This is a genomic window from Pseudomonas sp. yb_2, from assembly GCF_043103905.1.
In the GTDB taxonomy this organism is placed as follows: Bacteria; Pseudomonadota; Gammaproteobacteria; order Pseudomonadales; family Pseudomonadaceae; genus Aquipseudomonas; species Aquipseudomonas alloputida.
This window is the reverse complement of record NZ_JBICKH010000033.1, coordinates 167,342-223,615: the sequence shown is the minus strand read 5'-3', so window position 1 is coordinate 223,615 and position 56,274 is coordinate 167,342. Positions and strand designations below refer to the sequence as shown.

The 56,274-nt window shown below is 61.8% G+C and carries 48 protein-coding genes, 3 tRNA genes and 1 pseudogene; 22 read left to right on the top strand and 30 right to left on the bottom strand.

The window, feature by feature from the left end:
* The 3 genes from ACF8FB_RS08055 to ACF8FB_RS08045 all read left to right on the top strand — a co-directional run bounded on the left by ACF8FB_RS08055 (position 1) and on the right by ACF8FB_RS08045 (position 3,699).
* On the top strand, positions 1 to 630 hold the full coding sequence (locus ACF8FB_RS08055; RefSeq protein ID WP_010952317.1) for a glutathione S-transferase family protein: 630 nt from the start codon (positions 1 to 3) through the stop codon (positions 628 to 630).
* A gap of 27 nt (positions 631 to 657) precedes the next feature.
* Positions 658 to 2,694, top strand: coding sequence for a pyridoxamine 5'-phosphate oxidase family protein (locus ACF8FB_RS08050; RefSeq protein WP_392511179.1), 2,037 nt, complete (start codon positions 658 to 660; stop codon positions 2,692 to 2,694).
* A 108-nt stretch (positions 2,695 to 2,802) separates the two neighbouring features.
* Complete coding sequence (locus ACF8FB_RS08045; protein ID WP_003254840.1) at positions 2,803 to 3,699, top strand: LysR family transcriptional regulator; 897 nt, start codon at positions 2,803 to 2,805, stop codon at positions 3,697 to 3,699.
* Positions 3,700 to 3,772: 73 nt separating this feature from the next.
* Here ACF8FB_RS08045 and ACF8FB_RS08040 read toward each other — a convergent pair whose 3' ends face one another.
* From ACF8FB_RS08040 to ACF8FB_RS07985, 12 genes are all read right to left on the bottom strand, one after another.
* Entirely contained in the window at positions 3,773 to 4,642 is an 870-nt protein-coding gene (locus tag ACF8FB_RS08040; protein ID WP_392511178.1) for an aldose 1-epimerase, read from the bottom strand.
* A gap of 24 nt (positions 4,643 to 4,666) precedes the next feature.
* Positions 4,667 to 5,590 carry an EamA family transporter gene (locus ACF8FB_RS08035; RefSeq protein ID WP_010952321.1) on the bottom strand — a complete coding sequence of 308 codons (924 nt, stop codon included), beginning with the start codon at positions 5,588 to 5,590 and terminating at the stop codon, positions 4,667 to 4,669.
* A 54-nt stretch (positions 5,591 to 5,644) separates the two neighbouring features.
* Positions 5,645 to 6,925, bottom strand: a complete 1,281-nt coding sequence (locus tag ACF8FB_RS08030) for a TRAP transporter large permease (protein ID WP_010952322.1) — start codon at positions 6,923 to 6,925, stop codon at positions 5,645 to 5,647.
* The gene (locus tag ACF8FB_RS08025) at positions 6,926 to 7,453 is read right to left on the bottom strand and encodes a TRAP transporter small permease (protein ID WP_003254832.1); all 528 of its coding nucleotides are present in this window, start codon (positions 7,451 to 7,453) and stop codon (positions 6,926 to 6,928) included.
* A gap of 66 nt (positions 7,454 to 7,519) precedes the next feature.
* Positions 7,520 to 8,491: a TRAP transporter substrate-binding protein gene (locus ACF8FB_RS08020; protein WP_010952323.1), complete on the bottom strand. Its 972-nt coding sequence runs from the start codon at positions 8,489 to 8,491 to the stop codon at positions 7,520 to 7,522.
* A 64-nt stretch (positions 8,492 to 8,555) separates the two neighbouring features.
* Entirely contained in the window at positions 8,556 to 9,437 is an 882-nt protein-coding gene (locus ACF8FB_RS08015; RefSeq protein ID WP_010952324.1) for an SMP-30/gluconolactonase/LRE family protein, read from the bottom strand.
* 22 nt (positions 9,438 to 9,459) lie between these two features.
* Positions 9,460 to 10,266 carry an NAD(P)-dependent oxidoreductase gene (locus ACF8FB_RS08010; RefSeq protein ID WP_010952325.1) on the bottom strand — a complete coding sequence of 269 codons (807 nt, stop codon included), beginning with the start codon at positions 10,264 to 10,266 and terminating at the stop codon, positions 9,460 to 9,462.
* A gap of 403 nt (positions 10,267 to 10,669) precedes the next feature.
* On the bottom strand, positions 10,670 to 11,908 hold the full coding sequence (locus ACF8FB_RS08005; protein WP_010952327.1) for an OprD family porin: 1,239 nt from the start codon (positions 11,906 to 11,908) through the stop codon (positions 10,670 to 10,672).
* 753 nt (positions 11,909 to 12,661) lie between these two features.
* Positions 12,662 to 12,796: a hypothetical protein gene (locus ACF8FB_RS08000; protein ID WP_010952328.1), complete on the bottom strand. Its 135-nt coding sequence runs from the start codon at positions 12,794 to 12,796 to the stop codon at positions 12,662 to 12,664.
* Between the two features lie 1,110 nt (positions 12,797 to 13,906).
* Positions 13,907 to 15,157, bottom strand: a complete 1,251-nt coding sequence (locus ACF8FB_RS07995; protein ID WP_003254823.1) for a ribonucleotide-diphosphate reductase subunit beta — start codon at positions 15,155 to 15,157, stop codon at positions 13,907 to 13,909.
* A gap of 441 nt (positions 15,158 to 15,598) precedes the next feature.
* The gene (locus tag ACF8FB_RS07990) at positions 15,599 to 15,730 is read right to left on the bottom strand and encodes a hypothetical protein (RefSeq protein WP_003254821.1); all 132 of its coding nucleotides are present in this window, start codon (positions 15,728 to 15,730) and stop codon (positions 15,599 to 15,601) included.
* Positions 15,731 to 15,869: 139 nt separating this feature from the next.
* Positions 15,870 to 18,749: a ribonucleoside-diphosphate reductase subunit alpha gene (locus tag ACF8FB_RS07985; protein WP_010952332.1), complete on the bottom strand. Its 2,880-nt coding sequence runs from the start codon at positions 18,747 to 18,749 to the stop codon at positions 15,870 to 15,872.
* Between the two features lie 748 nt (positions 18,750 to 19,497).
* Between ACF8FB_RS07985 and ACF8FB_RS07980 the strand changes: the two genes are divergently transcribed.
* Complete coding sequence (locus tag ACF8FB_RS07980; RefSeq protein WP_010952334.1) at positions 19,498 to 20,196, top strand: response regulator transcription factor; 699 nt, start codon at positions 19,498 to 19,500, stop codon at positions 20,194 to 20,196.
* Positions 20,193 to 21,800 carry an ATP-binding protein gene (locus ACF8FB_RS07975; RefSeq protein WP_392511177.1) on the top strand — a complete coding sequence of 536 codons (1,608 nt, stop codon included), beginning with the start codon at positions 20,193 to 20,195 and terminating at the stop codon, positions 21,798 to 21,800. Before ACF8FB_RS07980 ends, ACF8FB_RS07975 begins: the two co-directional genes overlap by 4 nt.
* 3 nt (positions 21,801 to 21,803) lie before the next feature.
* Here the strand turns inward: ACF8FB_RS07975 and ACF8FB_RS07970 are convergent, their stop codons facing one another.
* Complete coding sequence (locus tag ACF8FB_RS07970) at positions 21,804 to 22,505, bottom strand: 4'-phosphopantetheinyl transferase (RefSeq protein ID WP_392511176.1); 702 nt, start codon at positions 22,503 to 22,505, stop codon at positions 21,804 to 21,806.
* Between the two features lie 136 nt (positions 22,506 to 22,641).
* Positions 22,642 to 23,433 carry a dienelactone hydrolase family protein gene (locus tag ACF8FB_RS07965; RefSeq protein ID WP_180688708.1) on the bottom strand — a complete coding sequence of 264 codons (792 nt, stop codon included), beginning with the start codon at positions 23,431 to 23,433 and terminating at the stop codon, positions 22,642 to 22,644.
* Positions 23,434 to 23,562: 129 nt separating this feature from the next.
* On the opposite strand from ACF8FB_RS07965, the gene ACF8FB_RS07960 reads away from it, so the two are divergent.
* From ACF8FB_RS07960 to ACF8FB_RS07945, 4 genes are all read left to right on the top strand, one after another.
* Positions 23,563 to 24,168, top strand: a complete 606-nt coding sequence (locus ACF8FB_RS07960; protein ID WP_010952338.1) for an outer membrane beta-barrel protein — start codon at positions 23,563 to 23,565, stop codon at positions 24,166 to 24,168.
* Between the two features lie 196 nt (positions 24,169 to 24,364).
* Positions 24,365 to 25,042 carry a response regulator gene (locus ACF8FB_RS07955; RefSeq protein WP_010952339.1) on the top strand — a complete coding sequence of 226 codons (678 nt, stop codon included), beginning with the start codon at positions 24,365 to 24,367 and terminating at the stop codon, positions 25,040 to 25,042.
* A complete protein-coding gene (locus ACF8FB_RS07950) occupies positions 25,039 to 26,385 on the top strand; it encodes an ATP-binding protein (RefSeq protein ID WP_010952340.1) in 1,347 nt (448 codons plus the stop codon). The genes ACF8FB_RS07955 and ACF8FB_RS07950 overlap by 4 nt, the downstream gene beginning before the upstream one ends.
* Positions 26,386 to 26,735: 350 nt before the next feature.
* The gene (locus ACF8FB_RS07945; RefSeq protein WP_010952341.1) at positions 26,736 to 28,058 is read left to right on the top strand and encodes a dicarboxylate/amino acid:cation symporter; all 1,323 of its coding nucleotides are present in this window, start codon (positions 26,736 to 26,738) and stop codon (positions 28,056 to 28,058) included.
* Between the two features lie 148 nt (positions 28,059 to 28,206).
* Here ACF8FB_RS07945 and tsaA read toward each other — a convergent pair whose 3' ends face one another.
* The 4 genes from tsaA to ACF8FB_RS07925 all read right to left on the bottom strand — a co-directional run bounded on the left by tsaA (position 28,207) and on the right by ACF8FB_RS07925 (position 30,702).
* Positions 28,207 to 28,899, bottom strand: coding sequence for a tRNA (N6-threonylcarbamoyladenosine(37)-N6)-methyltransferase TrmO (tsaA, locus tag ACF8FB_RS07940; protein ID WP_060489550.1), 693 nt, complete (start codon positions 28,897 to 28,899; stop codon positions 28,207 to 28,209).
* Positions 28,900 to 28,905: 6 nt separating this feature from the next.
* The gene (locus ACF8FB_RS07935) at positions 28,906 to 29,367 is read right to left on the bottom strand and encodes a DUF1456 family protein (RefSeq protein ID WP_010952343.1); all 462 of its coding nucleotides are present in this window, start codon (positions 29,365 to 29,367) and stop codon (positions 28,906 to 28,908) included.
* 49 nt (positions 29,368 to 29,416) lie between these two features.
* Positions 29,417 to 30,127, bottom strand: a complete 711-nt coding sequence (locus ACF8FB_RS07930) for an rRNA pseudouridine synthase (protein ID WP_010952344.1) — start codon at positions 30,125 to 30,127, stop codon at positions 29,417 to 29,419.
* Between the two features lie 119 nt (positions 30,128 to 30,246).
* Entirely contained in the window at positions 30,247 to 30,702 is a 456-nt protein-coding gene (locus ACF8FB_RS07925; RefSeq protein WP_049587991.1) for a GNAT family N-acetyltransferase, read from the bottom strand.
* A 294-nt stretch (positions 30,703 to 30,996) separates the two neighbouring features.
* Here ACF8FB_RS07925 and ACF8FB_RS07920 point away from each other — a divergent pair, with 294 nt between their 5' ends.
* The 4 genes from ACF8FB_RS07920 to ACF8FB_RS07905 all read left to right on the top strand — a co-directional run bounded on the left by ACF8FB_RS07920 (position 30,997) and on the right by ACF8FB_RS07905 (position 35,110).
* Complete coding sequence (locus tag ACF8FB_RS07920) at positions 30,997 to 31,554, top strand: hypothetical protein (protein WP_392511175.1); 558 nt, start codon at positions 30,997 to 30,999, stop codon at positions 31,552 to 31,554.
* Between the two features lie 191 nt (positions 31,555 to 31,745).
* Positions 31,746 to 32,591: a DUF6502 family protein gene (locus ACF8FB_RS07915; RefSeq protein ID WP_392511174.1), complete on the top strand. Its 846-nt coding sequence runs from the start codon at positions 31,746 to 31,748 to the stop codon at positions 32,589 to 32,591.
* Positions 32,588 to 34,306, top strand: coding sequence for a DUF5666 domain-containing protein (locus ACF8FB_RS07910; protein WP_392511173.1), 1,719 nt, complete (start codon positions 32,588 to 32,590; stop codon positions 34,304 to 34,306). The genes ACF8FB_RS07915 and ACF8FB_RS07910 overlap by 4 nt, the downstream gene beginning before the upstream one ends.
* 54 nt (positions 34,307 to 34,360) lie before the next feature.
* Complete coding sequence (locus tag ACF8FB_RS07905; protein WP_049587988.1) at positions 34,361 to 35,110, top strand: hypothetical protein; 750 nt, start codon at positions 34,361 to 34,363, stop codon at positions 35,108 to 35,110.
* A gap of 71 nt (positions 35,111 to 35,181) precedes the next feature.
* Here the strand turns inward: ACF8FB_RS07905 and rimO are convergent, their stop codons facing one another.
* The 3 genes and pseudogenes from rimO to ACF8FB_RS07890 form a co-directional block, all read right to left on the bottom strand.
* Positions 35,182 to 36,513 carry a 30S ribosomal protein S12 methylthiotransferase RimO gene (rimO, locus tag ACF8FB_RS07900; protein ID WP_004576169.1) on the bottom strand — a complete coding sequence of 444 codons (1,332 nt, stop codon included), beginning with the start codon at positions 36,511 to 36,513 and terminating at the stop codon, positions 35,182 to 35,184.
* 200 nt (positions 36,514 to 36,713) lie between these two features.
* Positions 36,714 to 37,001: a DNA-binding transcriptional regulator gene (locus ACF8FB_RS07895; protein WP_049587986.1), complete on the bottom strand. Its 288-nt coding sequence runs from the start codon at positions 36,999 to 37,001 to the stop codon at positions 36,714 to 36,716.
* Positions 37,001 to 37,314: pseudogene (locus ACF8FB_RS07890) on the bottom strand (hypothetical protein). The gene ACF8FB_RS07895 and the pseudogene ACF8FB_RS07890 overlap by 1 nt, the downstream one beginning before the upstream one ends.
* A gap of 448 nt (positions 37,315 to 37,762) precedes the next feature.
* On the opposite strand from ACF8FB_RS07890, the gene ACF8FB_RS07885 reads away from it, so the two are divergent.
* A complete protein-coding gene (locus ACF8FB_RS07885) occupies positions 37,763 to 39,673 on the top strand; it encodes a potassium transporter Kup (protein ID WP_010952353.1) in 1,911 nt (636 codons plus the stop codon).
* Between the two features lie 48 nt (positions 39,674 to 39,721).
* Here the strand turns inward: ACF8FB_RS07885 and ACF8FB_RS07880 are convergent, their stop codons facing one another.
* The 5 genes from ACF8FB_RS07880 to ACF8FB_RS07860 all read right to left on the bottom strand — a co-directional run bounded on the left by ACF8FB_RS07880 (position 39,722) and on the right by ACF8FB_RS07860 (position 44,416).
* The gene (locus ACF8FB_RS07880) at positions 39,722 to 41,014 is read right to left on the bottom strand and encodes a virulence factor family protein (RefSeq protein WP_010952354.1); all 1,293 of its coding nucleotides are present in this window, start codon (positions 41,012 to 41,014) and stop codon (positions 39,722 to 39,724) included.
* Entirely contained in the window at positions 41,014 to 43,656 is a 2,643-nt protein-coding gene (gene mprF / locus ACF8FB_RS07875) for a bifunctional lysylphosphatidylglycerol flippase/synthetase MprF (protein WP_010952355.1), read from the bottom strand. Before mprF ends, ACF8FB_RS07880 begins: the two co-directional genes overlap by 1 nt.
* 260 nt (positions 43,657 to 43,916) lie before the next feature.
* Positions 43,917 to 43,993, bottom strand: a tRNA-Met gene (locus tag ACF8FB_RS07870).
* A 134-nt stretch (positions 43,994 to 44,127) separates the two neighbouring features.
* A tRNA-Met gene (locus ACF8FB_RS07865) sits at positions 44,128 to 44,204 on the bottom strand.
* 135 nt (positions 44,205 to 44,339) lie between these two features.
* Positions 44,340 to 44,416: transfer RNA gene (locus tag ACF8FB_RS07860), tRNA-Met, on the bottom strand.
* A gap of 221 nt (positions 44,417 to 44,637) precedes the next feature.
* On the opposite strand from ACF8FB_RS07860, the gene dinB reads away from it, so the two are divergent.
* Positions 44,638 to 45,696, top strand: coding sequence for a DNA polymerase IV (dinB, locus tag ACF8FB_RS07855; protein WP_392511181.1), 1,059 nt, complete (start codon positions 44,638 to 44,640; stop codon positions 45,694 to 45,696).
* Between the two features lie 26 nt (positions 45,697 to 45,722).
* Here the strand turns inward: dinB and ACF8FB_RS07850 are convergent, their stop codons facing one another.
* The 3 genes from ACF8FB_RS07850 to ACF8FB_RS07840 form a co-directional block, all read right to left on the bottom strand.
* Positions 45,723 to 46,676 carry a hypothetical protein gene (locus ACF8FB_RS07850; protein WP_014589989.1) on the bottom strand — a complete coding sequence of 318 codons (954 nt, stop codon included), beginning with the start codon at positions 46,674 to 46,676 and terminating at the stop codon, positions 45,723 to 45,725.
* A gap of 20 nt (positions 46,677 to 46,696) precedes the next feature.
* Positions 46,697 to 48,412 carry a proline--tRNA ligase gene (locus tag ACF8FB_RS07845; RefSeq protein ID WP_014589990.1) on the bottom strand — a complete coding sequence of 572 codons (1,716 nt, stop codon included), beginning with the start codon at positions 48,410 to 48,412 and terminating at the stop codon, positions 46,697 to 46,699.
* A gap of 160 nt (positions 48,413 to 48,572) precedes the next feature.
* The gene (locus ACF8FB_RS07840; RefSeq protein WP_012051471.1) at positions 48,573 to 49,838 is read right to left on the bottom strand and encodes an OprD family porin; all 1,266 of its coding nucleotides are present in this window, start codon (positions 49,836 to 49,838) and stop codon (positions 48,573 to 48,575) included.
* A 690-nt stretch (positions 49,839 to 50,528) separates the two neighbouring features.
* On the opposite strand from ACF8FB_RS07840, the gene ACF8FB_RS07835 reads away from it, so the two are divergent.
* Complete coding sequence (locus ACF8FB_RS07835; protein ID WP_010952360.1) at positions 50,529 to 50,948, top strand: HIT domain-containing protein; 420 nt, start codon at positions 50,529 to 50,531, stop codon at positions 50,946 to 50,948.
* Position 50,949: 1 nt separating this feature from the next.
* Positions 50,950 to 51,156: a SlyX family protein gene (locus ACF8FB_RS07830; protein ID WP_010952361.1), complete on the top strand. Its 207-nt coding sequence runs from the start codon at positions 50,950 to 50,952 to the stop codon at positions 51,154 to 51,156.
* Between the two features lie 121 nt (positions 51,157 to 51,277).
* On the opposite strand, the gene ACF8FB_RS07825 is transcribed toward ACF8FB_RS07830, so the two are convergent.
* Positions 51,278 to 51,871 carry a cold shock domain-containing protein membrane protein gene (locus ACF8FB_RS07825; RefSeq protein ID WP_392511172.1) on the bottom strand — a complete coding sequence of 198 codons (594 nt, stop codon included), beginning with the start codon at positions 51,869 to 51,871 and terminating at the stop codon, positions 51,278 to 51,280.
* A gap of 281 nt (positions 51,872 to 52,152) precedes the next feature.
* On the opposite strand from ACF8FB_RS07825, the gene ACF8FB_RS07820 reads away from it, so the two are divergent.
* The 5 genes from ACF8FB_RS07820 to ACF8FB_RS07800 all read left to right on the top strand — a co-directional run bounded on the left by ACF8FB_RS07820 (position 52,153) and on the right by ACF8FB_RS07800 (position 56,212).
* A complete protein-coding gene (locus tag ACF8FB_RS07820; RefSeq protein ID WP_010952363.1) occupies positions 52,153 to 52,626 on the top strand; it encodes a Dps family protein in 474 nt (157 codons plus the stop codon).
* 210 nt (positions 52,627 to 52,836) lie between these two features.
* Positions 52,837 to 53,166 (top strand): ribbon-helix-helix domain-containing protein, encoded by a 330-nt coding sequence (locus tag ACF8FB_RS07815; RefSeq protein ID WP_020189844.1) that lies wholly within the window; start codon positions 52,837 to 52,839, stop codon positions 53,164 to 53,166.
* 94 nt (positions 53,167 to 53,260) lie between these two features.
* Positions 53,261 to 53,482: an FmdB family zinc ribbon protein gene (locus ACF8FB_RS07810; RefSeq protein ID WP_010952365.1), complete on the top strand. Its 222-nt coding sequence runs from the start codon at positions 53,261 to 53,263 to the stop codon at positions 53,480 to 53,482.
* Positions 53,483 to 53,575: 93 nt separating this feature from the next.
* Positions 53,576 to 55,351, top strand: a complete 1,776-nt coding sequence (gene aspS, locus ACF8FB_RS07805; protein ID WP_004575741.1) for an aspartate--tRNA ligase — start codon at positions 53,576 to 53,578, stop codon at positions 55,349 to 55,351.
* A 114-nt stretch (positions 55,352 to 55,465) separates the two neighbouring features.
* Positions 55,466 to 56,212 carry a YebC/PmpR family DNA-binding transcriptional regulator gene (locus ACF8FB_RS07800; RefSeq protein ID WP_003254770.1) on the top strand — a complete coding sequence of 249 codons (747 nt, stop codon included), beginning with the start codon at positions 55,466 to 55,468 and terminating at the stop codon, positions 56,210 to 56,212.
* The last annotated feature ends 62 nt before the right edge of the window (positions 56,213 to 56,274 follow it).

Sequence of the window (56,274 nt, the reverse complement as noted above, 5' to 3'; positions counted from 1 at the left end):
ATGTCGAACCCGATCAAGCTCTACAACTTCCCCAAGTCTGGCCACGCCCATCGCATCGAGTTGATGCTCTCGCTACTGAACCTGCCCACCGAGCTGGTGTTCGTCGATCTGGCCAAAGGCGCGCACAAGCAGCCGGACTTCCTCGCCCTCAACCCATTCGGCCAGGTTCCAGTCATCGATGACAACGGCACCGTGATTGCCGACTCCAACGCCATCCTCGTCTACCTGGCCAAAAAGTATGACAACGGTACCTGGCTGCCCGAAGAACCTGCCGCCGCCGCCCGGGTGCAACGCTGGCTATCGGTCGCCGCAGGCCCGCTGGCCTTTGGCCCGGCAGCCGCCCGCCTGGTCACGGTGTTCGGGGCTTCGTTCAATACCGACGAAGTGATTTCCCGCGCCCACACCTTGCTCAAGGTGATCGATGCCGAGTTGGCCAACACGCCATTCCTGACGGGTAGCACACCCACCATAGCGGACATTGCCAACTACTCGTACATCGCTCACGCCCCCGAAGGCAACGTGTCGCTGGAGCCCTATGCCAATGTGCGCAACTGGCTGGCGCGGATCGAGGCGCTGCCGCGTTTCGTCCCCATGCCGCGCACCGTGATCGGGCTGCAAACCCACGCCTGAAACCCCGCCATCGCGAGGAACGCCGCCATGCAACAATCTCCTGATCACCGCCCCTCGCCCTGGCATGCGGGTGAAAAGACCCTGCAGGAAAAGGTCGGTGTAGCAGAACGCATGGAGGCGTTCGGGCAAAAGGTCATTCGTGACCACATGCCCGACCAGCACCGATCGTTCTATCACCAGTTACCGTTCATGGTCGCCGCCAGTGTGGATGCCCAGGGGCGGCCTTGGGCCACGCTGCTGGAAGGGCCAGAAGGGTTCGTAAGCTCGCCTGACCCTCGTATGCTGACGATCCACACCACGTTGCCAGCAGATGACCCCGCCACCCCCGGGTTGGCAGCCGGGCAGGCGGTCGGCCTGCTGGGGATCGAACTGCACACCCGTCGGCGCAATCGCATCAACGGGCAGATCCGCCACGCTGCCCAAGGGCAACTGCAAGTGGCCGTAGAGCAGGCGTTTGGCAACTGCCCGCAGTACATCCAGTTGCGTGACTACACCCGCGTCACCGAACCCGCCCTCGGGCGCATCGATGCGACAACACTGGATACTTCAACCGTCAGCATGATCCAGGCGGCCGATACCTTCTTCGTCGCCAGCTATGTCGAGCATGCTGACGGCCAGCGCTCGGTGGATGTCTCCCACCGTGGTGGCCGGCCAGGGTTCATCAAGGTCGAAGGCAATCGGCTCACGATTCCCGACTATGCTGGCAATCTGCATTTCAACACCTTGGGCAACCTGGTGGTCAACCCGCGGGCCGGCTTGCTGTTCATCGACTTCAAAAATGGCAATGTGTTGCAACTGTACGGGCGTGCCGAGGTGCTGCTGGACAGCCCGGCCATCCAGGCTTTTGAAGGCGCTGAGCGGTTATGGACACTGCAGGTCGAGAAGGTGGTGTGGCGTCCGGCAGCCGTTGCCCTGCGCTGGGCTTTCAAGGAGTACGCGCCGACCAGTCTGATGACTGGTACCTGGGCCGAGGCCGATGCGCGCCTGGAGCAGCGGCAACAACAGCGCCAATGGCTGGCCTGGCAGGTGCTGCGGGTGGAGCGGGAAAGCCGCGACATCCGCTCGTTCTATCTCGAACCACCGGCAGGCTGCCGTGTGGCCTTTGCCCCTGGCCAGCATCTGCCTGTGCAAGTGCCGCGTGATGGCGAGTCGGCGCTGATCCGTACCTACAGCCTTTCAAGTGCCCCCGACGATGGATTCTTGCGCATCAGCGTCAAAGCCCAGGGCCCGGCTTCGCGGTATTTGCATGAGCGCGTTGTGGCCGGCGATGTGTTGAATGTGCGCCCGCCGATGGGCAGCTTCACGCTTGACCAGCAAAGCACGCGCCCGTTGGTGCTGATCGGCGCGGGCGTGGGCATCACGCCGTTGCTGGCCATGCTGCGCCAGCAGTTGAGGACAGGGCAGGCCCGGCGCATTCATCTGTTCCATGGCGCACGCAGCCTGGCCGACTTGCCGTTCCAGCAGGAACTGGCGGCCTTGCGGCAACAGGCTGGCGATCTACTGCAGGTACACCGCGCACTGAGCCAGCCTGAAGGGCACGCGCAGGTCGGTCGTGATTACGAGTTTGCCGGCCGGTTGGGTATCGAACAGGTCAAGGCAACGCTGGCGTTGGACGACTACGATTTCTATCTGTGTGGCCCGGGCAGCTTCACCCAGCAGCTTTACGAAGGGCTGCGTGGGGTGCATGTGCCGGATGCGCGGATTCACGCCGAAGCGTTTGGCCCGTCGACGCTGCGGCGGCACACCGACGCAGACCAGCCAGTCCTGCAACAGCCACCTGCCGCTGACGAACCGGTGCCGGTGTATTTTGCCGCGTCGGCCAAGGAGGCTCGCTGGGTACCCGGTAGCGGCACCTTGCTGGAACTGGCCGAGGCGCGTGGGCTGGCCCCGGAGTTCAGTTGCCGGGGTGGTTCGTGTGGTACCTGCAAGACCCGGGTGGTGAGCGGCCAGGTGCATTATCCGAATCCGCCGGCAGAGTTGCCGGAAGCAGGGTCGGTGCTGATCTGTTGTGCTGTGCCAGCGAAGGGGGAGGAGGGGACGCAGGCGTTGGTGCTGGATGTCTGATTCAAGCCAGTCGTAGGAGCGGGCTTGCCCGCGAAGAGGCCGGCACAGCTAACACCACGCATCCAGATGAACGATAATCCGCACGCCCGATAATCCTCAGGAACCCGCATGGACCAGATCCACCTGATGAAGGTATTCGTCGCCGTCGGCGAGCTGGAAAGCTTCGCCGCGGCTGCCCGCCGTCTGGACATTTCTGCGGCCGCCGTCACCCGCGCCGTCAGCGCCCTGGAAGAGCAGCTCGGGGTCAAACTGTTGCTGCGCACAACACGCAGCGTGCGTCTGACCGAGGCCGGCGGCCGCTATCTGGAAGACACCCGGCACATCCTCGCCAGTATCCACGAGGCCAATGAAGCCGCTGCCGGCATCAACGCGACTCCCAGGGGCGACCTGGCAGTGACCGCGCCGATTTTGTTCGGCAAGAAGTTCGTCATGCCGTGCATTGTCCGTTACCTGCAGCAGTACCCGGAAGTCGACGTTTCCGCGTTTTTTCTCGACCGCGTGGTGAACATGGTCGAGGAGGGCATGGACGTGGCCGTGCGCATCGGGCCGTTGCCCGACTCCGGGTTGAAGGCGCTGCGGGTGGGCAGGGTGCGGCGCATGTTGTGTGCCTCGCCCGATTACCTGGCGCGCCATGGTGTGCCGAAGCACCCGTCGGACCTGGCCGGGCATGCGATAATCGGCACCACCAACCTGTCGCCGCGGGCGGGTTGGCGCTTCGGAGTGACCGACGAGCCGACCTTGGTGCGCATGAAGCCACGGCTGACGGTAACCAGCAATGACGGGGCAATCGCAGCTGCCAGCGGCGGGCTGGGGATTGCCCGGCTGCTGTCGTACCAGGTGGCAGACGAACTGGCCAGCGGGCAGTTACAGGTGCTGCTGGCAGAGTACGAAGAGGCGCCCTGGCCCATTCATGTGCTGCACCGCGAAAGCAAGTACGGGTCGGCCAAAGTCAGGGCCTTTATCGACATGCTGGCGCAAGACTTGCGCGATCAGCAGCTGGATTGAGGTCGTGCAGCGCGTCGAGAAATGGCGCCGGACAATGTTCGCTATCGTGACGGCCCTTTCTCAGGTAGCCCGCTCACAACGCCCGATACTGCATCCTGAACCCCAAGTTCGTTGCCTCCCCCCGGTGCAGCAACCGCAACCCTGGTCGTCCTGGCAGGTGATGCGCATTGATGGGGTGGCTAACCGGCTCAAAGCAGAAAAAACCTTGCCCCTGCGGGCAGTACAGCAAGAAGTGTTCGGCCCCATTGGCACTGCACGCCAATCGATAACCCGCGCTGGGATGTTCGATCACGCACTCGCCTGGCCAGCCACTGAAGGCGTGATCAACCACTGTCTCGGGTAAACGTCCCATGGCATTGAAGCGCCATTGTTCGGGCACCTCGGCCTGGTACGACGGCAACCGCCCATCCTCGGCCAGCCACACTTTGCGTGCCGATGCGTACAACTTGGTATCGGGATACCGCGGAAAGTAGGGGTGCAACCCCAACCCGTACCAGTTGGCCGACTCATCCAGATGGGTTACATGCAGATCCAGGTTCAGGCACCCCTCATGCAGATGCACATCCAGCGTGGCCCGGTAAGCAAATGGCACAGCACTGTCTAGTGTCAGCCTTGCTCGCCGTTCACTGTGATGCTCCACCTGCCAGGCCTGCTGCCAGGCACTGCCATGGATCGGGTAAGGGTCATGCCCGGTATTGGGTGCCAGTGCCTGCCACCCCTCGGGTCGGGCAAAGCCACCCTCGCCAATGCGGTTGGACCAAGGCGCCAGTGGGTAGCAGGCGAGGCGTCGTGGCGTACCACTTTCCAGGGCGGTCAGGTCGGAATGGCGCAGCAGCGCTTGCCCGGTCGCTTTCACTTCCCAGTTGACCAGGCTGGCGCCCAACTCCGGAGCCAGGCTCAGGCGGGTCAGGCGGTCCTGCAGGCGCAGTTCGGTCAAAGACATTCAAGGCTCCATTTAAATGAATGATCAATTGGCCCGACGGTAGGTGAGCAGCACGATGCCGCACACCACCACCGCCCCGCCGAGTAATTGCAGGGTGCCGAGTTGCTGGTCGAGCAAGGCCCAGCCCAGCAGTAGCGTGGCGATGGGTTCGACGTTCATCACGGGTGCGTTCTGCGCCATGTTCAGCCTTGGCACACAAACAAACAGCAAGGTGAAGGCCAAGCCATACAGCACTACAAGGCTGGCCAAGGCCGCCCAGCCACCGCTGCTGCCTGGCAATGACAAACCGGAAGGCATCACGCCGCTTGCGCCTGCAACCAGCATGCTGGAGAACACGATCAGCAAAGTCAGCAGGCTGCGCACGGGGCCGCGCACGCTGGCCAGTTTATGGTCGGTGATCCACAAGGCGCAGGCAAAGGCACAGGCGGCGCCGAAGGCCAGGCTGACCCCTGGCACCCAGTGCGGGTTGGCCGCACCGCTGTCGGCCAGGCGTGCCGGCACATCCAGCGCCAGCACCAGGCCGCACAGGATCAGGCCCATGAACAGCACGGTGCGGCCCGTGGGGCGTGCGCCGCCCAGCGCCCAGGTGAGCAGCGCCAGCAGCATCGGGAAGGTGTTGCCCACCAGCAGCGCCAAAGCCACTGGAATACGCGCCACCGCCGAGTACAGGCACAGGCTCTGGGTGGCAATCAGCAGGCCGAGCAGCAGCTGCCACCGGCGCGCACCGGCGGGCAGGGCCAGGGCCTGGCGTTGCCACAGCAGCAGCCCGGCCAGTACCAGGAACGTGATGCCTGAGCGGCAGAGAATCGCCAGCAGCACGCCGGTGCCGTCATCGAAGGCGATGCGCGCGGCGATGTGGTTGCCAGCGAATGAACAGGCCAGGAGGGCGAGCAGGGCGATGGCTAGTTTGCGTGGGAAAAGCGGTACAGCCGAGGAGGGAACAGCCATGTGCAGGATCCATTTGCAAGAGCCCAGGGGCCGCCAAGCGGCCCCCGGTCATAATTACAGCACCACGCTAGGCAGCCACAGCGAGATCGCTGGAATGTAAGTCACTGCCATCAGCACCAGGAACAGCGCCAGGTAGAACGGCATCAGCGCCTTCACCGTCGACTCGATACTCACCTTGCCAATGGCCGAGCCCACGAACAGCACGGCGCCCACCGGTGGCGTTATCAGCCCGATCCCCAGGTTCACCAGCATGATCATGCCGAAGTGCACCGGGTCCACGCCGATACCGGTAATCACCGGCAGCAGGATCGGGGTAAGAATCAGGATCAGCGGCGCCATGTCCATCACCGTGCCCAGCAGCATCAGCATGAAGTTGATGCACATCAGGATCACGTAGCGGTTGTCCGACAGGGTCAGGAACGCGGTGGTGATCTTCGACGGGATCTGCATCAGCGTCATCACGTAGCCGAAGCTGGCGGCAAAGCCGATCAGGATCATCACGATGGAGATGGTCCGTACTGTGCGGTGCATCAGCTTGGGCAGGTCGCGCCACTTGTAGTCGCGGTAGATGAACATGGTCACGAAGAATGACCACACCACCGCCACGGCTGCCGATTCGGTCGCGGTGAACACCCCCGACAGGATACCGCCGAGAATGATGACCATGGCCATCAGGCCCCACAGCGCCTCACCGGCAATTTTCAGCGCCTCGCGCAGCGGGATGACTTCACCTTTGGGGTAGTTGCGCTTCTTCGCGAAGATCAGGCACAGGCCCATCATCACTGCGCTCAGAAGCAACCCGGGCATGATACCCGCCATGAACAGCGAGGCAATGGATACCGTGCCGCCCGCCGCCAGCGAGTACAGCACCGAGTTGTGGCTGGGCGGGGTCAGCAGCGCCTGCACCGAGCCACTGACGGTCACGGCGGTGGAAAATTCACGCGGGTAGCCTTTGCGCTCCATCTCCGGGATCAGCACCGAGCCCACCGAGGCGGTATCGGCTACCGACGAGCCGGAAATCGCACCGAAGAAGGTCGAGGCCATGATGTTGACCAGCGACAGCCCGCCACGCACGAAGCCCACCAGCACCCCGGCAAAGGCCACCAGCCGCCGCGACATGCCGCCTTCGGCCATGATCGCGCCGGCCAGCACGAAGAATGGAATGGCCAGCAGCGAGAACTTGTTAACACCACTGGCCACCTGGATCATCATCGCCTGCAGCGGGATGTCGATCCACCAGGCGCCGATCAGTGCCGACAGGCCCAGGGCGTAGGCTACCGGCATGCCGATCAGAATCAGCACGATGAAACTGCCCAACAGAATGAACGCTTCCATTTACGCAGCTCCTTCGTTTTCTTCGACCAGATCAAAGCGCACGACCTTGCGGTTGCTCTGATCGCCCAGCAGGAGTTTTTCCAGCACGAACACCAGCGTCAGTACGCCGCCGACCGGGATCGGCGCGTAGGTCATGCCGACCCGCACGCCGGGCAGCGAGGCCAGCGACTGGTTCCAGGTGGTGATGCACAGCCGGGTGCCGTAATAGGTCATGAACACGCACACCACGATCATCAGCAGTTGAACCAGCAGGGCGACCAGCTGGCGCTGCAGCGGCGGCAACCGGTCGGTAATCATCCCAACCGCCATATGCGCCCCGGCGCGATAGCTGGCGGCGGCACCAACGAAGGTGAATACCACCATCAGAAGGATAGAGACTGGTTCTGGCCAGCTGGAGCCGGTGCCCAGCACGTAGCGGGCGAAGATGCCCCACGGGATGATCAGCGTCATGGCCAGGATCGACAGGCCCGCGATCCAGATGCAACTGCGGTACAGCGTGTCGTTCACGCTCAGGAAAAGCGATTTCATAGGCATCACCAAAGCGGCAGGGCGGCGGGCGCCGCACTGCCGAGGTCGATTGGGCAAGGGCGGCTGTTACTGGACGGCGTCGATACGCTTCATCAGGTCGGCGTACTGCGCGCCGTATTTTTCGCGTACCGAAGCCGTGGCGTCGTAGAACGGCTTCTTGTCGACGGTAATGAACTCGACACCGGCGGCCTTGAGCTTCTCTTCGCTGGCGGCAGACTTGGCGTCCCACAGCGCGCGCTCTTCCATCTGTGCTTCACGCGCAACCTTCTTCACCAGCGCCTGCTGCTCGGGGCTGAGCTTGTTCCAGGTGGTCTTGGACATCACTACCGGCTCCGGGAGGATCAGGTGACCCGTGAGTGTGTAGTACTTGGCGCTCTGGAAGTGGTTGTGCTCAAGCAGCGTGGGCGGATTGTTTTCGGCGCCATCGATCACGCCAGTCTGCAGGGCGCTGAAGATTTCCCCGGTGTCCATGGCGATGCCGTTGCCGCCCATGGCGTTCATCATGTCGATGAACAGCGGGTTGCCCTGTACGCGAATCTTCATGCCCTTGAGGTCTTCCAGGCTGCGCACCGGCTTTTTCGTGTAGATGCTGCGCGAGCCGCCATCCATCCAGGCCAGGGCCACCAGGTTGAAATCGGAATTGGTGATCTTGTCGAGGATTTCCTGGCCGATCTCGCCGTCGATGATCTTGCGCATGTGATCATGGTCGCGGAACACGAACGGCATGTTGAATACGTTCACATCCGGCACCACCGGGCCGACGATCCCCAAGCTGACACGGGTCATCTGCACGGCACCGATCTGTGCCTGTTCGATCACTTCCTTCTCAGAACCCAGAACGCCGCCGGCGAACATCTTGAAGGTGATTTCGCCATTGCTGGCGTCTTCCAGCTTTTTACCCATGTTCTGTTCGGCGACCACGGTCGGGTACCCGGCCGGGTGAATCTCGGCGAACTTGATGTCCAGTGCCGAGGCGGGCATGGCCACGCTGAAGGCGAACGGGAGTACGGCAAGAAGCAGCTTGCGTTTGAACGTCATGATGAAACTCCGTGGTTTTTATTATCTGGTTTCGTGGGTGCAAGTGTGGGTGTGGCACGGCGCGTCAGCCCCGGTAGGCAGGTTCCTCCAGGCCCTTGGTGCCAGGGTCGAGGGCAAATACCCCGCCAGCCAGGGGCTGGTCGCTGAGGTCGATGCCCGTGGGGCGGATCGAGGTGACGTACAGAATGTCCAGGCTGGCGCCGCCAAAGGCGCACATTGCCGGCTTTTTCACCGGCACGCTGAGTGATCGGTCGAGGCGACCTTCGGGGGTAAAACGGTGGATCTGCCCGGCGTCGTTGCCGCAGATCCAGTAGCAGCCGTCCTGGTCGATGGCGGCGCCATCCGGGCGGCCGGGGTAGTTGCGCATGTCGACGAACAGGTGCTTGCCGTGCGGTGTGCCGCTGTCGGTGTCGTAGTCGAAAGCCCATACCTTCTGCACGTTCGGGTGCGAGTCGGACAGGTACATGCGCTTGCCGTCGGGGCTGAACGCCAGGCCATTGGGCACGATCATGCCGTCCTGCTGCAGGTGCAGGTGGCCTTCGCCGTCATGCCGGTACAGCGCACCCACATGGGCGCCTTGCTGCATGTCCAGCAGCATGGTCCCGGCCCAGAAGCGGCCCTGACGGTCGCAGCGGCCATCGTTGAAGCGCATGCCGGCCTGGGCGTGCTGCACGTTGCTGAGCAGCCGGCTGTCCAGGCTGCCGTCCGCCTTGGCCTGGAGCTGGAAAATGCCGCTTTCCATGCCCGCAACCCAGCCCTGACCGCTGCGGGCGATGCAGGCCAGCATCTCGTCGCCCTGCCAGCACTGGTGTTTGCCATCGGCCGCTTGCCAGCGATGCAATTGGCGAGCGGGAATGTCTACCCAGTACAGGGCCTGTTCACCGGGGTGCCACACAGGGCTTTCGCCGGTACCGTTGCGGGCGTCGACGATCAGTTCGCAGTTCATGGCCGTGCCTCCTGGCGTGGGGTCAGTTGAACGGGCCGGCCACGGCGAAAGCGCCGCCCTGGTAGACCATGCTCGGGTCATCGGCGGCGGGTGCCGGTTGGGCCTCCACGGCTGCGCGGAAGGTTTCGGAGCTGTCCTTGGGTACATAGCCCAGGTGCGCGGCATGGCGGTTGTCCCACCACACGGTGCGATTGTCGGAGGCGCCGTAGACGATGGTGTGGCCAACCCCGGGGGTGAACAGCCCGCGTTCGATCAACTGCACCAGGTCGTCGTAACTGAGCCAGGTGCAGAGCATGCGCAGGTTCTGTGGCTGCGGGAACGACGAGCCGATGCGAATGCTGACGGTCTCGATGCCGTAGCGGTCAAAGTAGAAGCTGGCCACATCTTCGCCGTAGCACTTGGACAGCCCGTAATAGCTGTCGGGCCGGCGCGGCGCGTGAGCGTCGATGCGCTCATCCTGGCGATAGAAACCGATGGTGTGGTTGGAGCTGGCGAAGATGATGCGCTTGACCCCGTGCTTGCGCGCCGCCTCGTACACGTGGAACACGCCGCAGATATTGGGGCCGAGAATCTCTTCGAAGGCGTGTTCGGTAGAAACCCCGCCAAAGTGGATGATGGCGTCTACGCCCTCGACCAGGGTATGCACCGCAGCCTTGTCGGCCAGGTCACAGGTAATGACTTCTTCATGCGGCCCCGCGGCCGGGGCCATGGGGCTGATGTCAGACAGGCGCAGGACCTCGGCGTAGCCTTTCAGGCGTTCGCGAAGGACCTTGCCCAGGCCGCCTGCGGCTCCGGTGAGCAGCAGGCGATTGAAGGGGGTAGTGGTCATGGCCGGCTCTTGTTGTTAGTTGTTGTAGGTTGTCGTATGACTTGGGTGATTATTGGCGGTGGTTCTGTGTGTTGTCAATGAGGCTTGGGCGGCTTTTGCCGGCCTTTCGCGGGTAAGAAATGCGAAAGGCCTGCGCGGTCGCCCGTAGGAGCGGGTTTACCCGCGAAAGGGCCAGGCCTGCTGGCCAATTTCCACCCGCCGTTCACCGTTGCCGCCGCCACCGTATTCGCGGGTAAACCCGCTCCTACACCTGATCAATGGTGGACACACATCGGAGGTTGGGCGCAGGCCGCTGTGTAGGAGCGGGTTTACCCGCGAATGGGCCGGCCCTGCTGGCCAGTTTTCACCCGCCGTTCGCCGTTGCCGCCACCACCGTATTCGCGGGTAAACCCGCAGATCTTGATCAGAGCAACGACAGCGGATAGTTGAAGATCAACCGGTTCTCATCGAACTCGTTATTGCTGTAATCCCGGCGAATCGACGAGTTACGCCATTTCACGCTCAAATCCTTGAACGCCCCGCTCTGGATCACATACGCAAGCTCCGTTTCACGCACCCACTCCTTGCCATCGGTCACGCCCCCGCTGTGCACATCGCGCCCGCTGATGTAGCGGTTCATCAGGGTCAACCCCGGTACCCCGACGGTGACGAAGTTGAAGTCATGGCGCACCTGCCACGAACGCTCGTTGGCATTGTCGAAGCTGGAGTTGTAACTGTCGTTGGCCAAGGTCCCGCCACTGGTGCCGTTCACCCGCATCCAGGTATCACCATCGACTTTCTGCAGCCCCACCCAGAAGGTGCTGCCGCCGTACTTGGCCGAGAACATCCCCGAGTAGGTCTTGTTGTCCAGCTGCCCGGCACGTTCGGAGCCGTCCTCGTCGCCATGGAAGTAGCCCAGGTTCGCACCCAGGGTCCAGTCACCCACCGGCTGGCTGTGGCTCAGTTGCAGGTATTGCTGCTGGTACACGTCCTTCAGCACCGCATTCCAAAGCCCCACCTGCGTGCGGTCCTGGTTGAACTTGTACTCGCCGCCGACGAAGTTGAAACGGTCCGACACACCGCCGCCGTAGCTCATGTCTTCCATGCTCGCGTCGTTACGCGGGCTGTTGCCGCGGAACTGGCCGCCGTACAGGGTCAGCCCTGCGATTTCGTTGGAGGTCACCTGCCCGCCACGGAATGTTTGCGGCAACGAACGCCCGTCGTCCGAACGCAGAATCGGCAGCACCGGCATCCATTCACCGATCTTCAGTTCGGTCTTGGAAATACGCGCCTTACCCGCCACTGCCAGGCGCCCGTAATCGTCGGCTGGCCGGCCATCGTCATGGCGTGGCAGCAACGCCGTACCATAAGTGCCGCCACCACCGTCGAGCTTGACCGACCACAGCCCCAGCACATCCACGCCGAAGCCGATTGGCCCTTCTGTGAACCCCGAGCGGGCGTCGAGGATGAAGCTTTGCGTCCACTCCTCGGCCTTGCTTTGCGGGTTGCTGGGGTTGGTGAAGTTTCGATTGATGTAGAAGTTGCGCAGCCCGAGGGTGGCCTTGCCGTCCTCGACAAATCCCGCGGCCAGGCTGGTGCCCGGCAGGCCGGCGATAACCCCGGCGCCAAGCAGGGCGAAGGGCAGGGTGTGGCAGATTTTCATTATTGTTGTGCTCCCTAAGGGTGTGGCAGCCCGTCCACCGGGCACGCGCAAGCGGCCTGCGGCAGGGGCGGGTAGATAACGGGCCGGTCAGGGCCAGGGGTGAACGCGCGGTAACCGGGCGCTACGTACTGGCAGGCGTACGCGAGCTGGCCGGGGGAAGAGGGGGGGCAACAGGTGCGGGTGCAGCGGGATGGGTGTCGACATGGGTTCGTCCACGGCTTGTTGTTTTTGTTATGTGTTGTCGTACAACTATGGGTGATTATTAGCAAGGGGAAGATGGGCTGTCAACGGCTGATAGCTGAGTAATAAAGGTCCAAGGACCCAAAATCCGGGCTGCAGAAGCTCTGCCGTGGACTCTGTACAGACATACTACGACTGGGGCTCTCGCGCCGTACGCGATCCTCTGTGCGGGCGTGCCCCCATTGCCTGCCTCGCACCTCAAACCGGGGACATGGTTTACAAATCAAATCGAATCAGCAGTGGTCCCATCCGCGAGCATGCGCTATCTTCAGATCTGGCCTCGCCCTCGACCACTCAGACTGGCATGTCCAGTCCCGGCATCCTCGTTGGTGCCGTACCCCTCCTGTCGGCGTGGGCGAGGCCTCTTCCTTTTCCGCAACGCTTCCCGGCTAAGATCGAGCGCTCCCTGGCGCCACGGCCGCCAGCTATCTTGGCAAATCTCCCGTGCTACGCGCTTCCCTGAATGGCCTTGTGCCGCGAAAGGGCCGCACAGCCGCCCCGGCAAACAATCCATCATTGCAGAACCCCCAAGATCAGTGCTTTGTACAAGGTATAGGCCCCGGACTCGCTGACCATGGTGGTCTCCTGGTCCTTGCCATAGCGCAGCAGTTGCACCGTGCGGTACTGATCCGGGTCGAGCTCGGGCATGCAGTGTTCGTCGAAGAAATGACCGCTCAGCCGGCCGAGTTCGTGGGCGCAGAACCAGGCTTGGGATTCGAGCCAGAGGGTGTGGAGAGGACATGGTTTACAAATTCAATCCAATCGCCTGTAGACCCGGCCGCAACCCTGCGCTATTTTCAGTTCTGGCCTCGCCCTCGACCACGTAGACTGGCATGTCCAGTCCCGGCACCTCGTTGTGCCGTACCCCTCTTGTCGGCGTGGGCGGGGCCTCTTCTTTTGCGGAGCGACTGACCGGATGAGATCGAGCGCTCCCTAGCTCCAGCAGTTTATGCAAGAAATCAGAAGCTGTGCCGTCGCACTCCTCTTGTCTTCAGCCAGTACATCAAAATTCCCAAACTCGGCTCAGATAGGCGTTGATGAACCAATCTGGCATGTCGTCCTGATGAAACTCCAGCGTGGCACCATCAGTAATCTCCGCAAGAAAGACAGACTCATCTCCGGAGTTATCGAAAATATAAGCCCGATTTGCTGCGGAAATGGCCTCTGGTCAGTCCAGGCATCCGAGTTCGGTGTGGGAGCGGGTTCACCGCGAAAGGGCCAGAACAGGCAAAAAACGCCCGCAAAACCCCATGCATCCGCAACGCCCGCTGCACACTTGCGCCAGCGCAAATGGCGGTTCTCTGGCACATGGTGATGCGCCGGCAAGGTCTAGGCCCCGGACTCACTGACCATGGTGGTCTCCTGGTATTTGCCATAGCGCACTAGCGGCACAGTGCGGTACTGATCCGGGTCGAGCTTGCGCATGCATTGTTCGTCGAAGAAATGACCGCTCAGCCGGCCGAGTTCGTGGGCGCAGAACCAGGCTTGGGATTCGGGCCAGATAGTGTGGAGGGGCGGTTGTGGCGGATGAAGAGGGTGGGGTATCAAGATTGTCCATGTTTGGCCATCCTGATGGGGGAGAGCCGTTTCTGACGAGAACGGGATTCCGCTATGTGAGCGTTCTTAAGCGCCGGAAAACGTTATCGCGATGTCCAAAAACAGGCAAGGTCGGCAGCCGTAGGAAACGTCCTGTTCTGCTTCTGCCAGGCAATAAAAAGGCTGCCATTTGGCAGCCTTGTTGATGCTCAGCCCGGTCAATCAATCCCAGCTCAACGCCCCACCCGTCTGATACTCGATCACACGCGTCTCAAAGAAGTTCTTCTCCTTCTTCAAGTCCATGATCTCGCTCATCCATGGGAACGGGTTGGTAGTCCCCGGATACTCTTCTTTCAAACCAATCTGAGTCAAACGACGGTTAGCAATGAACTTGAGGTAATCCTCCATCATCGCTGCGTTCATGCCCAGCACGCCGCGTGGCATGGTGTCTCGGGCGTATTCGATCTCCAGCTGGGTCCCTTGCAGGATCATCTGGGTCGCTTCTTCCTTCATCGCCGCATCCCACAGGTGCGGGTTTTCGATCTTGATCTGGTTGATCACGTCGATACCGAAGTTCAAGTGCATCGACTCGTCACGCAGGATGTACTGGAACTGCTCGGCAACGCCAGTCATCTTGTTGCGGCGGCCCATGGACAGGATCTGGGTGAAGCCGCAGTAGAAGAAGATGCCTTCCAGTACGCAGTAGTAGGCGATCAGGTTGCGCAGCAGCTCTTTGTCGGTTTCGACGGTGCCGGTGTTGAATTCCGGGTCGGAGATGGCGCGGGTGTACTTCAGGCCCCAGGCGGCTTTTTTAGCGACCGACGGAATCTCGTGGTACATGTTGAAGATCTCGCCTTCATCCATGCCCAGCGACTCGATGCAGTACTGGTAGGCGTGGGTGTGGATCGCCTCTTCGAAGGCCTGGCGCAGGATGTACTGGCGGCACTCCGGGTTGGTGATCAGGCGGTACACGGCCAGGGCCAGGTTGTTGGCAACCAGCGAGTCGGCGGTGGAGAAGAAGCCGAGGTTGCGCATGACGATGCGGCGCTCGTCTTCGGTCAGGCCGTCCTGGCTCTTCCACAGGGCGATGTCGGCGGTCATGTTGACCTCTTGCGGCATCCAGTGGTTGGCGCAGCCGTCCAGGTACTTCTGCCAGGCCCAGTCGTACTTGAACGGTACCAGTTGGTTGAGGTCGGCGCGGCAGTTGATCATGCGCTTTTCATCGACTGCAACGCGGGCCGAGGAGCCTTCCAGCTCGGCCAGGCCTTCGGCAACGTCGAGGGCGTCGAGGGCAGCCTTGGCACGTTTGACGGCTTCGGAGTCAGAAGCGGTGGCCGCACGGGCCTCCAGGGCGGCGGCACCACCGGCGCTGTCGAGCTTGTCGAGGGTGGCGGCGGCAGCGGCCTGCGCAGGGGTGTTGCCTTTGGCGGCTACTTCGCCGTCTTCTTTGTCGAATTCGTCCCAGCTCAGCATGGTTTGGCTCCTGCTTGAGGGTCGCCCAGAGGCAACCGGTTGGATTTTAAGAATGTGATGCCTGACGCAAGGCCGTAATGGCGAATGGGCAGCTCGAGAGGCTGACTCTCGTTTACATCTGAATGTGTTCTGGCTTGTACCTGGCCAGGCCTCTGGGAGGGGCCAGGACAATTGAATAGGTGCTCTTTTCAGAGGGCGCAAAGTATACCGGAATTCACCTTCGATCGGGGCGCGTGTCTTGCCGGCGAGGGTAACTTTTTTGACCGGTTTGGCGTGCGTCCGTTCACGAAGCGGGTGGCTTCTTCTACGGGGGGAGAGTGTAGCGCCAACCTATATGTTGTGCCAGTTTAAATTTGAAGGCACATCATATGGTGTTTCCTGAGGCTTGTGTTGGCGGAGTCGGCCTCACCGTGGGCTTGCCGGCGATGAGGCCAGCCACCACTAGCTACGGTGGGTGTACAGCGTTTCGACAATGTGTGTCTTGGGGTGCTTGCGTGCCTGTTCCACCGAGGTGAAACGGCCGGTTTCTGCGTTGCGACCAATCTTGCGAGATGCCAGTTTTTTCCGCGCCATGGGCGTACATCCTTTTTTGAGAGGTCCTGTTCTTTTACCGAGCTGCGTGAACAGTGGGCAAAGGGCAAGGTTTCTCTGAGGCGCGGATACAAAAATGCCGCGCGGGGCACCCGTAGGCACCCCGCACGGCATTCAGGCCTTACTGGCAGGCTTCGCAGTCAGGCTCGTCGATCGCGCAGGCCTTTGGCACTGGCGCAGGGCCGGCTGCCTGGACTGGGGCGCTGTCGCCACCGCTGGAAACGGCGTTGAGCTTGCCGGTGTTGATGGTCGACTTCTCGGTGCTGGTGGCGGCCAGGGCACGGAGGTAGTAGGTGGTTTTCAGGCCACGGTACCAGGCCATGCGGTAGGTCACGTCCAGCTTCTTGCCCGATGCACCCGCGATGTACAGGTTCAGCGACTGCGCCTGGTCGATCCACTTCTGGCGACGGGAAGCAGCGTCGACAATCCACTTGGTCTCGACTTCGAACGCAGTGGCGTACAGGTCTTTCAGCTCTTGCGGGATACGCTCGATCTGCTGTACCGAACCGTCGTAGTACTTCAGGTCGTTGATCATGACCGAGTCCCACAGGTCGCGGGCCTTGAGGTCGCGAACCAGGTACGGGTTGATCACGGTGAATTCGCCCGACAGGTTCGATTTCACGTACAGGTTCTGGTAGGTAGGCTCGATCGACTGCGACACGCCGGTGATGTTGGCGATGGTCGCGGTTGGCGCGATGGCCATGATGTTCGAGTTACGAATACCTTTCTGTACGCGGGCACGTACCGGCGCCCAGTCCAGGGTTTCTTCCAGGTTGACGTCGATGTACTTCTGGCCACGGGCCTCGATCAGGATCTGTTGCGAATCCAGCGGCAGAATGCCCTTGGACCATAGCGAACCCTGGAAGGTCTCGTAGGCGCCGCGTTCATCGGCCAGGTCGCACGAAGCCTGGATGGCGTAGTAGCTGACCGCTTCCATCGACTTGTCGGCAAACTCGACGGCAGCATCGGAGCCGTAAGGAATGTGCTGCAGGTACAGCGCATCCTGGAAGCCCATGATGCCCAGGCCGACCGGCCGGTGCTTGAAGTTCGAGTTACGCGCTTGCGGCACCGAGTAGTAGTTGATGTCGATCACGTTGTCGAGCATGCGCACGGCGGTGTTCACGGTGCGTTGCAGCTTGGTGGTGTCCAGCTTGCCATCGACGATGTGGTTCGGCAGGTTGATCGAGCCCAGGTTGCAGACCGCGATCTCGTCCTTGTTGGTGTTCAGGGTGATTTCGGTGCACAGGTTCGAGCTGTGGACCACGCCCACGTGCTGCTGCGGCGAACGCAGGTTGCACGGGTCCTTGAAGGTCAGCCATGGGTGGCCGGTCTCGAACAGCATCGACAGCATCTTGCGCCACAGGTCTTTGGCCTGAACGGTCTTGAACACCTTGATCTTGTTGTACTCGGTCAGGGCTTCGTAGTACTCGTAGCGCTCTTCGAAGGCCTTGCCGGTCAGGTCGTGCAGGTCTGGCACTTCCGAAGGCGAGAACAGGGTCCACTTGCCGTCATCGAAGACACGCTTCATGAACAGGTCAGGGATCCAGTTGGCGGTGTTCATGTCGTGGGTACGACGGCGGTCATCACCGGTGTTCTTGCGCAGCTCGATGAATTCTTCGATGTCCAGGTGCCAGGTTTCCAGGTAGGCACATACAGCGCCTTTGCGCTTGCCACCCTGGTTGACCGCAACGGCGGTGTCGTTGACCACTTTCAGGAACGGTACGACGCCCTGCGACTTGCCGTTGGTGCCCTTGATGTAAGAGCCCAGTGCGCGCACAGGGGTCCAGTCGTTGCCCAGGCCACCGGCGAATTTCGACAGCATGGCGTTGTCGTGGATCGCGTGGTAGATGCCCGACAGGTCGTCCGGCACGGTGGTCAGGTAGCAGCTGGACAGCTGCGGGCGCAGGGTGCCGGCGTTGAACAGGGTCGGGGTCGAGGCCATGTAGTCGAACGACGACAACAGGTTGTAGAACTCGATCGCACGGGCTTCCTTGTCTTTTTCTTCCAGCGCCAGGCCCATGGCCACACGCATGAAGAAAACCTGCGGCAGCTCGAAGCGCACGCCATCCTTGTGGATGAAGTAGCGGTCGTACAGGGTCTGCAGGCCCAGGTAGGTGAACTGCTGGTCGCGCTCGTGGTTGATCGCCTTGCCCAGTTTTTCCAGGTCGAAGTCGGCCAGGGCCGGGTTCAGCAGCTCGAACTCGATACCTTTGGCGACGTAGGCCGGCAGGGCCTTGGCGTACAGGTCAGCCATCTCGTGGTGGGTGGCGCTGTCGGCTACATTCAGGAAGCCCAGGCCTTCGGCGCGCAGGGTGTCCATCAGCAGGCGGGCGGTAACGAACGAGTAGTTCGGCTCGCGCTCCACCAGGGTACGGGCGGTCATCACCAGGGCGGTGTTGACGTCCTTGATGGCCACGCCGTCGTACAGGTTCTTCAGGGTTTCGCGCTGGATCAGGTCGCCATCGACTTCGGCCAGGCCTTCGCAGGCTTCGCTGATGATGGTGTTCAGGCGGGCCATGTCGAGCGGCGCCAGGCTGCCGTCGGCCAGGGTGATGCGGATGCTCGGGTGCGGCTCGACCACGGCGTCGGTGTTGGCGCGGGTGGCACGCTCCTTGGCGCGCTGGTCACGGTAGATCACGTAGTCGCGGGCGACTTTCTGCTCGCCGGCGCGCATCAGGGCCAGTTCGACCTGGTCCTGGATTTCTTCGATGTGGATGGTGCCACCCGATGGCATGCGACGCTTGAACGTTGCGGTAACCTGCTCGGTCAGGCGCGCGACGGTGTCGTGGATGCGCGACGAAGCGGCGGCGGTGCCGCCTTCAACTGCGAGGAACGCCTTGGTGATGGCGACGGTGATCTTGTCGTCGGTGTAAGGGACGACAGTGCCGTTACGCTTGATCACGCGCAGTTGGCCGGGGGCGGTGGCAGCCAGATCCTGGTTGGAATCGGCGGCCTGCGGCACCTGGGCCTGCGGGTTCTCGCGAGTCGTGTCGGTTTGCATGGGTGGGTGTCTCCACAGTTTCTATATTGTTCAGGCGCCTTATGGGCGCCCACCGTTCCGTCCACTTGCTCGATAACCTCGCGGGGATGCGCAATGCATGCGCATCCGCCCGCGCGGGCGTACCGACTTCGGGACAGACTCAGGAATAAGGGGCAATGGCTTGCCGCTCCCTGGCCGAAGTCAAAGGTTCTGGGCCGAGCCCAAAAACTGTTGCTGATGGGTGCCAGGCCTGGCCTGCAACACCCATGCCCGAACAACGCCCTGAAAGGGCTTGCCTCGGTCGCCTCCGCAGGAGCGGTTTGGCTGCTGAAATCACCTGAAGTTCCACCCGGAAAATCGCTTGATCTTGCGGGTTGACTTTTGTGTGTGATTTTGCACGAACCCCTATATCTAGTGGTTCGCTGCGATCGGGATACAAGATAATGCGGTATTGGGGGCTTTGCAAGGCGAGCGCCTGTGGATAAGTTGTGTGTACTTTGTGAGTGAATGGTGGGTATTCGCTGTAGGCCTTGTGCCAAGTGGTTTGCAGTATTTTTCTGCACCGTGAAGCCCTTGGGCAGTTTTTTTTGGGCGCGAAGCCTGTCACAAAAAACGGTTCAGTCGAGGGGGCGGTAGGGCGTGTCTGAAGATCTGGGGTGCCTGGGTGATCGAGCACCGCCCGCGGGGCGCTCGGTCTCGCAGGGCCCCCCATCTACATTCATACTCTCAGCTGCCCTGACACGATCCCAAGAACAACAAGGCCAAAGCCATGGACCACCCCATACCCCGCATCCTCATCGTCGAAGACGACCAGCGCCTCGCCGAACTCACCGCCGAATACCTGCAGGCCAATGGTTTCGAGGTCGCGGTGGAGGCCGATGGCGCCCGTGCCGCGAGGCGCATCATCGACAGCCAGCCCGACCTGGTGATCCTCGACCTGATGCTCCCCGGCGAGGACGGCCTGAGCATCTGCCGCCGGGTGCGCAGCCAGTACCAGGGGCCGATCCTCATGCTCACCGCGCGCAGTGATGAACTGGACCAGGTCCAGGGCCTGGACCTGGGCGCCGACGACTACGTCTGCAAACCCGTGCGCCCACGCTTGCTGCTGGCACGTATCCAGGCCCTGCTGCGCCGCAGCGAAACCGTGGACAGCAAGCGCCAGGACCTGGCCTTCGGTGCGCTGCGTATCGACAACCGCCTGCGTGAGGCGCGCCTGGGCGAGCAGTTGATCGAGCTGACCGGCGCCGAATTCGACCTGCTCTGGCTGTTGGCCAGCAACGCTGGCCGCGTGCTGACCCGTGAACAGATCTTCACCGCACTGCGTGGCGTGGGCTACGACGGCCAGGACCGCTCCATCGATATCCGCATCTCGAAAATCCGCCCCAAGATCGGCGATGACCCGCTTCAGCCGCGGTTGATCAAGACCCTGCGCAGCAAAGGCTACCTGTTCGTGGGCGAGGCGCCATGAACAATTCGATCTTCCTGCGCATCTACGGCGGCATGCTGGCCGTGCTGGTGCTGGTGGCCCTGCTTGGCGTGCTCAGCCTGCACCTGGTCAACGAAGTGCGCGCTGCCCAGCACCGCGAGGGCCTGGCCCAGGGCACTTTCAGCCTGATGGCCGACAACCTGGCAATGCAGAATGAAACCCAACGCAAGCGTTCGCTGCTGATCTGGGAACGCCTGCTTGGCGTGCAGTTGGCGCTGCAGCCGATGAGCGCACGCAGCCTTGACGGTGGCCAGCGGGCGCGCCTGTACCGTGGCCTGGTGGTGGTCGAGAAGATTGGCCCGCATGCGGCGCAAGTGCTACGCAAGGTGGGCCAGGAAGACCTGATGCTGGTCGCGCAGATCAAACAGATCAGCGAGCAGTTGGCGCGGGCCACCCTCTATCTATTGGCCGACGAACTGGTGCGCTACCCGGTAACCGAACAGCAGCAGCGCCTGGCACAGATCAAGCAGGAAAAGGGCTTCGGCTTTGGCGTTGCCTTGCAACGTATCGAGCGGGTCAGCCTGGACGATGACCAGCGGCGCCGGGTGGAGGAGGGCGACACGGTGATGGCGCTGGGCAAGGATGGTGACTCGATCCGGGTGTTCGCCGGGCTGACGGGCTCGCCATGGGTACTGGAAATCGGCCCGCTGTACCAGCTCAACCCTTACCCGCCGCAGTTGCTGATCCTGATTGCCTTCCTGGGGCTGTGCCTGATCGGCCTGGTGGTCTACCTGCTGGTGCGTCAGCTGGAACGTCGTGTGTCGGGCCTGGAGATTGCTGCCACGCGCATCGCCCAGGGCAGCCTGGATACCCGCGTGCCGGCCGGCGACGCCGACTCGGTAGGGCGCCTGGCGGCTGCCTTCAATGGCATGGCCGAGCACCTGCAGCGCTCGCTGACCATGCAGCGTGAGCTGGTGCGAGCGGTGTCCCACGAGCTGCGCACGCCGGTGGCGCGCCTGCGCTTTGGCCTGGAGATGATCGAAAGCGCCACGACTGAACAGGTGCGGGCTAAGCATCTGGCGGGCATGGACGGGGATATCCAGGACCTCGACAAGCTGGTCGACGAAATGCTGACCTACGCCCGCCTGGAGCAGGGCGCACCGGCCTTGAAGTTCCAGCGGGTCGATCTGGATGCCTTGCTCGATCGGGTGATCGAAGAGCTGGCACCTTTGCGTGCCGAGGTGCGGGTTGTGCGCGGCGACTGCCAGGGCGCGGATGCCGAAGGCGCCTGGGTCGAGGCCGAGCCGCGCTACTTGCACCGGGCCCTGCAGAACCTTGTCGGCAATGCCATGCGCCATGCCGAGAGCGAAGTGCGCCTGAGCTATCAGCTGGGCCAGCAACGTTGCCGTATCGATGTGGAGGATGACGGCCCGGGGATCCCCGAGGGCTTCTGGGACCGCATCTTCACGCCCTTCACCCGCCTCGATGACAGCCGTACCCGTGCCTCGGGCGGGCACGGGTTGGGCTTGTCGATCGTACGGCGGATCATCTACTGGCACGCGGGCCGGGCCACAGTGGGCCGCAGCGAGGCGTTGGGCGGTGCCTGCTTCAGCCTGAACTGGCCAAGGCAGCAGGCACCGCTGTAAAGGTCAGACGCTGACCAGGCTCAGCAGGTGGCCGTCCTGCAGGCAGAACTGGCCTTGCAGCTCTGCGCCTTGCTGCCACTGCGGTGACAGGTCGGTGAGCAGGCGCAAGCGCGCCAGCCCTTCTGCGGACCAGTCGAGCACTTCTGCGTGTTCGAAGTAGAAGCGTTGGCGAGTCAGTGGGTACAGGGTCTTGAACAAACTTTCCTTCAGCGAGAACGTCAGGGTGACCGTAAGCCCAAGCTGGCGGCGGTCCAGGCGCTCCAGCTCTGCCGGGGTTAGGATTTCGCCCATCAGCCGCTCGGCGCGCGCGTCATCCAGCAAGGCTTCCTGATCCAGGCCCAGACCTTGGCAGCTGTTTTTGCCGGCGACCACCGCGGCGGCCCAGCCCTTGCCGTGTGTGATCGAGCCATGAATACCGGCGGGCCAGATGGGCGAGCGGTCTTCGTGGGTGCCGGGCACGTGGTCGCGGCCGTCCAGGTGCTGGAGCGCGGCGCGGGCACATACGCGGCCGGCCAGGTACTCGGCCTGGCGCTTGGCCACCGAGCGCAGCAGGCTGGCGCTGGGCAGTACGCCAGCGCGCTGGAAGTCGTCGGCGGCCAAGTGGGCAGGGTCGAAGGCGCAACTGACCAGCACCGCGCCGGGCAATGGGCGGGGCAGGGGCCAGTGGTGCTGGAGCGGGGCGCAACAGGCAGGAAGTGTGTTCATGGCGGCTATTGTGCCAGCTGTGCAGGCGCTAAGGGAGGTGGCGTGGAAGCGGGCTTGCCCGCGAAGGCAACACCGTGGTGGATGGCACGGGCTTCGCCCGTGTTCGCGGGCAAGCCCGCTCCCACAGCGCAATCTTTTAATTGAACACCTTCTTGAAAAACGCCTGCATATCCGCCCAGGAACGCTCGTCCGCTGCCTTGTTATAGCCAATGTCCGGCCCACCATGTTCACCATGGCTCAGCCGATCGGCATCGGGGTTGGTGAACCCGTGCTTGGCCCCTTCAATACTGACGAACTGGTAGTTGACCTTGGCCGCATCCATCTCGGCCTTGAACGCCTCTACCTGCTGTGGGCTGACCATGCTGTCCGCCGCACCATGCTCGACCAGGATATCGGCCCGCACTACACCAGGTTTTGCCGGGGTCTGGGTGGCCAGTGCGCCATGGAAGCTCACCACGCCATCGAGCTTTTCTCCCCGGCGTGCGGCATCGAGCACCACCTTGCCGCCAAAACAGTAGCCGACAGCGCCCAGTTGATGCTTGTTCACATTCGGCTGCTTTTTCAACAACTCCAGGCCCGCGTCGAAGCGCGCTGCTGCTGCGGCCGGGTCCTTCATCGCTGCGGCCATGAATGCCTGGGCATCCTGCGGATGCTCGGTGTGCTTGCCATCGCCGTACATGTCGATGGCCAGTGCCTTGTAGCCCAGAGCGGCGAGATCTCTCGCACGACGCTTGGCATAGTCGTTCAGGCCCCACCATTCATGCACCACAACGATGCCTGGGCGTTTGCCGTCCAGCGCGTCATCGTAGGCGTAGTAGCCGACGAGGCGGTTGCCATCGTCGTCCTGATACGGAATTTCACGGGTCACTACCGCCGCTTGGGCGAGGGCGGCGCTGCACATCAGGGTCAGGGCCAGCAGGGCTCGCATGTTCACAACTCCTTGTTTTGCTATCGGTTCGTTCAGCCGGGGTTCAGCCAGGGTTCAGTCGCGGTTCAGGGTGCCCTGATTACTCTAGCTTCCAGACCGAAACAGCGCACCCAACTGGAGTACCCAGCCATGAAAACCTTCAATACCCTGCTTGCCGCCATGGCCGTCTGTGCCGCTGGCATCACCACCGCCCAAGCTGCGGACGACAACTTCGCCAGCCTCACCTACGGCCAGACCAGCGACAAAGTCCGCAAGTCCGGCCTGCTGCAACGCAACACCGACCACCTCAACGCCGACGGTATCATCGGCAAGGACGATACCTGGGGTGTGCGTCTGGGCAAGATCAACGACCAGGGCCGCTACTACATGACCTATGACAACGTCTCTGGCGACCACAGTGGCCTGAAGTTGCGCCAGGAAAACCTGCTTGGCAGCTACGACTTGTTCCTGCCGGTGGGCGATACCACCAAGCTGTTCGGTGGTGGCAGCCTGGGTGTGACCAAACTGACCCAGGACTCGCCAGGCGCCAGCCGGGACACTGACTACGGTTATGCCTACGGCTTGCAGGCCGGTGTGATCCAGGACATCACCGACAAGGCCTCGGTCGAACTGGGCTACCGTTACCTGCGCACCAATGCCGCGACCGAGGTGGGCGCACATGGCGGGCCGAAGGACGGCACCCTGCGTCTGACCAGCAGCGCCCAGACCTACCTGGCGGCTTCATACAAGTTCTGACGGACGAGCCGCGTTATCCTGTACTGGCCTCTTCGCGGGCACGCCCGCTCCCACAGGTGCTGCACAAACCTCAGAACCTGTGCAGTGCCTTGGGTTTCTGCAGGTGCTACACAGGTTTCAGGGACTGTGCGATTACTGTGGGAGCGGGCGTGCCCGCGAAAGGGCCGGTACAGGCAATACACATAAGGAGCTGCACATGAAACTGCTGGTGGTCGAGGACGAAGCCCTGCTTCGCCATCACCTCTACACCCGCCTGGGCGAAAGCGGCCATGTGGTCGAGGCGGTCGCTGATGCCGAAGAGGCGCTGTACCAGGCCGAGCAGTACCATTTCGACCTTGCCATCATCGACCTGGGCCTGCCCGGTATCAGCGGCCTGGAGCTGATCACGCGCCTGCGCAGCCAGGACAAGACCTTCCCCATTCTCATCCTCACAGCCCGTGGCAACTGGCAAGACAAGGTCGAGGGCCTGGCCGCCGGTGCCGACGACTACCTGGTCAAGCCGTTCCAGTTCGAGGAGCTTGAAGCACGGCTCAATGCCCTGTTGCGCCGCTCCAGTGGTTTCACCCAGTCGACCATCGCCGCTGGCCCCTTGGTGCTTGACCTCAACCGCAAGCAGGCCACCCTCGACGAACAAGCCTTGGCCCTGACCGCCTACGAATACCGCATCCTCGAATACCTCATGCGCCATCACCAGCAGGTGGTGGCCAAGGATCGCCTGATGGAGCAGTTGTACCCAGGAGACGAAGAGCGCGACCCCAATGTCATCGAAGTGCTGGTTGGCCGCCTGCGCCGCAAGCTTGAAGGCGAGCGCGGCTTCAAACCCATCGACACGGTGCGCGGCCTGGGCTACCTGTTCACCGAGCGCTGCCGATGATCCGCTCGCTGCGGGTGCGCCTGATGCTGGCCGCCGCAGTGTTGGCGCTGCTGTTCATGCTGGCGCTGCTGCCGGCCTTGCAGAAGGCCTTCAGCCTGGCTCTGCAGGAATCGATCGAGCAGCGTCTGGCCTCGGATGTGACCACGCTGATTTCCGCTGCGCGTATCGAGCATGGCCGGTTGCAGATGCCGACACTGCTGCCGGACGAGCGCTACAACCTGCCCTACACAGGCCTGCTCGGCTATATCTTTGACCGCGATGGCAAACTGGTCTGGCAGTCGCGTGCCACCGCCGACCGGCACATCAACTATCAGCCGCGCTATGACGGGCGCGGCAACGAGTTCGACCGCATTCACCAGTCAGATGGCGAAGAGTTCTTCGTATACGACGTCGAGATAAAGCTGCTGGGCGGGCAGAGCGCCGCCTACAGCATTGTCGCTCTGCAGCCCGTGAGCGAGTACAAGGCCACCCTCAATGGCCTGCGCGAAAAGCTCTACCTGGGGTTCGGCGCTGCATTGCTGGCGCTCATGGTGTTGTTGTGGGCAGGCCTGACCTGGGGGCTGCGCTCGTTGCGACGCCTCAGCCACGAACTGGATGAAGTGGAATCCGGTGCACGTGACGGCCTGAGCGGCGAGCACCCACGCGAGTTGCTGCGCCTTACCCGCTCGCTCAACCGTCTGTTGCGCAGTGAGCGTGAGCAGCGCACGCGCTACCGTGATTCGCTGGACGACCTGGCGCACAGCCTGAAGACGCCGCTGGCGGTGCTGCAGGGCGTGGGTGAAAGCTTGCAGCAGCGCAGCGGCGAGCGCGAGCAGGCGCGGGTGCTGCAAAGCCAGATCGAGCGCATGAGCCAGCAGATCGACTACCAGCTGCAACGCGCCAGCCTGCGCAAGAGTGGCCTGGTCCGCCACAGCGTATTGCTGCGGCCGTTGCTCGACAGCCTGTGCAGCACCTTGGCCAAGGTTTACCGGGAAAAACGTGTGGACGTGGTGCTGGAGTTGCCGGACGCGGCGCAGGTACCGATGGAGCAGGGCGCGTTGCTGGAAATGCTCGGCAACCTGCTGGAGAACGCCTACCGGCTGAGCCTGGGCCAAGTGCGGGTGAGCCTGATGAAAGCGCCGGGGTATCTGACCTTGTGCATCGAGGACGACGGGCCGGGCGTGCCCGTCGACCAGCGTGAACGCATTCTGGAGCGTGGGGAGCGGCTGGACAGCCAGCACCCGGGGCAGGGCATCGGCTTGGCAGTGGTCAAGGATATCGTCGACAGCTATGACGCCGAGCTGAGCCTTGGCGATTCGCCACTGGGGGGCGCTGCGTTCAGGATCACCTTCCACCTGGATTGATTCTTAGCCTGTGCCAGCCCGTTCGCAGGTCAATCCGCGAATGGGCCGGCACAGGCAATCCACAAAGGGCGGATTTCCGCCATTCCTCCTTGTACAAATTCCGCCATCGGGCGGAAATCCGCCAATCCGTCCCGGGAGTATCGCCCTGTCGTTGGGCATTTATCCCCAGCAAATACGGACCTTGCACCCTTCATGGGCATTTTGGCACCACCCTTGCTATTGATCCTCGCAGAGGCCTGCCCAGGCAGCTCGAACACAACGACAAATCCCTCCAAGTGCAGGAGGGTTAGCGATTCAGGTGCCCCATCACCCTGGGAAGGGTGAACCGGCACACTTGAGGAAAATTAGCCATGACGACACGTCAGCCGCTGTACAAATCCCTGTATGTCCAGGTGTTGGTCGCCATCACCATCGGCATCCTGCTCGGCCACTACTACCCGGAAACGGGCGTTGCCCTCAAACCCCTGGGTGACGGCTTCGTCAAACTGATCAAGATGGTCATCGCCCCGATCATCTTCTGTACCGTGGTCAGCGGCATTGCCGGTATGCAGAGCATGAAGTCGGTCGGTAAAACCGGCGGCTACGCGTTGCTGTACTTTGAAATCGTCTCCACCATCGCCCTGATCATCGGCCTCGTCGTCGTCAACGTGGTCAAGCCAGGCGCTGGCATGCACATCGACGTCAGCACCCTGAACGCCAGCAGCGTGGCTGCCTACGCCGCCGCCGGCGCGCAGCAGACGACCGTCGGCTTCCTGCTTAACGTCATCCCCAACACGGTCGTCGGCGCCTTCGCCAACGGCGACATCCTGCAAGTGCTGATGTTCTCGGTACTGTTCGGCTTCGCCCTGCACCGCCTGGGCAGCTACGGCAAGCCGGTGCTGGACATGATCGACCGCTTCGCCCACGTCATGTTCAACATCATCAACATGATCATGAAGCTGGCCCCGATCGGCGCTTTCGGCGCCATGGCCTTCACCATTGGCCAGTATGGTGTTGGTTCGCTGGTGCAGCTGGGCTACCTGATGGCCTGCTTCTACATCACCTGCCTGCTGTTCGTGCTGGTGGTGCTGGGCGGTATCTGCCGCGCCCACGGTTTCAGCGTGATCAAGCTGATCCGCTACATCCGTGAAGAACTGCTGATCGTGCTGGGTACTTCGTCCTCGGAGTCGGCCCTGCCACGCATGCTGGCCAAGATGGAGCGCCTGGGTGCCAAGAAATCGGTAGTGGGCCTGGTTATCCCGACTGGCTACTCGTTCAACCTGGACGGTACCTCGATCTACCTGACCATGGCTGCGGTGTTCATCGCTCAGGCCACTGACACCACCATGGACATCACTCACCAGATCACCCTGCTGCTGGTGCTGCTGGTGGCTTCCAAGGGGGCTGCCGGCGTTACCGGGTCGGGCTTCATCGTGCTGGCCGCGACCCTGTCGGCTGTTGGCCACCTGCCGGTTGCCGGCCTGGCGCTGATCCTCGGCATCGACCGCTTCATGTCCGAAGCCCGCGCCCTGACCAACCTGGTGGGCAACGCCGTTGCCACCGTGGTAGTGGCCAAGTGGGTCAAGGAAATGGACAACGACAAGCTGGCTTCGGAACTGGACTCCGGTGGTGCGCCGCTGATCGATACCCGCCCGACGGACGACCTGGGCGTGGCTGAAGGCCCGGCTCGTTGAGAGCTGGTTGAAATGAGAAAGGCGACCAAAGGTCGCCTTTTTCGTGTTAGCGCGGACCCTTGTGTGGGCCTTGCTCAATTTCTAAAAGCTGGCGCGATTGGACTGTGGGAGCGGGCTTGCCCGCGAACACGGGCGAAGCCCGTGGCCCTCAGCCCAGTACCACTTCCAACACCCGGATGACGTCCGGCTGCGGGTAATGCCACCTTACTTGCACATCCCAGAACTTCACCCCGTACACCCGCTCGGACGGTGGTATCTGGTAGGCCGGCCGTGGGTCCTGCGCCAGGCATTGCTCGATTAGCTCCACCAGCGGCTCGCTCAGGCGCAGCGCATGCTCGCGGGCCTGGAGCAAGGCGTTGTCGGCCCACTGCACGGCAATTGCCACCGGCGCTGCGTTGGCCATCTGGTTGCTGGCGCCAGCGATGCTGTCGGCATAGGGCACATACGGCTTGATATCCAGCACCGGCGTGCCGTCGAGCAGGTCGATCCCGGACAGCAGCAGGCGCCCGGGCTCCACGCCCTCCAGGCGTACCACCGACTGGCCGATGCCGTTGGGCCGGTGGGTGGCGCGGGTGGCGAACACCCCCATGCTCTTGTTGCCGCCCAGACGCGGAGGCCGCACTTTCAGGCGCGGCTTTTCCTCCAGGGCCTGGTGGAACAGGAACAGCAGCCACACATGGCTGACCTGTTCCAGGCCCTCGACCGCGTCACCTTGATCAAACGGCGGCAACAGTTCGAGTACGCCACGGGCGGCAGGCGCCAGTTGCGGCTGGCGCGGAATGGCGAACTTTTCCTTGAAACAGGAGTGGACGATGCCGACCGGGACAACCGTATGCTGCATGGCCACTCAGCCGCGCACGCGCAGGGTGAGGCCCTTGAGGAAGTTGCGCATCAACTGGTCGCCACACGGGCGGTAGTTGTCGTGGCCAGCCTTGCGGAACAGCGCACTGAGCTCAGGTTTGCTGACCGGGAAGTTGACCGACTTGAGAATCGCGTGCAGGTCGTCTTCCTTGAGCTCAAAGGCCACACGCAGCTTCTTGAGGATCAGGTTGTTGGTTACCGGCAGCTCGATCGGCTGCTGCGGGCGGCTCTCGTCTTTGCCACGGCGGTAGATCACCAGGCCGTCAAGGAAGTGCGCCATCACCCGTTCCGGGCAGCGCACGAAGCCTTCCTCTTCTTCTTTTTTCAGGTAGGTGGCCAGCACCAGAGGATGCACTTCGAGGCCGGAGAGCCCGATGATTTCGGCCATCTTGGCGTCGTTCACCTTGAGCATGTAGCGCAGGCTGCGCAGGACGTCGTTGTGGTTCATTGCAGCAGAATCCTGTTCAGGTGCCGCGCATTCCAGCGCGGCGTATTGCTTAGAAACGTTCGGAGGTAGCCAGGTAACGCCATTGGCCCAAGGGCAGCTTGCCCATCGACACACCACCCAGGCGAATGCGTCGCATGCCTAAAAGCTCCAGGCGCAGGTAGGCGCATAGCTCGGAAATCTGTCCTGGTTGTGGGTTCTTCAACACCATGCGCAGGTGTGTCTCGTTCTGCCAGCTGGCCTTGGCCTTGGGCAACTCGCGGTCATTGCGCATGGCCCCACGCGCCAGGCGTTCCAGCGCCTGGGGGGTGGTTTCGCCGCGCACTTCAATGATGAACTCCTGCTCCAGGCGACGCAGGTCGGCCTCGATCTTGCGGGATACCCGCCAGTCCTGGGTAAACACCTGCAGGCCGCTGGCGCCACGCTCCAGCGGTGCCACGCAGGCCTGCCGGGCAAAATGCCCGTGCAGGGCGCGCACGCCTTCGCGGTGGGCCTCGCTGAGGCTGCCCATGTTCATGCTGGCGCGGGCATCTTCACTGTCCATGCCGGCTGGCTGGTTCAGCAGCAGGGTCACCGGCTCCAGGGTTTCGGCACGGGCGCCCGGCAGCAGCTCGACGCGCTGCTGCTCAACCTTGAACTGCGGCTGCTCGACCACCACGCCATCGACCGTTACCCAGCCTCCTTCAATGTACTGCTCGGCCTCGCGGCGGGAGCAGCCGAGCTGCTCGATGAGGCGTTTGGACAGGCGGACGGGTTCGGACATGGGGCAATTCGCAAGGCAGGGAAAGGCCTCCATTGTACCTGCCTGCAAGCGGTAGATGATGGGAATCTGTGTCAGATGCGCCATTTTGGACACATAGCGCGGCACATTCAGGCGCCGCCTCAAGGCACTGTGCGCATCAGCCTCATGTGCAGCAGAGGATAGGGCTGGCCCAGGCCGTCGGTTTCCGAACGGCCGATGACCTCGAAACCTTCATGCAGGTAGAAGCCCAGCGCTTTCGGGTTCTGCTCGTTGACGTCAAGGTACTCGGCATTCAGTTCGCTGATGGCATAGCGCAGCAGGCGCTTGCCTACCCCTTGGCCACGGTAGCCAGGTGCGACGAACAGCATGTCCACCCGCCCGTTGGCGACACCGGCGAAACCACAGATGCGCTGGCGGTCCTTGCAGCAGACCAGCATCACTGCGTCGAGATAACGGCGCAGCACATGTTCGCGCAGCAGCAGGATATAGCCCTCTGGCAGGAAGTCGTGGGTGGCGCGTACCGAGTCCTCCCACACTTGTACCAGCTCGCTGTAGTCGCACAAGCGCGGGGTTTGCAGCGTCAGTAGCGCAGACATGCCGGTGTTCCTCTGGGGCGATAGGGAAAACATAGCAGGCCAACCACCGGTCGGCTTGTTCGCTTAGCGCTTGAGACCTGGGGAGTGACGGTCTATTACTTAAGCGTGGGAAAAAATCCCACGTAAATATAAGTTCAATCTGAAGCAAGATTACTGACTGATTTGGCGTTCTCGTGGCGAAGACCTGGAGACGGACTATGCAAATCCACCTGCTGTTCAAGAAGGCTTTACTCGCGGCTGCTGTAGCTGGCGTGTTGTCGATGTCCATTGCCTTGATCCCTGACTCGATTTCTCATGGCTCCAGTGCCTACGCTAAAGATGGCGGTGGCGGTGGCGGTGGCGGTGGCGGTGGCCACGGTGGCGGTGGAAGTGGCGGCGGCGGTGGCCACGGTGGCGGTGGAAGCGGCGGTGGCGGTGGTCACGGTGGTGGTGGAAGTGGCGGTGGCCACGGTGGTGGTGGAAGCGGCGGTGGTGGTGGCCACGGTGGTGGTGGAAGTGGTGGCGGCGGTGGCCATGGTGGCGGAAGCGGAAGTGGTGGCCACGGCAGCGGCGGTGACGGTGGTGGCCATGCCGGCAACAGCGGCAGTGGCCACGACGGTAATTCAAACGCTGGGCGCAGCAGCAACCATGCTGAAGCGGGTGACGATCATGGCAATCACGTGGGTGGGGAACCCGGGGATGATCATGGTAATCATGTCGGCGGTGAGCCTGGCGATGATCACGGCAATCATGTTGGTGGTGAACCTGGTGACGATCACGGCAACCATGTGGGTGGCGAACCCGGTAATGACCACGGTGTTCATGCCGGCGGCGAGGCCGGGGATGACAACAGCAGAAGCTGATTGGCGCTGACCCGAAGTGGCCCATACAAAACCCAGCGGACGGGTTTTGTATGAGCAGGTTCTGGCCTGTCTTGCCTTTATCACGTCATTTCCAATGAGCGCTGACAGCTTTTTCCTCGTCCATGCCGGGATATGATTGCGGTTTGCGTGGGATTAATTCCCGCGTCTTATACTGGGTGCCTCTGTCAAGGAATGCCCTCGATGCAATCGCCTGTCTTACCCCCGTCGATGCTGAGAGCGCTGCGGCGTGTGATGCGCCCGCTGGTGCGCCTGATGCTGCGCAAAGGGGTTACCTACACGATGTTCACCGACCTGCTCAAGGAGGTGTTCGTCGATGTGGCCCATCGCGAGTTTCGCCTGAACGACACCGCGCCAACCGATAGCCGCATCAGCCTGCTTACCGGCGTACATCGTAAAGATGTCCGGCGGCTGCGTAATGAGGGTGACACTGCAATTGCGGCCCTGCCGGATAACATCACGCTAGGTGCACAGTTGGTCAATGTATGGACCAACACCCCACCATTCTGCTCGGCACCCGGCCAGGCGAGGGCGCTTGCGCGGCTAGCCAGTGTGGGTGGCGATTGCTCATTCGACGCCCTGGTCGCCAAGGTCAGCACCGATATCCGCGGCCGGGTGGTGCTGGACGAATGGTTGCGCCTGGGCGTTGTGCGGCTCGATGAGCAGGATTGCGTGCACCTGCAAGCCCATGCATTCGTGCCACAGAAGGGTTTTGATGAAAAGGCTGCGTACTTCGGCCACAACCTGCATGACCATGCCTGTGCGGCGGTGCACAACCTCAGCGGCGAAGGCCCGCCATTTTTTGAGCGTAGCGTGCACTACGATGCCTTGAGCCCGGCCAGCGTCGAGCATTTGCGAGATGTGGTAGCCAAGGATGGCATGCAGACACTACTTGCCTTCAGCCGGCTTGCAGCAGCGTTGGAGAGTGCTGATGAGCCCGGTATCGAACAACGTCAGCGCATCACTGTCGGGCTTTATTTCTACACTGAAGCTACCGATTCCGATCCGTCGAAGACACCCGGCCCATGACTCTTCCTGTGCGCTACCTCAGTGCTGTCATGTTTGCCCTGGTTTTCGGGGGGAACCTGATGGCCCCGGCCGAGGTGGCCGCAGCGCCGGTGTGTGTCAGCCGTGACGAGATGGGTATGGCCGGTGCCGCAGGCCTGCAGTTCCCCGGCGGTATGGGCGGCACCGGTGCACGCAATGAAAATGGCGGCGTCGGTGGCACCGGTGCCCCAGTCCAGCAACGCCCGGGTGGTACAGGCGGCACAGGCGCGGTGGCGGAGGGTGTGGACGGCACCTACTTTGATCAGCGCCACGGTGATGTAGGTGGTACCGGTACGCCGATCCTGCGCCCGGGTGGTACTGGGGGTACAGGCATCGTCGGTACCATCACCGGCTTCGCCTCGATCTGCGTCAATGGCATGGAAGTGCACTATGGCAAGGACGTACCGGTGAGTGAGAACGGTGCGCCTGCCAGCAGTGGTCACCTGGCGATCGGGCAGGTGGTGGCGGTGGAGGCATTCGCCACCCAGCGCGGCCTGCAAGCGGGGCGCATTTCGATCCTCAACGTCTTTGAAGGGCCGTTGACGGCGCTGCCCAATGCCTCGGCCCCACTGCGGGTCATGGGGCAACCCGTGCGGCTGGCCGCTGGCGCGCGGGTAGCTGAAGGGTTGCGCCCGGGTGAGCCCGTGAGGGTCAGCGGCCTGCGCGATGCCCGGGGAGAAGTCGTGGCGACCCGTATCGAACGGGCACCGGGGTTGAGGGAGGCCAGCGCCATCGGCGCGGTTGATCGCACTGGCAGCCTTCAAGGGTTGAAGTTGGGTACCCGTGTGGCGCCTGCTCGTGAGGTGCTGGTGCGCGGCCAGTGGACCGGGCGCCAGCTTGAAGTGGCACAAACCCGTCCAGACCCGAGCCTGCCTTTTGCTGGTCGTGTCCAGCAGGCGGTGGTTGAAGGGCTGGTACAGCGTACACAAGCTCGGCAGTTGGTGGTTGCAGGTCTCAATGTGACATTGGGGCAGGGCACCGTAATTGTCGGTCGGCAGCCAGCGGCGTTGGCGCTTGATCAACGTGTGCGGGTGAGCGGGGTGCTCAATGGAACTCACGAGCTGCGGGCAACCCGCGTGGAATTCCAGGACGACCGTGTCGACAATCCTGACAGAAGCCAGTCGGGGCACGGTGGTGAGCATGACGGAAGTAGCTCCGGCGGCTCCAGCAGCGGTCATGGCGCAAGCGATGGGGCCAGCGATCGCGATGAAAACAGCGATGATCACAGTGGGCGCAGTGCCGTTGACGGCTCCAGTGACCATGGCAGCGGTGAAAAGTCGGGAAAGTCGGTACACCTCGACGCATTGGAGCAATCGACGCGCAGCAACAGTGGTAGCTCCGATCGGGTTGAGAAGGTCGAAGTCGAAAACACCGGAAAGGTCGAAAAAGTAGACAAGGTCGAGAAGCCCGAGAAAGTCGAGAAGGTCGAGAAGGTCGAGAAGGTCGAGAAGGTCGAGAAGGTCGAGAAGGTCGAGAAGGTCGAGAAGGTCGAGAAGGTCGAGAAGGTCGAGAAAGTCGAAAAAGTCGAAAAAGTCGAAAAAGTCGAAAAAGTCGAAAAGCCTGAACGGGTCGAAAAGGTCGAAAAGGTCGAGAGAGTCGAAAAGGTGGAGTTACCAGAGAAAGTTGAAAAGGTGGAGAGGCCGGAAAAGGCAGAGACGGTGGAAAAAGTCGAGCATCCAGAGCGATCCGGGCGTTAGCCAACTAGGCTGGGTAAGTCTGGCCATGCTTCCCGAAAGAGTACTGAGTTGCAAATGAGACCCACGCTCCCTCTGTTCGCCTGTTTGCTCTCGTGCACCTGCGTGTCGGCGCTGGCCGATACCTTCAGTGCCGCCATTGGCATGGATTATTCAAGTGGCGACTATGGTACCGGCACCACTTCGGAAATCTGGTATGTGCCGGTGGTCGGCAAGTATGAGAGCGGCCCCATGACCTACAAGGTTACCGTGCCTTGGTTGCGTATCACCAACCCCGAAGTCGGCCCCAATGGTGACCCCTTGCCCGGTGGTTGCCGAGACGTGGAAAGCGGGTTGGGTGACACGGTTGCCAGCGCCGCTTATGCACTGCTCGATGGTCGTGACGGCGGCCTGATGCTGGACCTGATCGGCAAGGTCAAATTCCCTACCGCTGATGAAGACCAGTGCCTGGGCACCGGCCAGTACGACTACACCACCCAGGTCGACATAGCCAAGGGCTTTGGCCCGGTCACCGGTTTCGCGACGCTGGGTTGGAAGAAGTTCGGTGACCCGCCCGATAGCGACTTCGATGACCCGGTATTTGCCAGTCTCGGCTTTGCCCTGCCGGTGGCGGTCGGTACTTCGGCCGGCGCCTCCTACGATTGGCGGCAGAAAGTGGTCTCGACCGGGGCGCAGATCAAGGAGCTTACCCTGTTCCTCACCCACAAGCTCAACCCGCAGTGGAAAGTCCAACTCTATGCAGTCAAAGGCTTCTCGGATGCCAGCCCGGATGCCGAGGGCGGCCTGATGCTGTTTCACACGTTCTGACAAAAAAGCCCCTGCGCCGGTCATTCCCTATGGAGAACGCCGGGGCAGGGGCTTTGCAGGCTTCAGCCGTTTTAGATGGGTTCAGCCCACATGTCGTACTCGTCGGCATCCACCACACGGCAACGCACTTTGTCGCCTGGCTTGAAACCATGGTCGCCATCGATGAACACGCTGCCGTCGATTTCCGGTGCATCGAAGAAGCTGCGGCCAACCGAACCTTGTTCCTCGACTTCGTCGATCAGCACGTCGATTTCCTTGCCGATGCGCAATTGCAGGCGGGCAGCACTGATGGCCTGCTGGTGGGCCATGAAGCGGTCCCAGCGCTCTTGCTTGACGTCGTCCGGTACTTCGGCCAGGCCCAGGTCGTTGGCCGGGGCGCCTTCTACCGGCGAGTACTGGAAGCAGCCCACGCGGTCGAGCTGGGCTTCGGTCAGCCAGTCCAGCAGGTACTGGAAGTCTTCCTCGGTCTCGCCCGGGAAGCCGACGATGAAGGTGGAACGGATCACCAGCTCAGGGCATTGCTCGCGCCAGTTCTTGATGCGCGCCAGGGTGCGGTCTTCGAAGGCCGGGCGCTTCATCGACTTGAGCACTTTCGGGCTGGCGTGCTGGAACGGGATGTCCAGGTACGGCAGGATCTTGCCGGCAGCCATCAGCGGGATCACGTCGTCAACGTTCGGGTAAGGGTACACATAGTGCAGGCGTACCCAGGCGCCCAGGCTGCTCAGTGCTTCGCACAGCTCGAGCATGCGGGTCTTCACCGGGCGGCCGTTCCAGAAGTCGGTCTTGTACTTGACGTCGACGCCGTAGGCGCTGGTGTCCTGGGAAATCACCAGGATTTCCTTCACCCCGGCCTTGACCAGGCGCTCGGCCTCGCTCAGCACTTCACCCACCGGGCGGCTGACCAGCTTGCCGCGCATCGACGGGATGATGCAGAAGCTGCAGCTGTGGTTGCAGCCTTCGGAGATCTTCAGGTAGGCATAGTGGCGCGGGGTCAGCTTGACGCCCTGTGGCGGCACCAGGTCGATCAGCGGGTTGTGGTCCTGACGCGGCGGCACCACTTCGTGAACGGCGTTGACTACCTGCTCGTACTGCTGCGGGCCAGTGACCGACAGCACGCTTGGGTGCACGTCACGGATGCTGCCTTCTTCGACGCCCATGCAGCCGGTGACGATCACCTTGCCGTTTTCCTTGATGGCTTCGCCGATCACTTCCAGCGATTCGGCCTTGGCGCTGTCGATGAAGCCGCAGGTGTTGACCACCACCACGTCGGCGTCCTCGTAGGTGGGTACGACTTCATAGCCTTCCATGCGCAGCTGGGTCAGGATGCGCTCGGAGTCGACCAGGGCTTTTGGGCAACCCAGGCTTACGAAACCTACCTTGGGGGTGGCGGGCGTGGTGGACATGACTAACCTCGGTATTGAATACAGGTCGCCCGGCCGGAATCGGGGGCGAACTTGACGGGCGCTTTTGGCGCCTCTGATCAAAAAGTGCGCAATTCTAGCGAGCGCAAGGGCGCTTGACCAGCAGAAATACGACGAACGCTGCGCTATGCTTCGCGCCGTTGTGCCGGGGTACCTTCTAGGGCCTGGTGGCTTTCGTGTACTTAGCTCAAGGCCGCAAGTACATGTTCGGGATCGTTATGAATCGCTCGAAGCAAGGCACGAGCTGGTCCTTCAGGTTCGCGACGGCCCTGTTCCCAATTCCGTAGAGTTCCTACTGCGACATCGATACGTTTGGCAAACGCAGCCTGGGAAAGGCCAGTGGCTTGACGAATCTTTTTGACTTGAAGTGCGTCTACGTGGAACTCACGCGAGGGCTGACGCTCACCGCGATCGATCTCATCCATCTGAGTCATGCTTTCCACAAGACGATCGAAGAGATGCTTTTCCATTATTTCCACCCTTTGTTTAGTGCGCGAAGCTGCGCTTTCTGACTGCTTGTCAAGGTATCCACGATGCCCTTGCGATAGATCAGAATCATACGGATCTGGTGGGCTGCAGTGACGTGGTAGTAGATCACTCGTACACCCCCACTCTTGCCCTTGCCCTTGGCTGCCCAGCGGATCTTTCTGAGGCCGCCGGTTTCCTCCAGGAGAGAACCGGCTTCGGGATGCTCGGCCAGATAGGCCTGCAAAGCCCGGTATTCTTCATCATCCAGGTGCTCCTGAGATCGGAGGTGAATACTGGGGTCTCGATGAAGATCATGCAGTCCCTGCTATGCGTCAATGGCGTAGCTGGATAATAGGGCGCTCATCTAAGTTGTACAAGGTGACGCTTGTGTCAGCGTGTGATTCTTCTTGATCAGGGGATGAGCGGTATAGGTTGAGATCAACGTTCAAGTATGGATTGAGAGTCATCAGGGCAATCCAGGCCTTCCAAACCGAAACCTACCTTGGGGGTGGCGGGTGTGGTGGGCATGACTAACCTCGGTATTGAATGCAGGTCGCCCGGCCGGAATCGGGGGCGAACTTGACGGGCGCTTTTGGCGCCTCTGATCAAAAAGTGCGCAATTCCAGCGAGCGCAAGGGCGCTTGACCAGCAGAAATACGACGAACGCTGCGCTATGCTTCGCGCCGTTGTGCCGGGGTACCTTCCAGGGCCTGGTGGCAGATTGATTACCAAGGGCCGTGATGGCCGTTTGCGGGAGTGGTCGATGGTTCAGGCAAGCAGTCACGCTGAGAGCGGGCACGAGGGGAAGCAGGGGGCATCGCGGTCGGTGGGCCTGCTGGTGGCGGCGGTCGGGGTGGTTTATGGCGATATCGGCACCAGCCCGTTGTATACCCTCAAGGAAGTCTTTACCGGCGGCTACGGGGTGTCGGTCAACCATGATGGCGTGCTGGGGATCCTCTCGCTGATCCTGTGGTCGCTGCTGTGGGTGGTGTCGTTCAAGTACGTGATGTTCATCTTGCGCGCCGATAACCAGGGGGAGGGCGGCACCATGGCGCTGACCGCACTGGCGCGGCGGGCCACGGCGGCGTACCCGCGGCTGCGCACACTGATGGTGATCTGTGGCTTGATCGGCGCTTCGCTGTTCTATGGCGACAGTATGATCACCCCGGCGGTGTCGGTGCTGTCGGCAGTGGAGGGCGTGGGCCTGGCCTTCGACGGTATCGACCACTGGGTGGTGCCAATTTCGCTGGTGGTGCTGGTGGCACTGTTCCTGGTACAGCGGCACGGCACCGAGAAGATCGGCAAGCTGTTTGGTCCTATCATGGTTACCTGGTTCCTGGCGCTGGGCGCGCTGGGTGTGCATGGCATCTCGCAGAGCCCGGAAGTACTCAAGGCGTTCAACCCGGCCTGGGCAGTCAATTTCTTCGTGGTGCACCCTGGCATCGGCGTGGCCATTCTCGGCGCGGTCGTGCTGGCGCTGACGGGGGCCGAGGCGCTGTACGCCGACATGGGGCACTTTGGCCGCAAGCCGATTGCCCGGGCCTGGTTCATCCTGGTGCTCCCGGCGCTGGTGCTCAATTACTTCGGCCAGGGTGCATTGCTGCTGCAAAACCCGGAGGCCGCGCGCAATCCGTTCTATCTGCTGGCGCCGGGCTGGGCGCTGCTGCCGTTGGTCGGGCTGGCCACCATGGCCACGGTTATCGCCTCGCAGGCGGTGATTTCCGGGGCCTTCTCCCTGACCCGCCAGGCCATCCAGCTGGGCTATATTCCGCGCATGCAGATTCAGCACACCTCAAGCGACGAGCAGGGGCAGATCTACATTGGTGCGGTGAACTGGACGCTGATGGTGGGCGTGGTGTTGCTGGTCATCGGTTTCGAGTCGTCAGGTGCCCTTGCGGCTGCCTACGGGGTTGCGGTGACCGGTACCATGCTGATCACCACCGTCCTGGTGTCAGCGGTGATGCTGCTGCTGTGGAAGTGGCCGCCGCTGCTCGCAGTGCCGATTCTGGTCGGCTTCCTGCTGGTCGACGGGCTGTTCTTCGCCGCCAACGTGCCGAAAATCGCTCAGGGCGGTGCCTTCCCGGTGTTGGCCGGTGGTGTGCTGTACCTGCTGATGAGCACCTGGAAGCGCGGCAAGCAGATTCTGGTCGAGCGCATCGATGAAGGGGCGCTGCCATTGCCATTGTTCATCAGCAGCATCCGCATTCAGCCACCGCACCGGGTCGAGGGTACGGCGGTGTTTCTGACTGCACGCTCCGATGCCGTGCCGCATGCGCTGTTACACAACATGTTGCACAACCAGGTGCTGCACAGCCAGGTGGTGCTGCTGACTGTGGTCAGCGAGGACCGGCCCCGGGTGCCGGAACATGAGCGTTTCGAGGTGGAAGCCTATGGCGACGGATTCTTCCGGGTATTGCTGCACTTTGGGTTCATGGATGAGCCGGACGTGCCTGCCGCGTTGAAGCTGTGTCATCTGGATGGCCTGGACTTCACGCCCATGCGCACCACTTACTTCCTCAGCCGCGAGACGGTGATCGCGTCACGGCTGGAGGGGATGTCGCGCTGGCGGGGCAACCTGTTCGCGTTCTTGCTGAAGAATGCCAACGGCAACTTGCGCTTCTTCAACCTGCCGTTGAACCGGGTGATCGAGCTAGGGACCCAGGTCGAGATCTGAATGGGGTTATACAGCAGGCTCAGGGCCGCAGAGCGGCCCTGAGCCTTGTCAGTTCTGCTCAGCTACGCTGGACTTGCCTTGGCGCGTTTCGATCTCGCCAATCAACCGCTTGGCGAGTGCCGGGTAGTTCTCGTCGAAGTGGTGCCCGCCAGGCAGTTTCAGGCGCTCACCTACTGCCGTCTTTTCCGTGCAACCGCTCTCGTCGGTTTCCTCGACGCCATATACGCACACGACCTTGGACGCTGGCAGCTTGGCCATTTCCGGCCCGGTTGGCGCTTCCTGGCCTTCCTTGCCCAGCCAACCCTCGACCTCGATCTCGAAGCTGCCACTGCGCGCAAAGGCTAGCAGCATCACCGCGTCGATACGCTGCTGGTCCTCGACGGGCAGGCGGTTGTAGATCGCCGGCAGCACGTCGGCGCCGAACGAATAGCCGGTCAAGACGAAGCGCTTGGTCCCCCACTTCTGCCGGTAGTGATGCATCAGCTCGGAAAGGTCGGCGGCGCTTTGTTCCGGGGTCTTGTGCTGCCAGTAGTAGCGCAGCGTGTCGATGCCCACCACCGGGTAACCCAGCTTGGCCATTTCCCCGGCCACGTCGCGGTCCAGATCGCGCCAGCCGCCATCACCAGAGAGGAACAAGGTAACCGTGTCTGTGGTTTGCCCGGCCGGCACTTCGACCACCGGGATGGCCAGTGCGTTACCGTCGCGGCCGACCAGGGCTTGGGTCAGTTGCGCCTTGAGCACTTGTGGCAAGTGGATGTCGTAGTCGCTGATGCTGGTTTCGGCGTTGGCCTGGTCGCGCACGAAGGCGGCGCTGGCGTCATCCGGGTTGTCGTTCCAGGCGACGTTCCAGTGGCCATGGGCAGCCGATTTGGGCAGCGGTGCCTGGCAGTCAGGCTGTTCGAGGGTGAAGCCCACGGAAATGGCCCGCGCCTTGTCATCGTTCTGGCTGGCCAGCCAGCGCCAGGCTTGGACGGCACCGGGGCCGATGCCGGCGACCAAGGTCGGTTTTTCCTGCAGTTGGTTCAGCGCCTGGTCCATGGCCTGTTGCTGCTTGCTGCAGTCGCCAGGCGGCAGAATCACCTGCACCAACTGGGCTTCACCGGCCTGGCTCAGGTCGAGCAGTTGCTTGCCCGTCAGTGCCTGGTCTTGTGGCACGCCGATGGCCACCCGGGCCTTGGGGTGCACGCCAGGGGTAACACGGGTGATGCTGGTGTCATTGATGCTCAACTGTTCCAGGCGCGCCTCGGGGGCCGGGCGCGTCCACAGCCAGAAGGCCAGCGCACCACCCAGGGCGGCCAGCAGCAGGGGAACCAGCAGGTACAACAAAAAGCGTCGGGTCATCAGCGTTTCACCAATCCAGTCAGGCCGCCTGCAATCAGGGCGGCGGTGTCGGCCAGTGCCACCAGCGGGTCGAGCCCGGCTGGCACGGCCATGTAGCGGGGTTCCCAGTCCGGCTGGAACTTGTCCTTGAAGCGTCGAAGCCCCTGGAAGTTGTAAAGCTGCTCACCACGGCGGAACACCAGCGAACCCAAGCGCTGGGTCAAGGGTGCGCCGCGCCTTGGTTGCAGGCCGGACAGCGGTACCATGCCCAGGCTGAAACGCCCGTAGTCATGGCTTTTGTAATGCAGGATCAAGCCGATCATCATGAATTCCATGGTCAGCTTTGGCGCTTCGGGGTGCGCACGCATCAGGTCGAGGCTGGCCAGTTCGTTTCCATGGGTTTCCAGCAGGTTGGCGAAGGCTACCGGGCGGCCCTGGAAGCGAATCAGGGCTATGCGGAAGTGCTGCAGGTAGTCTGGGCTGAAGCGCCCCAGCGAGAAGCCTTTCTCGCGCACGTTCTTGCCGCCGAGCCAGGCGTCGGAAATTTCCTTCAGCTCAGCCAGCGGGGCGTGGCCGGGCTCATGGATCTCCAGGCTCAGGCCATCGCGTCCGCCGCGGTTCCAGGTGTAGCGCAGGTCTTTCATCTCCTTGCCTTTGGCTTCAAGGTCGAAGCGGCGCAAGTCGACCCGGGCTTCTTCACCGAGCTTCAATGCGGTCAGGCCGATGTCCATGTAGAACGGCAGGTTCTCTGCGCGCACCTGATAGAACACGGGGCGTGCGTGGTGCAGGTCGCACAGGTCGCGGAACTGCCAGATCATCTCGGCGCGTTCCTGGGCCGGGCCTATCGGGTCGTACAACGCCACCAGGCTGCGGCCGCGCCGGGCATACATGAGGAACGCGTTACCACGCGGGTGGAACAGCAACGCCTTGTCGCCAGTCAGCGCCAGGCCACCGTCGGGCTGGTCGGAGGCCTGCAGGATACGGTTGGCGCGTTGCAACTCTTCTTCGTCAGGCAGGTGGATCACGGGTGGCGCTGTACGCAGCAGCCACGTCAGTGCCACGGCAGCCAGCAGCAAGGCACTGCCCATGGCGGCGCGCAGGCCCCGTGGCGCATCGGCATCGAGGGTGAACTGCCACCACAGCTGATGGCTGTAAGGCACATCCTGGTAGGCGAACAGCAGAAGCCACACTGATGCGCCCACCGTACAGGCGCTGGCCACCAGGAACACCGGCGAGAAGGGCAGCTCCAGCAGTCGGCTGGGGCGATAGAACGAGCGGCGGAACAGCGCGAGCAGGGCGGCGGTAAAGGTCAGCAGGCAAGCCTCTTCCCAGTCAAAGCCCTTCAACAGCGACAGCAGGGCGCCGACCAGCAACAGCACGGTGGTCAGTAGCCAGGCGGCGGACAGGCGCCGGCGCAGGCCTTGGGCCAGCAGCAGGCAGAGCACACCGATCAGGCTGGCGCCGAAATGAGAGGCATCGATCAGCCGGTGTGGCACCAGGAAGCCCATATGCTCCAGGCGCGTATCTATCTCGGGCGTGGCACCGGAAAACAGCAGCACCACGCCGGACAGGAACACCAGGATCGACAGGATCGGCGCGGCCAGCCCCGAAGCGGCCTTGATGGCCTGTTGCGCAAACAGCAGGCGTCGGGCTTCATTGGCCAGCAGCAACACGCAGGCCAGCAGCAGTGGCAGTACCACATAGATCAGCCGGTACAGCAGCAAGGCTGCCGCCAGCGGCGCGGCACCGAGCTGGTCGGCAAAGGCCGCCAGCAGGATCGCTTCGAACACCCCGACGCCGCCCGGTACGTGGCTGAGCACGCCCGCAGCCAAGGCCAGCAGGTACACCAGCACGAACGCGCCGAAAGGAGGGGCTTCGGGCAGCAACAGGTAGAGCACGGTGGCAGCCGCCGCCACATCCAACGCGGTAATCAGCAATTGCAGGGCCGCCAGGCGTGCATCCGGCAGGCGAAGTGTGCGCCGCCCCAGTTGAACGAGCAGGTTATTGGCCGCCGGTTGCTCGGCCAGGCGTCGGCGGTACAAGCCAATTACCAGTAAGGCAGACACCACCAGCACGGCGCTGGCAACAGCTGCCAGCAGGCCGGGCGCCAACCCCAGCGCTGTCGAGGCCGCCGGCAGGTTGCTCAATGTCGCCAAGGCGGCCAGGGGCGGCAGCGCGCAGCCAAGTGACAGGCTGGCAAACACGGTCATGCGTGCGACTTCGCCAGCACCAAGCCCTTGCCGTGCGTACAGGCGATAGCGAACCGAGCCGCCAGAGAGCATCGACAGGCCGATGGCGTTGCCGATGGCAAAGGCGCTGAAGCCGCCCAGTGCCAGGCTGCGTGCTGGCAGTTTCACGCCCGCATAGCGGCTGGCCGACCACTCGTAGCCCAGCAGGATCACAAAGCCGATCACCGTCGCCAGCAAGGCGCCCAGCAATGACTGGGTGGGCACGCTGAGCATGGCATCGTGCAAGGCATAGATGTCCAGCTCGCTCAGCAGGTGGCGGCAGGCAATCAAGGCCATCGTGAACAGTAACAGGGTCACCATCAGGCCTATGGGCTGGCGGTAGCGACTCAGGCGTTCGAGTAGGGGCAGGCGCTGCACAGCACCGGGTAGCGCCGTAGCGAGTGGCACCGGAGGTTCGGGATTGTGCGAAGTCATGAGTTGCCCCGGGCATGCAGCGCGAGGTGAAGGAAAGGTGCGGCCAAGTGAAAGTCCCTTAGGAAAACGTATCCAATGTTACTCCGGCCTCAGGCGTTTGCAGCGGCTTGGCAGGGTTAAAGATAGTTCATCCTGGGCACGACATCTCAAGCCTGCGGGTTGGCATGAGGGGAGGGAAAATCGAGGCGACGAAAGTCAGGGAGGTATAAAGCAACAAACCCCGCGCTGCTTTACACAGGCGGGGTTTGTTCTGACGAATATGGTTGCGGGAGCCGGATTTGAACCGACGACCTTCGGGTTATGAGCCCGACGAGCTACCAGGCTGCTCCATCCCGCGTCAGTGGGGCGGATTCTACAGTGTGTGGTTTTTATGTCAAGCGCTAGGCTTTGATTTTTCGACGTTTTTTCGCGAATGCTTATCAGCAGGCAAAGAAAAAGGCCACTGTGTTAACAGTGGCCTTTTCTTGAATCTGGTTGCGGGAGCCGGATTTGAACCGACGACCTTCGGGTTATGAGCCCGACGAGCTACCAGGCTGCTCCATCCCGCGTCAGTGGGGCGGATTCTACAGCGTGTAGTTTATATGTCAAGCGCTAGGCTTTGATTTGTCGATGTTTTTTCGAAAAAGCTTTTTAACGGGCAAAAGAAAAAGGCCACTGCGTTAGCAGTGGCCTTTTCTCGAATCTGGTTGCGGGAGCCGGATTTGAACCGACGACCTTCGGGTTATGAGCCCGACGAGCTACCAGGCTGCTCCATCCCGCGCCTGTGAGATCGAATTCTACGGATTTACGCACTGATGTCAAGCAATTGTTTTGGAAAAACCTTTTTTGTTCAAACCCTTAGCGCTTCATGACCGTGTTCAGCTCAGTCACGGCGGGGCTTTCAGGCCGATTATCGTGTAGCAAGGCAGGTGAGCTGTTTCAGAGCAGGGCGCATGCGATACTATCTGTATGAATTTACAGTGCTGACGGTCGTCCATGTCCTTGCGCAAGATCATCCACGTCGACTGCGATTGTTTCTACGCTGCGATCGAGATGCGTGACGACCCGCGCCTGGCCGGTCGCCCCATGGCGGTGGGGGGCTCGCCCGACCATCGCGGGGTAATCGCCACCTGCAACTATGAAGCGCGTGCCTATGGTGTGCGCTCGGCCATGTCATCGCGGCATGCGCTGAAGCTTTGCCCCGATCTGTTGATCGTCAAGCCGCGCTTCGAGGCCTACCGTGAGGCCTCGCGGGAAATCCACACGATCTTTCGCGATTACACGGAGCTCATCGAGCCTTTGTCCCTGGACGAAGCCTATCTGGATGTCAGCGACAGCCAGTGGTATTCGGGCAGCGCCACGCGCATTGCCGAGGATATTCGCCGGCGTGTTGCCCGCACCCTGCATATCACCGTGTCGGCTGGCGTGGCGCCTAACAAGTTTCTGGCCAAGATCGCCAGTGACTGGCGCAAACCCAATGGGCTGTTCGTGATTACCCCAAATGAAGTGGAAACGTTCGTTGCAGCCTTGCCGGTGGCCAGGTTGCATGGGGTGGGTAAGGTGACGGCCGACAAACTGACGCGGCTGGGCATCGAAACCTGCCTGCATTTGCGTGAGTGGTCACGGCTGGCATTGGTGCGTGAGTTCGGCAGTTTTGGCGAGCGGTTGTGGGGGCTGGCGCGAGGGATCGATGAGCGTGCGGTGCATAACGACAGCCGACGCCAGTCGGTGAGTGTGGAAAACACCTACGACACCGACCTGCCAGACCTGGCCAGTTGCCTGGCGCGGCTGCCAGAGTTGCTGGATAGCCTGAACGAACGCATCGCCCGAATGGACAGCAGTTACCGGCCAGACAAACCGTTCGTCAAGGTCAAGTTCCATGACTTCAGCCAGACCACCATGGAGCAGGCCGGGGCGGGCCGGGACCTGAAGAGTTATCGGCAATTGCTGGGGCAGGCGTTCGCCCGTGGCGGCAAGCCGGTGCGCTTGCTAGGGGTAGGGGTGAGGTTGCGTGACTTGCGGGGCGCGCATGAACAGTTGGAGCTGTTCCCGCCCAAATGAAAGGGGCTGCAATGCAGCCCCTTCTATTAATGCACGCCTGGATCCGCCACCAACCGGCCAGTGGCCTTGGTAAGCGACTGCAGGAACTCCTGCTGCAGCTCCGGATCGTTGCGGGTCAGCTCGATCAGGCTCTGTTCCATTTCACTGGCTTCCTCTTCAAGGCCCAGTTCGGACAGGCGCTTGACCCGGTGCACCCACTGGCCGACATCATCATCTTCGAGGTCATCGAAGATCAGCTCATGGGCTTCGAGCAGCTTATTGCGCAGGGTGGCGCTGACCAACAGGCTGGCATCGCCTCGTACCGCATTGTCCTCGTCAAGTACTTGCAGGTGCAGGGTGCCGACGTGGTTGAGGTTCTGCTCGGAGAACGGGCTGTCGAGCAGGTTCAGGCGCAGCACGCCGTTGCGGTCGGTGGTCAGCTCGTGGGTCATCTTGCCGGCCTTGACCTCGACCAGGCGCTCGCTCCAGGGCAGGCTGATGGATTCCTCGCGCTTGCCTTTCTGCACTTCGCTGATCCCGGCCAGGTTCTGCTGGGCGCGGCCGTTGGATGGCACGTTCATGAACGGGTTGAGCCCATCCACGCCATAGCTGAGCCAGTCGTGGGTGATACTTTGCGGCAGGTTACCCAAGGCGAAGACGTTGACCACATTGGCGCCGACACCCGCCACCACGGCCACTGCACCCAGCGGGATCTCGTAGATCTCCCGCCAGGGTTGGTAAGGCGTGTAGCGGTCATAACGACGGGTCACTTCGAATTCGGTGACTTCGAAGCGCTTTTGCTCATGCACGCGCACACGTCGCTGCGGAAGCTCCATCACCTTCGGCTCGCCGACATCGATCTGCAGGGTATGCTCGAGCAGTTTGCGCTCGACGCGCTCCTCATGGTCGCTGCGCTGGGACATCTGGTTGGCGCAGCCGCTGACGAGCAGGGCGCCGCACAGTGCGGCGCCCCCAAGGGTAAAGGTACTTCGCTTGTACATGATCACTCGTGCATTGGTTATCAGCGGCGAACGCGGGCCTGCAGGAAGGTCAGCACTTCATTGAGCGGCAACGCCTGGGCGTCCTGCTCGGTGCGGTGCTTGTACTCCAGGTTGCCTTCGGCCAGGCCGCGATCGCTGACGACGATGCGGTGTGGGATGCCGATCAGCTCCATGTCGGCAAACTTGATGCCTGGGCTGGTTTTCTTGTCGCGGTCGTCCAGCAGCACTTCATAGCCGGCGGCAGTCAGTTCGGCATACAGCTTGTCGGTTGCTTCGCGGACCACGTCGGTTTCGTAGCGCAGTGGGACCAGGGCAATCTGGAACGGAGCCAGGGCGTCGTTCCAGATGATGCCCTTGTCGTCATAGCTCTGCTCGATGGCAGCTGCAACCACACGGGACACGCCAATGCCGTAGCAACCCATCGACAGTACGACCGGCTTGCCGTTCTCGCCCAGCACTTGGCACTTCAGCGCCTCGCTGTACTTGGTGCCCAGCTGGAAGATGTGGCCCACTTCGATGCCGCGCTTGATAACCAGGGTGCCCTGGCCGTCCGGGCTTGGGTCGCCTTCGACCACGTTACGCAGGTCGGCAACCTGTGGCACCGGCAGGTCGCGCTCCCAGTTGACGCCGAAGTAGTGCTTGTCGTCGATGTTGGCGCCGATGCCGAAGTCGCTCATCAGGGCAACCGAGCGGTCGATGATGATTTCCAGTGGCAGGTTGAGCGGGCCGAGCGAGCCGGCGCCGGCGCCAATGGCGTCGCGCAGTTCGGCTTCGGTGGCCATGACCAGCGGGTCGGCAACCTGTTCCAGCTTTGTGGCCTTGATTTCGTTCAGTTCGTGGTCGCCACGGACGATCAGGGCAATCAGCTTGCCCTCTTCGGCACCGCGTACGATCAGGGTCTTGACGGTCTTTTCGATCGGCAGGCCGTGGTTTTCCACCAACTGGGCGATGGTCTTGGCATTCGGGGTGTCGACCAGGCGCAGCTCCTCGGTAGGGGCAGGGCGCACGGTTTCACGCGGGATGGCTTCGGCCTTCTCGATGTTGGCGGCGTAGTCGGAGCTGTCGCTGAAGATCACGTCATCTTCGCCAGACTCGGCCAGCACGTGGAACTCGTGCGAGTAGCTGCCACCGATCGAGCCGGTATCGGCCTGCACAGGGCGGAAGTCCAGGCCCAGGCGGGTGAACACATTGGTGTACGCCTGGTGCATGCGATCATAGGTTTCCTGCAGGGAAGCCTGGTCGGCATGGAACGAGTAGGCGTCCTTCATGATGAACTCGCGGCCACGCATCAGGCCGAAGCGCGGGCGGATCTCGTCACGGAACTTGGTCTGGATCTGGTACAGGTTGAGCGGCAGCTGTTTATAGCTGGACAGCTCGTTACGGGCCAGGTCGGTGATCACTTCTTCGTGGGTAGGGCCAACGCAGAAGTCGCGCTGGTGGCGGTCTTTCAGGCGCAGCAGCTCAGGGCCGTATTGCTCCCAGCGACCGGATTCCTGCCACAGCTCGGCGGGCTGGATGCTCGGCATCAGCACTTCCAGGGCGCCGGCGGCGTTCATTTCCTCACGCACCACGGCTTCGACCTTGCGCATTACCCGCAAGCCCATCGGCAGCCAGGTGTACAGGCCGGAGGCCAGTTTGCGGATCATGCCGGCACGCAGCATGAGCTGATGGCTGATGACCACTGCGTCGGCAGGGGTTTCTTTCTGGGTGGCGAGCAAATATTGACTGGTGCGCATGGTTAGCCGTGTCGATTGCCTAAGACGTTGAAATAGCCCCGCATTGTACGGGGGGGAAACGAAGGCGTACAGGATGCCCCAGGGCGTGACACTTGTCAGCCAAGAAAAAGCCCGGCGTGATTGCCGGGCTTTTTCAGGTGCGGGGCACTGCAAGCCAGGCTTACAGGATGCTCAGCGGGTACTCCACGATCAGGCGCAGTTCGTCGATCGATGGGGAATCGTAGTAGACACCATCGGAAGAACGGTAGGTGGCTTGACGCACGCGGAAGCTCAGGTCTTTCGCCGGGCCTTCCTGCAGGACGTACTTGATGTCGACGTCGCGTTCCCATTCTTTGCCGTTGGTGGTGCCGGCGACGTTGGCGTCGGAACCGCGTACATAACGGGTCATGAAGGTCAGGCCTGGAATGCCGTATTCGGCAAAGTTCAGGTCGTAGCGAGCCTGCCAGGATTTCTCGTCTTCGGCGTTGAAGTCGGAGCGGGCCACGGAGTTGGCCAGGAAGATGGTGCCGCCACCGTCGATACCATAACCATAGTCGCCGTCGCCGGTGACTTTCTGGTAGGCCAGGGTGAAGGTGTGAGCGCCGATGTTGTAGGCGCCCGACAGGCTGAACGCGCGGTTGTCCAGCTTCTCGCCATCGAATGCGCGGTACTCGGCAGAGCCTTCGCTCTTGGTGTCATAGATGTTGAAGTCGAACACCAGGCCTTGATTGTCGGAGATTGGCAGCGCCCAGTTGACGTTGGCGTAGTATTTGCGCCAGTAGTCTTCAACCTTCGAGTAGTACAGGCTGGTGCTGAGGTTGTCGGTGAAGGCGTAGGTGCCGCCGACCACGTTGGCTTCCTTCAGGCCGAAGCTGTCGCGGTTGGTTTGTTCCTGGGCAGTCAGGCTGGTGAAGTGACCAGCGTGCAGGGTCAGCCCTTCGATCTCGTTGCTGGTGATCAGGGTGCCCTGGGCGATTTCTGGCAGCAGGCGGCTGTCATCGGTGGCGAAGACCGGCAGCGCGGTGAACTGGTCACCCACTTTCAGCACGGTGTCGGAGATGCGGAATTTGACCGCGCCGCCGCCCTTGGAGTAGTCATCCTGCGAACGGCCGTCGGAACCGGTCGGGAACAGGCCGGTACCGGCACGGCCCTTGCCGCTGTCCAGTTTCAGGCCGAGCATGCCGATGGCGTCGACACCCACACCCACGGTGCCTTGGGTGAAGCCGGACTCGAAGGTGCCGACGAAGCCCAGGCCGGTTTCTTCGCGACGGCTCTGGCCGCCTTCGTTGTTACGGAAGTCACGGCTGAAATACAGCATGCGGGTCTTGACGCTCAGCTTGCTGTCTTCGATGAAACCTTTGGACTCGTCCTGTGCCGAGGCCATTGCCAACTGCGAGGTCCCTGCCGAAACGGCCAGGGCGATCATGCTCCACTTCATCACGCGCATCGTGATTTGCTCCTTTGGTTTTTAGGAAGAGTACCGCTGCGTCCAAGTCTTTTAGTTATATGGGGCAGCTCTTTCTTTTTATGTCGGCGAAAATGTATAGCACGCAGACTGTTGTTGGCGATATGGCTATAAGCACTCTTTGCGGAACTTTTTCACCGTGTCGCTTTTAAGTATTTCCATGTCGCAAATCACGCCCCGGTTCAGGGGCCGTATAACCTCAGCGCTATTCCTGTCACCGTAACGAATCTGTAACTGCCGATTCCGGTTGAGGAAACTCCCTGGTAACCCATGTCGCTGTTGTTATTTGTCGCGTACACCTGTGACTGCAGATGTCGTGCCGACTTGGCGTGAAGGGAATGCAACAAGCGTGCTCAAAATTCGCAACAGTTCATGAAATTTTCACAAAACCTGCTACCGAGGGTCGGAAAGTCCCGTAAACGCGGGGCGAAGGCTGCTTGTGTGATTTGTGCGATCGAGAATCATTAAAAATTATAAAGTTGCCCTTAGAGTCAAAGTGTTACCGCGACTTGTTCATCCAGCGTCGTTTGTGGGGTGGTCAGTGTGGGAGGGGCGGGCAGGTGGCCTCATTTTGGTGCGAAAAGTAGCGCTGTGTTACCGGGAGTGTGCAAGGTATCCTTGCTGCCCTGTTTTCCGCCTGAAGCGGGATGTATTGCCTGAAGGAGATATGCCGTGTTCGTCCTCGATTCGCGTTTGCAGCAGGATTCGCTGGTGTTGGGAGAGTTTCCGCTGTGCCAGTTGCTGCTGAGCAAGGATGCCAATTACCCATGGTTCATTCTGGTGCCCAAGCGCGCTGGTATCAGTGAGCTGTTCGAGCTGGATGCGGCAGAGCAACAGCAGTTGTGGCAGGAAACCACCTTGTTGGCAGAGGCGTTGAAAGCCAGCTATGGGGCCGACAAGATGAACGTGGCTACCTTGGGCAACGTGGTCAGCCAGTTGCACATGCATGTGATTGTGCGCCAGCGCGACGACGCTGCATGGCCGGCACCGGTATGGGGCAAGTGTGCGCCTGTGGGCTACACCGATGATCAACTGCAAGCTGTTCGCCAGCGTCTGCGCGGGCTACAACTTGCTGGATACCAAGAGGCCTGAGATGACACTGGAAATGCGGATGGTCGAACTGGAAACCCGTCAGGCGTTTCAGGATGACACTATCCAGGCGCTGAATGACGTGGTGGTGGAGCAAGCGCGGGTGATCGAGCGGCTGCAATTGCAGATGGCCGAGCTGATCAAGCGTCATGAAGAGATGGTTGGCCAGTATGGCAGCGAAGGGGAAGAGGCCCCGCCTCCTCATTATTGAGTTGTTCCAGGCTGCTATCGCCGGCAAGCCAGCCCCCACAGGTATGATGCTGCCTTCAGGTGCAGCACGGCCCTTGTGGGCGCTGGTTTGCCGTTGATAGCGTCGGCCGGTCAGCCGTTGGTCAACGGCGGTTTACTGCAACCACGTCTTCGGCCTGCAGGCCCTTGTCGCGGTGCATCACCGAAAACTCCACGCGCTGGCCTTCGACCAGAATGCGGTGGCCCTCACCGCGGATGGCCCGAAAGTGCACGAAGATGTCATCGCCCGAGTCTCGGGAGATGAAACCAAAGCCTTTCGACGTGTTGAACCATTTGACGGTGCCGGTATCACGGTTGCTGGCATCTTGTGCCACGTGTTGAGTGCCGCGTGCCTTGCGCGTGCTGCGGGCAAAGCCCACGGCCAGATGCACGGCCACGGCCAGCGCCGCACACACCAGGGCTGCCAGGTTGCCCATTTCGGGGCGGGCCAGTAGCGTCAGGGTCTGCAGCACGACGGCGACTACCAGCAGGGCGCAGGCCAGGTGCTGCAGTTGTTGCCGCGCGCCGCGATGATACAGCGGCACGACCGGGGCCAGCACAAGGTTGAGCAGGCCGAGCAGGGCCAGGTAGACCGCGTCGGGTTGTTGCAGGAAGGGTGTCGCATCGGTTTTCAGGCTGGGTATGAGCGATAGCAGCAAAGCTGCCACGCCCGTCACCAGATGGACGATCTTGAACATGGGGTTGGCTCACTGTTGATAAGGCCGATCACAGGAAGAGCTGGCAGCACGGTGCGCATGAGATATAGAGCGCGAACACGTGGCAGGCCAGCCTATGCACCCGGCAATGACAGTCCGCACGGGTGGCACACTGCCTATTTAACAGTAAAGCCGCAGCCTACTCAAACCGCAGGCCGCCCAGTGGGCAATGTATTGCGCCATGTCACATGCGGCATGCGGCAAGTGTTGCTACAGTGGTCGGCACCCGCTTGAGTCTCAAGCCTTGTGGAAAGGGGAGCTTCATGGCAATCGATATCGGTATCAGTGAAGAAGATCGCAAGTCCATCGTCGATGGGCTGTCCCGCCTGTTGTCGGATACCTACGTGCTGTATCTGAAAACCCATAACTTTCACTGGAACGTCACCGGCCCGTCGTTCCGCACCTTGCACCTGATGTTCGAAGAGCAGTACAACGAACTGGCGCTGGCAGTCGATTCGATCGCCGAGCGCATCCGTGCCTTGGGCTTCCCGGCACCGGGTTCGTATGCATTCTATGCACGGCACTCGTCGATCAAGGAGGAGGAAGGCGTCCCCCCGGCAGACGAGATGATCCGCCAGCTTGTTCAGGGGCAGGAGGCCGTGGTACGCACTGCGCGCAGCATTTTCCCTGTGGTGGACAAGGTCAGTGACGAGCCGACCGCCGACCTGCTGACGCAGCGCATGCAGGTTCACGAGAAAACCGCCTGGATGCTGCGGGTACTGCTCGACGACAAGTAACCGTTGCTCAAGGGGAAAGCTTGCGCAACCCCCGTGGGAGCGGGCGTGCCCGCGAACACCGGCGCAGCCGGTGCCATCCACCGCATTGCCTGCTCCCACAGGCTCCGCCTGGCAATCTGGTATTTGCGAAGGAACATTTTGCCGCTGCTTTAAGCTCGCCCGTCAGCGCTTCATAGGCCACCTGGTACCTGTGACGAGGAAGTGTGGCGCATGATGCAAGCGAACAAGCGTATGGCCGGCCAGGGCAACTGGCCAGGGAAACAGTGCATCGACCCGTTCAAGGCGGACTTCGACATGTTGCAGACGCAGCCGGTGTCACGTTCCGTGCGGCTCAACGGCTTTTCTACCTGTCTGCGCCTGGAGGCTGTCTACTGGGGTATCCTAGAGCGCATCGCCGCCGCCAACCGTTGTTCGGTCAGTGCCGTGTTGTCCTACGTGGACCGTGAGGTGCACCTGCGCCAGGGCGGAGTGCGCAATTTCAGCGGGCTGATCCGGGTAATCTGCGTGGCGTGGCTGCAGGACCCGCCAAGTGCGCGCTGATCGCCAGGCGGGCTGCGCAGTGCTTGCTAACCATATATAATCCCGCTTTTTGCTGCCCCCCGGCAGCCAGCGTTATGGTTGACGAGAGACACCCATGCCCCTTTATGACTATCAATGTGCGTCCTGCGAGCACCGCATGGAAGTGCTGCAGAAGATCAGCGCCGCGCCGCTGATCGATTGCCCGGCCTGTCAGGCGCCGGCACTGAAAAAGCTGCTGTCGGTGCCAGGCTTTCGCCTGAGCGGTAACGGTTGGTACGAAACCGACTTCAAGACCGGGGCGAAAAAGAATCTGGCAGGCGGCGACAAGGCCGACTGAGTTGAATGCTGTGACCGGGTCTTGCAGTATTAGCCCTCCGGGCGGCCAAGGCCTCCACCGAATACACGAATCACGAGAAGCGAAACCACCATCATGATGCGCAGCCATTATTGCGGCCAACTGAACGAGAGCCTGGACGGCCAGGAAGTCACCCTTTGCGGCTGGGTCCATCGTCGCCGCGACCACGGCGGGGTGATCTTCCTCGACATCCGTGACCGCGAAGGCATGGCCCAGGTCGTGTTCGACCCGGATCGCGCCGAAACCTTCGCTGCCGCCGACCGCGTGCGCAGCGAATACGTCGTGCAGATCACCGGCAAGGTCCGCAAGCGTCCTGAAGGTGCAGTGAATGCCAACATGGCTTCCGGTGCCATCGAGATCCTCGGCTACCAGCTGAACGTGCTCAACGAAGCGGAAACCCCGCCGTTCCCCCTGAACGAATACTCCGACGTCGGCGAGGAAACCCGCCTGCGTTACCGCTTCATCGATCTGCGTCGCCCGGAAATGGCCGACAAGCTGCGCCTGCGCTCGCGCATCACCAGCAGCATCCGTCGCTTCCTCGACGAAAACGGCTTCCTCGACGTCGAAACCCCGATTCTCACCCGTGCCACCCCCGAAGGCGCGCGCGACTACCTGGTGCCAAGCCGTACCCACGCCGGTAGTTTCTTCGCCCTGCCGCAATCGCCACAGCTGTTCAAGCAGCTGCTGATGGTCGCTGGCTTCGATCGTTACTACCAGATCGCCAAGTGCTTCCGTGACGAAGACCTGCGTGCCGACCGTCAGCCGGAATTCACCCAGATCGACATCGAGACCAGTTTCCTCGATGAAAGCGAGATCATGGGCCTGACCGAAAGCATGATCCGCAAGCTGTTCAAGGAAGTGCTCGATCTGGAATTCGGCGAATTCCCGCACATGACCTTCGAAGAGGCCATGCGCCGCTACGGCTCCGACAAGCCAGACCTGCGTATTCCGCTGGAACTGGTCGACGTTGCCGACCAGCTGAAGGATGTCGACTTCAAGGTGTTCGCCGGCCCGGCCAACGATCCGAAGTGCCGCGTTACCGCCCTGCGTCTGCCAGGTGGTGCCAGCATGCCGCGCAGCAAAATCGACGAGTACACCAAGTTCGTTGGCATCTACGGTGCCAAGGGCCTGGCCTACATCAAGGTCAATGAGCGCGCCAAGGGTGTCGAAGGCCTGCAGTCGCCGATCGTCAAGAACATCCCTGAGGCCAACCTCAACAACATCCTCGACCGCGTGGGTGCCGTGGACGGCGACATCGTGTTCTTCGGTGCCGACAAGTTCAAGGTAGTCAGCGAAGCCCTGGGTGCGCTGCGTATTCGTCTGGGTCACGACTTCGAGCTGCTGACCTGCGAGTGGGCGCCGATGTGGGTCGTCGACTTCCCGATGTTCGAAGAGAACGAAGACGGCAGCTTCACTGCATTGCACCACCCGTTCACCGCGCCGAAGTGCACCCCGGAAGAGCTCGAGGCCAACCCGGCCACTGCCCTGTCCCGTGCCTACGACATGGTGCTGAACGGTACCGAGCTGGGTGGCGGTTCGATCCGTATCCACCGTAAAGAGATGCAACAGGCGGTATTCCGTCTGCTGGGTATCGAGGCAGAAGAACAGGAAGAGAAGTTCGGCTTCCTGCTCGACGCTCTGAAGTTCGGGGCACCGCCTCACGGTGGCCTGGCATTCGGTCTGGACCGTCTGGTCATGCTGATGACCGGCGCCCAGTCGATCCGTGAAGTGATCGCGTTCCCGAAAACCCAGAGCGCTGCATGCGTCATGACCCAGGCCCCTGGCATGGTCGACGCCAAGGCCCTGCGCGAACTGCACATCCGACTGCGCGAACAGACCAAGGTCGAGTAAGCAGTCCCCGGGCGCATCCACATGGATGCGCCTTTGCGTTTCGACGCAGGTTTTTTCCCGTCCCGCCCCGTCATGGGGCGGGGCCGTTTGTGATTCAAAGGATTCGGAGTCGTTATGGCTGGTCATTCCAAGTGGGCGAACATCAAGCACCGCAAAGAGCGCCAGGATGCCAAGAGAGGCAAGGTCTTCACCAAGTGGATCCGTGAACTGACGGTCGCTGCCAAGCAGGGTGGCCCGGATCCGGCATCCAACCCGCGTCTTCGCCTGGCCCTGGACAAGGCGTTGGGCGCCAACATGAGCCGCGACATCATCGATCGCGCCGTGGCCCGTGGTGCTGGCACCAATGAAAGCGACAATGTCGAAGAGCTGAGCTACGAAGGTTATGGCCCGGGTGGCGTGGCGATCATGGTCGAAGCCATGACCGACAACCGCAACCGTACCGCCGCGGCCGTGCGTCATGCCTTCACCAAGTGTGGCGGCAACCTGGGTACTGACGGTTCGGTGGCCTACCTGTTCGAGCGCAAAGGCCAGATCAGCTTTGCCCCGGGCGTGGAAGAGGACGCGTTGATGGAAGCGGCAATGGAGGCCGATGCCGACGACGTGGTCGCCAATGACGACGGCTCGTTCGACGTGTTCACCTCGTTCAACAGCTTCTATGCCGTGCGTAATGCCTTGGAAGAGGCAGGCTTCAAGGCCGCTGACGCGGAAATCGTCATGCAGCCGACCACCAGTGCCGAGCTCGACCAGGACGGTGCCGAAAAGGTGCTCAAGCTGATCGACATGCTCGAAGACCTGGACGACGTGCAGAACGTCTATTCCAATGCCCAGATTTCCGACGAGATCATGGAAAACCTCGGCTAAGGTGATTTGGCATTTTGTGCCAACTCTGAGCGTTTGATAGCGCCTGTGCCGGCCCTTTCGCG

Coding starts and splice junctions, on each gene's coding strand:
- ACF8FB_RS08055 (WP_010952317.1), top strand. CDS start 1: ATGTCGAACCCGATCAAGCTCTACAACTTCCCCAAGTCTGGCCACGCC.
- ACF8FB_RS08050 (WP_392511179.1), top strand. CDS start 658: ATGCAACAATCTCCTGATCACCGCCCCTCGCCCTGGCATGCGGGTGAA.
- ACF8FB_RS08045 (WP_003254840.1), top strand. CDS start 2,803: ATGGACCAGATCCACCTGATGAAGGTATTCGTCGCCGTCGGCGAGCTG.
- ACF8FB_RS08040 (WP_392511178.1), bottom strand. CDS start 4,642: ATGTCTTTGACCGAACTGCGCCTGCAGGACCGCCTGACCCGCCTGAGC.
- ACF8FB_RS08035 (WP_010952321.1), bottom strand. CDS start 5,590: ATGGCTGTTCCCTCCTCGGCTGTACCGCTTTTCCCACGCAAACTAGCC.
- ACF8FB_RS08030 (WP_010952322.1), bottom strand. CDS start 6,925: ATGGAAGCGTTCATTCTGTTGGGCAGTTTCATCGTGCTGATTCTGATC.
- ACF8FB_RS08025 (WP_003254832.1), bottom strand. CDS start 7,453: ATGAAATCGCTTTTCCTGAGCGTGAACGACACGCTGTACCGCAGTTGC.
- ACF8FB_RS08020 (WP_010952323.1), bottom strand. CDS start 8,491: ATGACGTTCAAACGCAAGCTGCTTCTTGCCGTACTCCCGTTCGCCTTC.
- ACF8FB_RS08015 (WP_010952324.1), bottom strand. CDS start 9,437: ATGAACTGCGAACTGATCGTCGACGCCCGCAACGGTACCGGCGAAAGC.
- ACF8FB_RS08010 (WP_010952325.1), bottom strand. CDS start 10,266: ATGACCACTACCCCCTTCAATCGCCTGCTGCTCACCGGAGCCGCAGGC.
- ACF8FB_RS08005 (WP_010952327.1), bottom strand. CDS start 11,908: ATGAAAATCTGCCACACCCTGCCCTTCGCCCTGCTTGGCGCCGGGGTT.
- ACF8FB_RS08000 (WP_010952328.1), bottom strand. CDS start 12,796: ATGCCCGAGCTCGACCCGGATCAGTACCGCACGGTGCAACTGCTGCGC.
- ACF8FB_RS07995 (WP_003254823.1), bottom strand. CDS start 15,157: ATGCTGAGCTGGGACGAATTCGACAAAGAAGACGGCGAAGTAGCCGCC.
- ACF8FB_RS07990 (WP_003254821.1), bottom strand. CDS start 15,730: ATGGCGCGGAAAAAACTGGCATCTCGCAAGATTGGTCGCAACGCAGAA.
- ACF8FB_RS07985 (WP_010952332.1), bottom strand. CDS start 18,749: ATGCAAACCGACACGACTCGCGAGAACCCGCAGGCCCAGGTGCCGCAG.
- ACF8FB_RS07980 (WP_010952334.1), top strand. CDS start 19,498: ATGGACCACCCCATACCCCGCATCCTCATCGTCGAAGACGACCAGCGC.
- ACF8FB_RS07975 (WP_392511177.1), top strand. CDS start 20,193: ATGAACAATTCGATCTTCCTGCGCATCTACGGCGGCATGCTGGCCGTG.
- ACF8FB_RS07970 (WP_392511176.1), bottom strand. CDS start 22,505: ATGAACACACTTCCTGCCTGTTGCGCCCCGCTCCAGCACCACTGGCCC.
- ACF8FB_RS07965 (WP_180688708.1), bottom strand. CDS start 23,433: ATGCGAGCCCTGCTGGCCCTGACCCTGATGTGCAGCGCCGCCCTCGCC.
- ACF8FB_RS07960 (WP_010952338.1), top strand. CDS start 23,563: ATGAAAACCTTCAATACCCTGCTTGCCGCCATGGCCGTCTGTGCCGCT.
- ACF8FB_RS07955 (WP_010952339.1), top strand. CDS start 24,365: ATGAAACTGCTGGTGGTCGAGGACGAAGCCCTGCTTCGCCATCACCTC.
- ACF8FB_RS07950 (WP_010952340.1), top strand. CDS start 25,039: ATGATCCGCTCGCTGCGGGTGCGCCTGATGCTGGCCGCCGCAGTGTTG.
- ACF8FB_RS07945 (WP_010952341.1), top strand. CDS start 26,736: ATGACGACACGTCAGCCGCTGTACAAATCCCTGTATGTCCAGGTGTTG.
- tsaA (WP_060489550.1), bottom strand. CDS start 28,899: ATGCAGCATACGGTTGTCCCGGTCGGCATCGTCCACTCCTGTTTCAAG.
- ACF8FB_RS07935 (WP_010952343.1), bottom strand. CDS start 29,367: ATGAACCACAACGACGTCCTGCGCAGCCTGCGCTACATGCTCAAGGTG.
- ACF8FB_RS07930 (WP_010952344.1), bottom strand. CDS start 30,127: ATGTCCGAACCCGTCCGCCTGTCCAAACGCCTCATCGAGCAGCTCGGC.
- ACF8FB_RS07925 (WP_049587991.1), bottom strand. CDS start 30,702: ATGTCTGCGCTACTGACGCTGCAAACCCCGCGCTTGTGCGACTACAGC.
- ACF8FB_RS07920 (WP_392511175.1), top strand. CDS start 30,997: ATGGCTCCAGTGCCTACGCTAAAGATGGCGGTGGCGGTGGCGGTGGCG.
- ACF8FB_RS07915 (WP_392511174.1), top strand. CDS start 31,746: ATGCAATCGCCTGTCTTACCCCCGTCGATGCTGAGAGCGCTGCGGCGT.
- ACF8FB_RS07910 (WP_392511173.1), top strand. CDS start 32,588: ATGACTCTTCCTGTGCGCTACCTCAGTGCTGTCATGTTTGCCCTGGTT.
- ACF8FB_RS07905 (WP_049587988.1), top strand. CDS start 34,361: ATGAGACCCACGCTCCCTCTGTTCGCCTGTTTGCTCTCGTGCACCTGC.
- rimO (WP_004576169.1), bottom strand. CDS start 36,513: ATGTCCACCACGCCCGCCACCCCCAAGGTAGGTTTCGTAAGCCTGGGT.
- ACF8FB_RS07895 (WP_049587986.1), bottom strand. CDS start 37,001: ATGGAAAAGCATCTCTTCGATCGTCTTGTGGAAAGCATGACTCAGATG.
- ACF8FB_RS07885 (WP_010952353.1), top strand. CDS start 37,763: ATGGTTCAGGCAAGCAGTCACGCTGAGAGCGGGCACGAGGGGAAGCAG.
- ACF8FB_RS07880 (WP_010952354.1), bottom strand. CDS start 41,014: ATGACCCGACGCTTTTTGTTGTACCTGCTGGTTCCCCTGCTGCTGGCC.
- mprF (WP_010952355.1), bottom strand. CDS start 43,656: ATGACTTCGCACAATCCCGAACCTCCGGTGCCACTCGCTACGGCGCTA.
- ACF8FB_RS07850 (WP_014589989.1), bottom strand. CDS start 46,676: ATGTACAAGCGAAGTACCTTTACCCTTGGGGGCGCCGCACTGTGCGGC.
- ACF8FB_RS07845 (WP_014589990.1), bottom strand. CDS start 48,412: ATGCGCACCAGTCAATATTTGCTCGCCACCCAGAAAGAAACCCCTGCC.
- ACF8FB_RS07840 (WP_012051471.1), bottom strand. CDS start 49,838: ATGCGCGTGATGAAGTGGAGCATGATCGCCCTGGCCGTTTCGGCAGGG.
- ACF8FB_RS07830 (WP_010952361.1), top strand. CDS start 50,950: ATGACACTGGAAATGCGGATGGTCGAACTGGAAACCCGTCAGGCGTTT.
- ACF8FB_RS07825 (WP_392511172.1), bottom strand. CDS start 51,871: ATGTTCAAGATCGTCCATCTGGTGACGGGCGTGGCAGCTTTGCTGCTA.
- ACF8FB_RS07820 (WP_010952363.1), top strand. CDS start 52,153: ATGGCAATCGATATCGGTATCAGTGAAGAAGATCGCAAGTCCATCGTC.
- ACF8FB_RS07815 (WP_020189844.1), top strand. CDS start 52,837: ATGATGCAAGCGAACAAGCGTATGGCCGGCCAGGGCAACTGGCCAGGG.
- ACF8FB_RS07810 (WP_010952365.1), top strand. CDS start 53,261: ATGCCCCTTTATGACTATCAATGTGCGTCCTGCGAGCACCGCATGGAA.
- aspS (WP_004575741.1), top strand. CDS start 53,576: ATGATGCGCAGCCATTATTGCGGCCAACTGAACGAGAGCCTGGACGGC.
- ACF8FB_RS07800 (WP_003254770.1), top strand. CDS start 55,466: ATGGCTGGTCATTCCAAGTGGGCGAACATCAAGCACCGCAAAGAGCGC.